41 protein-coding genes and 1 riboswitch are annotated in these 42,118 nt (G+C 72.7%); of the genes, 21 read left to right on the top strand and 20 right to left on the bottom strand.

Annotated elements, in window-relative coordinates; translation table 11 throughout:
- Positions 1-84 precede the first annotated feature (84 nt).
- Both ACWGKQ_RS42915 and ACWGKQ_RS42910 read right to left on the bottom strand, forming a co-directional pair.
- Positions 85-699 carry a hypothetical protein gene (locus ACWGKQ_RS42915; protein WP_453297479.1) on the bottom strand — a complete coding sequence of 205 codons (615 nt, stop codon included), beginning with the start codon at positions 697-699 and terminating at the stop codon, positions 85-87.
- Positions 692-1,471, bottom strand: coding sequence for an alpha/beta hydrolase (locus ACWGKQ_RS42910; protein WP_453297478.1), 780 nt, complete (start codon positions 1,469-1,471; stop codon positions 692-694). The genes ACWGKQ_RS42915 and ACWGKQ_RS42910 overlap by 8 nt, the downstream gene beginning before the upstream one ends.
- 165 nt (positions 1,472-1,636) lie before the next feature.
- On the opposite strand from ACWGKQ_RS42910, the gene ACWGKQ_RS42905 reads away from it, so the two are divergent.
- The 4 genes from ACWGKQ_RS42905 (at position 1,637) to ACWGKQ_RS42890 (ending at position 5,459) form a co-directional block, all read left to right on the top strand.
- Positions 1,637-2,371 (top strand): lysophospholipid acyltransferase family protein, encoded by a 735-nt coding sequence (locus ACWGKQ_RS42905; RefSeq protein WP_453297480.1) that lies wholly within the window; start codon positions 1,637-1,639, stop codon positions 2,369-2,371.
- 42 nt (positions 2,372-2,413) lie between these two features.
- Positions 2,414-3,634 (top strand): MacS family sensor histidine kinase, encoded by a 1,221-nt coding sequence (macS, locus tag ACWGKQ_RS42900; RefSeq protein WP_453297477.1) that lies wholly within the window; start codon positions 2,414-2,416, stop codon positions 3,632-3,634.
- Positions 3,631-4,293, top strand: coding sequence for a response regulator (locus ACWGKQ_RS42895; protein WP_453297476.1), 663 nt, complete (start codon positions 3,631-3,633; stop codon positions 4,291-4,293). Before macS ends, ACWGKQ_RS42895 begins: the two co-directional genes overlap by 4 nt.
- Positions 4,294-4,430: 137 nt before the next feature.
- On the top strand, positions 4,431-5,459 hold the full coding sequence (locus tag ACWGKQ_RS42890; RefSeq protein WP_453297475.1) for a 6-phosphofructokinase: 1,029 nt from the start codon (positions 4,431-4,433) through the stop codon (positions 5,457-5,459).
- 63 nt (positions 5,460-5,522) lie between these two features.
- Here ACWGKQ_RS42890 and ACWGKQ_RS42885 read toward each other — a convergent pair whose 3' ends face one another.
- On the bottom strand, positions 5,523-7,397 hold the full coding sequence (locus ACWGKQ_RS42885; protein ID WP_453297474.1) for an anthranilate synthase family protein: 1,875 nt from the start codon (positions 7,395-7,397) through the stop codon (positions 5,523-5,525).
- 118 nt (positions 7,398-7,515) lie between these two features.
- Positions 7,516-7,572: a trp operon leader peptide gene (locus ACWGKQ_RS42880; RefSeq protein WP_142195936.1), complete on the bottom strand. Its 57-nt coding sequence runs from the start codon at positions 7,570-7,572 to the stop codon at positions 7,516-7,518.
- A gap of 106 nt (positions 7,573-7,678) precedes the next feature.
- On the opposite strand from ACWGKQ_RS42880, the gene ACWGKQ_RS42875 reads away from it, so the two are divergent.
- Both ACWGKQ_RS42875 and ACWGKQ_RS42870 read left to right on the top strand, forming a co-directional pair.
- Positions 7,679-9,031: a class II 3-deoxy-7-phosphoheptulonate synthase gene (locus ACWGKQ_RS42875; protein WP_453297473.1), complete on the top strand. Its 1,353-nt coding sequence runs from the start codon at positions 7,679-7,681 to the stop codon at positions 9,029-9,031.
- Between the two features lie 158 nt (positions 9,032-9,189).
- On the top strand, positions 9,190-9,414 hold the full coding sequence (locus ACWGKQ_RS42870) for a (2Fe-2S)-binding protein (protein WP_453297472.1): 225 nt from the start codon (positions 9,190-9,192) through the stop codon (positions 9,412-9,414).
- Between the two features lies 1 nt (position 9,415).
- Here ACWGKQ_RS42870 and bfr read toward each other — a convergent pair whose 3' ends face one another.
- A complete protein-coding gene (gene bfr / locus ACWGKQ_RS42865; protein WP_453297471.1) occupies positions 9,416-9,898 on the bottom strand; it encodes a bacterioferritin in 483 nt (160 codons plus the stop codon).
- Between the two features lie 199 nt (positions 9,899-10,097).
- On the opposite strand from bfr, the gene ACWGKQ_RS42860 reads away from it, so the two are divergent.
- The gene (locus ACWGKQ_RS42860; RefSeq protein ID WP_453297470.1) at positions 10,098-10,730 is read left to right on the top strand and encodes a sulfite oxidase-like oxidoreductase; all 633 of its coding nucleotides are present in this window, start codon (positions 10,098-10,100) and stop codon (positions 10,728-10,730) included.
- Between the two features lie 4 nt (positions 10,731-10,734).
- Here ACWGKQ_RS42860 and ACWGKQ_RS42855 read toward each other — a convergent pair whose 3' ends face one another.
- The gene (locus ACWGKQ_RS42855) at positions 10,735-11,253 is read right to left on the bottom strand and encodes a DUF4396 domain-containing protein (RefSeq protein WP_453297469.1); all 519 of its coding nucleotides are present in this window, start codon (positions 11,251-11,253) and stop codon (positions 10,735-10,737) included.
- A gap of 264 nt (positions 11,254-11,517) precedes the next feature.
- Here ACWGKQ_RS42855 and ACWGKQ_RS42850 point away from each other — a divergent pair, with 264 nt between their 5' ends.
- The 4 genes from ACWGKQ_RS42850 (at position 11,518) to ACWGKQ_RS42835 (ending at position 15,753) form a co-directional block, all read left to right on the top strand.
- Positions 11,518-12,186, top strand: coding sequence for a Crp/Fnr family transcriptional regulator (locus ACWGKQ_RS42850; protein ID WP_453297468.1), 669 nt, complete (start codon positions 11,518-11,520; stop codon positions 12,184-12,186).
- A gap of 110 nt (positions 12,187-12,296) precedes the next feature.
- On the top strand, positions 12,297-13,082 hold the full coding sequence (locus ACWGKQ_RS42845; RefSeq protein WP_453297467.1) for a hypothetical protein: 786 nt from the start codon (positions 12,297-12,299) through the stop codon (positions 13,080-13,082).
- Positions 13,079-15,265, top strand: coding sequence for a hypothetical protein (locus tag ACWGKQ_RS42840; RefSeq protein ID WP_453297466.1), 2,187 nt, complete (start codon positions 13,079-13,081; stop codon positions 15,263-15,265). Before ACWGKQ_RS42845 ends, ACWGKQ_RS42840 begins: the two co-directional genes overlap by 4 nt.
- Positions 15,262-15,753, top strand: coding sequence for a Pycsar system effector family protein (locus tag ACWGKQ_RS42835; protein WP_453297465.1), 492 nt, complete (start codon positions 15,262-15,264; stop codon positions 15,751-15,753). Before ACWGKQ_RS42840 ends, ACWGKQ_RS42835 begins: the two co-directional genes overlap by 4 nt.
- Before the next feature lie 6 nt (positions 15,754-15,759).
- Here ACWGKQ_RS42835 and ACWGKQ_RS42830 read toward each other — a convergent pair whose 3' ends face one another.
- From ACWGKQ_RS42830 to thiO, 5 genes are all read right to left on the bottom strand, one after another.
- Positions 15,760-16,638, bottom strand: coding sequence for a deoxyribonuclease IV (locus ACWGKQ_RS42830; RefSeq protein ID WP_453297464.1), 879 nt, complete (start codon positions 16,636-16,638; stop codon positions 15,760-15,762).
- 34 nt (positions 16,639-16,672) lie between these two features.
- A complete protein-coding gene (gene pknB, locus ACWGKQ_RS42825) occupies positions 16,673-18,604 on the bottom strand; it encodes a Stk1 family PASTA domain-containing Ser/Thr kinase (RefSeq protein ID WP_453297463.1) in 1,932 nt (643 codons plus the stop codon).
- A gap of 215 nt (positions 18,605-18,819) precedes the next feature.
- Positions 18,820-19,614: a thiazole synthase gene (locus tag ACWGKQ_RS42820; protein WP_453297462.1), complete on the bottom strand. Its 795-nt coding sequence runs from the start codon at positions 19,612-19,614 to the stop codon at positions 18,820-18,822.
- Between the two features lie 5 nt (positions 19,615-19,619).
- The gene (gene thiS, locus ACWGKQ_RS42815; protein WP_453297461.1) at positions 19,620-19,832 is read right to left on the bottom strand and encodes a sulfur carrier protein ThiS; all 213 of its coding nucleotides are present in this window, start codon (positions 19,830-19,832) and stop codon (positions 19,620-19,622) included.
- The gene (thiO, locus tag ACWGKQ_RS42810; protein WP_453297460.1) at positions 19,829-21,007 is read right to left on the bottom strand and encodes a glycine oxidase ThiO; all 1,179 of its coding nucleotides are present in this window, start codon (positions 21,005-21,007) and stop codon (positions 19,829-19,831) included. Before thiO ends, thiS begins: the two co-directional genes overlap by 4 nt.
- Positions 21,005-21,116, bottom strand: a riboswitch (TPP riboswitch). It overlaps the preceding gene by 3 nt.
- Positions 21,117-21,257: 141 nt before the next feature.
- On the opposite strand from thiO, the gene ACWGKQ_RS42805 reads away from it, so the two are divergent.
- From ACWGKQ_RS42805 to ACWGKQ_RS42785, 5 genes are all read left to right on the top strand, one after another.
- Entirely contained in the window at positions 21,258-22,490 is a 1,233-nt protein-coding gene (locus tag ACWGKQ_RS42805; RefSeq protein ID WP_453297459.1) for an NAD(P)/FAD-dependent oxidoreductase, read from the top strand.
- Positions 22,491-22,598: 108 nt separating this feature from the next.
- Positions 22,599-22,964 (top strand): Rv2175c family DNA-binding protein, encoded by a 366-nt coding sequence (locus ACWGKQ_RS42800; protein ID WP_453297458.1) that lies wholly within the window; start codon positions 22,599-22,601, stop codon positions 22,962-22,964.
- Positions 22,965-22,996: 32 nt separating this feature from the next.
- Positions 22,997-23,644: a thiamine phosphate synthase gene (gene thiE / locus ACWGKQ_RS42795; RefSeq protein WP_453297457.1), complete on the top strand. Its 648-nt coding sequence runs from the start codon at positions 22,997-22,999 to the stop codon at positions 23,642-23,644.
- A 115-nt stretch (positions 23,645-23,759) separates the two neighbouring features.
- Positions 23,760-24,683, top strand: coding sequence for a methylenetetrahydrofolate reductase [NAD(P)H] (gene metF / locus ACWGKQ_RS42790; protein WP_453297456.1), 924 nt, complete (start codon positions 23,760-23,762; stop codon positions 24,681-24,683).
- A gap of 56 nt (positions 24,684-24,739) precedes the next feature.
- Positions 24,740-25,744: an SCO2102 family sporulation regulator gene (locus ACWGKQ_RS42785; protein ID WP_453297455.1), complete on the top strand. Its 1,005-nt coding sequence runs from the start codon at positions 24,740-24,742 to the stop codon at positions 25,742-25,744.
- Between the two features lie 21 nt (positions 25,745-25,765).
- On the opposite strand, the gene ACWGKQ_RS42780 is transcribed toward ACWGKQ_RS42785, so the two are convergent.
- The 5 genes from ACWGKQ_RS42780 to ACWGKQ_RS42760 all read right to left on the bottom strand — a co-directional run bounded on the left by ACWGKQ_RS42780 (position 25,766) and on the right by ACWGKQ_RS42760 (position 31,805).
- On the bottom strand, positions 25,766-27,238 hold the full coding sequence (locus tag ACWGKQ_RS42780) for a phytoene desaturase family protein (protein ID WP_453297454.1): 1,473 nt from the start codon (positions 27,236-27,238) through the stop codon (positions 25,766-25,768).
- A gap of 47 nt (positions 27,239-27,285) precedes the next feature.
- Positions 27,286-27,900, bottom strand: coding sequence for a DUF4126 domain-containing protein (locus ACWGKQ_RS42775; RefSeq protein ID WP_453297453.1), 615 nt, complete (start codon positions 27,898-27,900; stop codon positions 27,286-27,288).
- A 362-nt stretch (positions 27,901-28,262) separates the two neighbouring features.
- Positions 28,263-28,889 (bottom strand): TetR/AcrR family transcriptional regulator, encoded by a 627-nt coding sequence (locus ACWGKQ_RS42770; protein ID WP_453297452.1) that lies wholly within the window; start codon positions 28,887-28,889, stop codon positions 28,263-28,265.
- Between the two features lie 62 nt (positions 28,890-28,951).
- On the bottom strand, positions 28,952-31,036 hold the full coding sequence (locus ACWGKQ_RS42765; protein ID WP_453297451.1) for a YhgE/Pip family protein: 2,085 nt from the start codon (positions 31,034-31,036) through the stop codon (positions 28,952-28,954).
- A complete protein-coding gene (locus ACWGKQ_RS42760; RefSeq protein WP_453297450.1) occupies positions 31,008-31,805 on the bottom strand; it encodes an ATP-binding cassette domain-containing protein in 798 nt (265 codons plus the stop codon). Before ACWGKQ_RS42760 ends, ACWGKQ_RS42765 begins: the two co-directional genes overlap by 29 nt.
- Positions 31,806-31,979: 174 nt before the next feature.
- On the opposite strand from ACWGKQ_RS42760, the gene ACWGKQ_RS42755 reads away from it, so the two are divergent.
- The 3 genes from ACWGKQ_RS42755 (at position 31,980) to ACWGKQ_RS42745 (ending at position 34,128) form a co-directional block, all read left to right on the top strand.
- Entirely contained in the window at positions 31,980-32,543 is a 564-nt protein-coding gene (locus ACWGKQ_RS42755; RefSeq protein WP_453297449.1) for an SAV_6107 family HEPN domain-containing protein, read from the top strand.
- A 147-nt stretch (positions 32,544-32,690) separates the two neighbouring features.
- Positions 32,691-33,461 (top strand): methyltransferase, encoded by a 771-nt coding sequence (locus ACWGKQ_RS42750; RefSeq protein WP_453297448.1) that lies wholly within the window; start codon positions 32,691-32,693, stop codon positions 33,459-33,461.
- 277 nt (positions 33,462-33,738) lie between these two features.
- Positions 33,739-34,128, top strand: coding sequence for a DUF3040 domain-containing protein (locus ACWGKQ_RS42745; RefSeq protein WP_453297447.1), 390 nt, complete (start codon positions 33,739-33,741; stop codon positions 34,126-34,128).
- A gap of 282 nt (positions 34,129-34,410) precedes the next feature.
- On the opposite strand, the gene ACWGKQ_RS42740 is transcribed toward ACWGKQ_RS42745, so the two are convergent.
- From ACWGKQ_RS42740 to ACWGKQ_RS42725, 4 genes are all read right to left on the bottom strand, one after another.
- Positions 34,411-36,795 (bottom strand): transglutaminase TgpA family protein, encoded by a 2,385-nt coding sequence (locus ACWGKQ_RS42740; RefSeq protein ID WP_453297446.1) that lies wholly within the window; start codon positions 36,793-36,795, stop codon positions 34,411-34,413.
- Positions 36,792-38,141, bottom strand: a complete 1,350-nt coding sequence (locus tag ACWGKQ_RS42735) for a DUF58 domain-containing protein (RefSeq protein ID WP_453297445.1) — start codon at positions 38,139-38,141, stop codon at positions 36,792-36,794. The genes ACWGKQ_RS42740 and ACWGKQ_RS42735 overlap by 4 nt, the downstream gene beginning before the upstream one ends.
- A complete protein-coding gene (locus tag ACWGKQ_RS42730) occupies positions 38,141-39,181 on the bottom strand; it encodes an AAA family ATPase (protein ID WP_453297444.1) in 1,041 nt (346 codons plus the stop codon). Before ACWGKQ_RS42730 ends, ACWGKQ_RS42735 begins: the two co-directional genes overlap by 1 nt.
- 380 nt (positions 39,182-39,561) lie before the next feature.
- Positions 39,562-40,110: a beta-class carbonic anhydrase gene (locus ACWGKQ_RS42725; protein WP_453297443.1), complete on the bottom strand. Its 549-nt coding sequence runs from the start codon at positions 40,108-40,110 to the stop codon at positions 39,562-39,564.
- Positions 40,111-40,461: 351 nt separating this feature from the next.
- Here ACWGKQ_RS42725 and rsmH point away from each other — a divergent pair, with 351 nt between their 5' ends.
- Entirely contained in the window at positions 40,462-41,418 is a 957-nt protein-coding gene (gene rsmH, locus ACWGKQ_RS42720; protein WP_453297442.1) for a 16S rRNA (cytosine(1402)-N(4))-methyltransferase RsmH, read from the top strand.
- A gap of 33 nt (positions 41,419-41,451) precedes the next feature.
- Complete coding sequence (locus tag ACWGKQ_RS42715; RefSeq protein WP_453297441.1) at positions 41,452-42,024, top strand: septum formation initiator family protein; 573 nt, start codon at positions 41,452-41,454, stop codon at positions 42,022-42,024.
- Positions 42,025-42,118 lie beyond the last annotated feature (94 nt).

The following is a 42,118-nucleotide window of genomic DNA, read 5'->3' as shown; positions in this document are numbered from 1 at the left end:
CCCCGACCACCTCCATCTACCCCTCACCACGCGCCGGCAGCGACAGAGGTGCATAAGCGACACCCTCGCGTGGGCGTGGATCGGTCAGACGACGGCTCCCCGCCCGGGGTCGCCGTCCTCGTCGTCGTCGGTCTTCATCCTGGTCACCAGCGTGACGAAGCCGCCGAGGAAGCCGCCGATGCCCAGCGTCGCCAGCCACCAGGTCATGTCCCAGCCCAGCAGCACCGCGAGCAGCAGCAGGACCGGTCCGCCCACCACGCCCAGCCAGGCGAACTTCGCCGTGGCGTCGGCCTCCGGCAGCGGCGGCGGTTCGGGCGGCACGAAGTGCCCCTCGTCGTCCTCGTCGAAGTCGTCCTCGGACGGCTCCGCAGCCGTGTAGTCGCGCGGGCCGCCCACCCCGGGCGCGAAGGAGATGGAGCTGCCCAGCGGCTGCACGGGCGGCCGCTGCTCCTCGGCCGCCCCGGCACCGGTCCCGGCGGCCTCGGGGGCCGTGCCGGTCCCGTCGGTCTCCTCGTCCTCGTCCTCGTCCGTCGCCGGCAGCGCGAGGTCCTGCACCGGCTTGTAGGGCTTGGTGCCCGGCGGGTCCGGCGGTTCCTCGCCGTACCCCGCGACGATCGCCGCCCAGGCGGCCGCCTCGTCGAAGGGCACCCCCGTCTCGTCCGGCTCGCGGTCCTCGCGGTCGGAGTCGTGCTCAGCCAACTGCGGCCGTCCCTTCCTTGCCGACACTGGGTGCGAGCCGGCCGATGAAGGCGAGGCTCTCCTCGAAGATCCGGTCCGCGTCATGGTCCAACGTCGCCACGTGGTAACTCTGTTCCAGCACGACCTCCGTTACGTCCGTGGACGACACCCGGCTCAGGATGCGGGCGGAATCGACGGCCGGAACAACATGGTCCCGGGTGCTGCGCAGGAGCAGCAGCGGCTGGGTCACCTGCGGCAGTTCCTTGTCCACCTGGCGGAAGAAGTTCCGCAGCGAGTGCGCGCAGTGCAGCGGCACCCGGTCGTACCCCGTCTCCGCGGCGCCCGGCTTGGCGATGTCGCTGGCGATGCCCTTCGTCGTGCGCACGAGATGCCGGGCCACCGGAAGGGCGTACGCCGACAGGCCGTGCACCTTGTTCGCCGGGTTGACGATCACCACGCCCTCCACACCCGTACCGTTCCTGGCGGCCAGCCGCAGTGCCAGCGTGCCGCCCATGGACAGGCCCGCCACGAACACCTGGGAGCAGCGCTCGCGCAGCAGCCGCAGCTCGCGGTCCACCTCCGCGTACCAGTCCTGCCAGCCGGTGACCTGCATGTCCTCCCAGCGGGTGCCGTGCCCGGGCAGCAGGGGCAGGGACACGGTCAGGCCGTGTGCCGCATGGTGCTCGGCCCAGGGGCGCAGTGACTGGGGCGAGCCGGTGAAACCGTGGCAGAGCAGGACGCCGACCTCCCCGCCGTCATGGCGGTACGGCTCGGCTCCGGGGAGAACCGGCACCTTCGGTCTCCAATTCATGAGGGGGCGGAACTGCGAGAGGCATGGAGGACGACTCCAGTTGTGCTTCACCGTACGCGACGGCACTGACACCGACCAGGGTCGTCGGGCCCATTCCCGGCGCTCCGGGTTAAGGTCTGATCGACGGAAACAGGAGGCACTCGGTTGTTGTACGGCGCGATGAAGGTCGCCATCGGGGGACCGCTGAAGGTCACCTTCAGGCCCTGGGTGGAGGGCCTGGAGAACGTCCCGGACGAGGGCCCGGCGATCCTGGCGAGTAACCACCTGTCCTTCTCGGACTCGTTCTTCCTGCCCGCGGTGCTGGACCGCAAGGTCACCTTCATCGCGAAGGCCGAGTACTTCACCACGCCCGGCGTGAAGGGCCGCCTCACGGCCGCCTTCTTCAAGGGCGTCGGGCAGCTCCCGGTGGACCGCTCCGGCGCGCGCGGCGCCGGCGAGGCCGCGGTGCAGAGCGGCATAGACGTGCTCAAGCGCGGCGAGCTGTTCGGCATCTACCCGGAGGGCACCCGCTCGCCCGACGGCCGCCTCTACCGGGGCAAGCCCGGCGGCCTCGCGCGCGTGGCGCTCGCGACCGGCGCCCCGGTCGTCCCGGTCGCCATGATCGACACGGAGAAGATCCAGCCGCCGGGACAGGTGATGCCCAAGCTGATGCGGCCGGGCATCCGGATCGGCAAGCCGCTGGACTTCAGCCGTTACCAGGGCATGGAGCACGACCGGTTCGTGCTGCGCGCGGTGACCGACGAGGTCATGTACGAGATCATGAAACTTTCCGGCCAGGAGTACGTGGACATCTACGCGACCGCCGCCAAGCGGCGGATCGCGGACGCCGCCAAGGCCGAGAAGGAGGCGGCGAAGGCCGAGAAGAAGGCCGCCGAGTCCTAGGACCGGCGGCGGCAGGGGGACGGGCAGGGGGGACTGGGGGACATGAGCAAGCGGGAACGCGTCATACGGATGTCGGTCGAGCAGCCCCTGTGGCGTGCCCTCACCGGCTACCGCGTACTGACCCTGCTGTACGCGATCGGCCTGTTCGCCTCGGCCTACGACGACTACGACCGCGCGGGCGTCGCCATCGCCTACTACGCCGTCCTGACCGTCTGGACCCTGGCGACCCTGCCGCGCGTGCAGAGCGCGGCGGCCTGCACCAAGCGCTTCCTCACCGTCGACCTCGCGATCGCGCTCACCGGCATCCTGCTGACCCCCTGGGTGGTCACCCAGGGCCACATCGACCGGGGCGGCCCGACCCTGCCGTCGATATGGACCGCCGGCTCGGTCCTCGCCTACGCCCTCAAGGGCGGCTGGCGCTGGGCCGCGTTCGCCTCCACCCCGGTAGCCGCCGCCAACCTGGTCGAGCGCGGCCACCCGGCCCGCGACACCGTCCACAACGTGATCCTGGTCTGGGTCGCCTCCATCGCCATCGGGTACGTCGTCGAGGTCGCCCGCGCCTCCGAGCGCACCCTCGCCCGCGCCCTGGAGATCGAGGCGGCGACCCGGGAGCGGGAGCGGCTCGCCCGGGGCATCCACGACAGCGTGCTCCAGGTGCTCGCCATGGTGCAGCGGCGCGGCACGGTCCTCGGCGGCGACGCGGCCGAGCTGGGCCGGCTGGCCGGGGAGCAGGAGGTGGCGCTGCGGACGCTGGTCTCCGGCGGCCTGGTGCCGCTCTCCCGGGTCTCGGAGGACGAGGCGCAGGGCGCGGTCGTACGCCTGGTCGAGGAGGCCGAGGGGCCCGACGACGGCGGTCCGGTCGACCTGCGCACGCTGCTCGCGCGGTACGCCGGATCCCGGGTCAGCCTCGCCGAACCCGGCGCGCCGGTGGAGCTGCCGCCGGGTGCCGCACGCGAGCTGGCCGCGGCCGTCGGTGCCGCCCTGGACAATGTGCGCAGGCACGCGGGGGACGCGGCGCGGGCCTGGATCCTGGTCGAGGACGAGCCCGGCGAGGTCGTGGTGACCGTGCGGGACGACGGCCCCGGCATCCCGGAGGGACGGCTCGCGCAGGCCGAGGGGGAGGGGCGGCTCGGGGTGGCCCAGTCGATCCGGGGGCGGCTGCGCGACCTCGGCGGCAGCGCCGAGCTGGTCTCGGTCCCCGGGCAGGGCACGGAAGTGGAGCTGACGGTACCGAAGGTCTCGAAGAAGGCGGAGCGGCGATGAGCATCAAGGTCATGGTGGTCGACGACCACCCCATGTGGCGGGACGCGGTCGCCCGGGACCTGGCCGAGTCCGGGTTCGAGGTGGTCGCCACCGCCGGGGACGGCGACCAGGCGGTGCGCCGCGCCAAGGCCGCCGGACCCGACGTCCTGGTCCTGGACCTCAACCTGCCGGCCAAGCCCGGTGTCCAGGTCTGCAAGGAACTCGTCGCCCACAACCCGGCGTTGCGGGTCCTGGTCCTCTCGGCGAGCGGCGAGCACGCCGACGTCCTGGAGGCGGTGAAGTCCGGCGCCACCGGCTACCTGCTCAAGTCGGCCTCGACCGAGGAGCTCCTGGACGCGGTCCGCCGTACCGCAGTCGGCGACCCGGTGTTCACCCCCGGCCTCGCCGGTCTGGTCCTCGGCGAGTACCGCCGCCTCGCCTCCGAGCCCGGCCCGGCCGCGGACGCCGACCGGCCCGACGCGCCCCGGCTCACCGACCGCGAGACCGAGGTGCTGCGGCTGGTCGCCAAGGGCCTGAGCTACAAGCAGATCGCCGAGCGCCTGGTCATCTCGCACCGCACGGTCCAGAACCACGTGCAGAACACCCTCGGCAAACTCCAGCTGCACAACAGGGTGGAGCTGGTGCGGTACGCGATAGAGGCGGGACTCGACGACGACTGATCTGATCTGATCTTCGGGCGGCCGTAAACCAACCGCCCGACAATTCACCGGAATTGCCCTTCCGCGCCCATCCCTGTGTGAGCTGGATCACCATTAGCGTGAGTCCCACCAGGCAACCGCGGCGAAGGGACATTTCCATGCGGGTCGGAGTACTGACCGGAGGCGGCGACTGCCCCGGGCTCAACGCCGTCATCCGGGGCATCGTCCGCAAGGGCGTGCAGGAGTACGGCTATGACTTCGTCGGCTTCCGGGACGGCTGGCGCGGACCCCTCGAAGGCGACACCGTCCGCCTCGACATCCCCGCCGTACGCGGCATCCTGCCCCGCGGCGGCACCATCCTCGGCTCCTCGCGGACCAATCCGCTCAAGCAGGAGAACGGCATCCGCCGGATCAAGGACAACCTCGCCAAACTGGAGGTCGACGCGCTGATCGCGATCGGCGGCGAGGACACCCTCGGCGTCGCCGCCCGCCTCACCGACGAGTACGGCGTGCCCGTCGTCGGCGTACCGAAGACCATCGACAACGACCTGTCCGCCACCGACTACACCTTCGGCTTCGACACCGCCGTCGGCATCGCCACCGAGGCCATCGACCGGCTGCACACCACCGCCGAGTCCCATATGCGGGTCCTGGTCTGCGAGGTGATGGGCCGGCACGCCGGCTGGATCGCCATCCACTCCGGCCTCGCCGGCGGCGCCAACGTCATCCTCATCCCCGAACAGCGCTTCGACGTGGACCAGGTGTGCGCCTGGGTCACCTCCCGCTTCAAGGCGTCGTACGCCCCGATCGTGGTCGTCGCCGAGGGCGCCATGCCGAAGGACGGCGACGTGGTCCTCAAGGACGGGACCCTGGACTCCTTCGGGCACGTCCGGCTGTCCGGGGTCGGCGAGTGGCTGGCCAAGGAGATCGAGAAGCGCACCGGCAAGGAGGCCCGGACCACCGTCCTCGGGCACATCCAGCGCGGCGGCACGCCCAGCGCCTTCGACCGCTGGCTCGCCACCCGCTTCGGCCTGCACGCCGTCGACGCCGTCCGCGACGGGGACTTCGGCAAGATGGTCGCGCTGCGCGGCACCGACATCGTCCGGGTACCGATCGCGGAGGCCACGGCCAAGCTGAAGACCGTCGACCTGAAGCTGTACGAGGAGGTCGGGGTGTTCTTCGGCTGACAGCCGGCCTCCCCTGCTTCGCCCGCGCGCCGCCACGGTCACCGTGACGGCGCGCGGCCTGTGCTACCGGACCGGCCGCCCCTTTGAGAACGTGCCGCGCAGCTGACCGATGAGCTCCCGCACCACCGCGGCGCCGTTCAGCGTGAGGACCGACTCGGGGTGGAACTGCACCCCGGCGAGCCCCGGTCCCCGTACGGCGTGCACCTCGCCGTTCTCCGCCCGGCTCACCTCGATGCCGTGCGCGGCCAGCTCCCGCGCCGCCTCGTCGTCGCAGCGGGCCACGAAGCTGTTGTAGAAGCCGACCGTCTCCGGGCGCCCGAACAGGTCCACGGTCGTCTGCGCCCCCTGGTAGGGGACCTCCTTGCGGACGATGTCCAGCCCCAGCTCCGCCGCGATCAGCTCGTGGCCGAGGCAGACGCCCAGCACCCCGTGCCGGTGCTCCCGGATCACCGCCGCCGTCAGCTCCCGCAGGATCCGCATCTTCGGATCGTCCAGGTCGGACGGGTCACCGGGCCCCGGGCCGAGCACCACCGGCCCCTCGTGCGCGAGCACGACCGCCCGCAGTCCCGGCTCGTCGTACCGCCGGACGGTGACGTCGAGCCCGCCGGCCCGCAGCACATGCGCGAGCATCGCCGTGAACGTGTCCTCGCCGTCCACCACCAGCGCGTGCCCGGCCAGTTCGCCGGTCCGCTCCTGCATCCGCAGCCAGAACGGCGCCAGGGAGGCCCGGCGCCCGTCCAGCGCGGCCCGCACCCGGGGGTCGTCGGCCAGCCGGGGGCGCGCCGCCTCGGAACGCGGGCGGGACGGCCGTACCCCCAGAGCCGCCAGCACCCCCGCCGCCTTCGCGTGGGTCTCCGCGACCTCACCCGCCGGGTCCGAGCCGCGCACCAGGGTGGCGCCGACGGGGACCCGGAGCCGGCCGGCCGCGTCGATGTCGGCGGTACGGATCAGGATCGGCGAGTCGAGGGTCTGGGCACCGCCGGAGTCCCGGCCGAGCAGGGCCAGCGCACCGGCGTAGTAGCCCCGCCCGCCGACCTCGTGCCGCTCGATCACCCGGCAGGCGTTCTGCACCGGGGAGCCCGTGACGGTCGCCGCGAACATGGTCTCCTTCAGCACCTCCCGCACATCCAGCGAGGACCGGCCGCGCAGCTCGTACTCGGTGTGCGCGAGGTGCGCCATCTCCTTCAGCCGCGGCCCGACGACCACCCCGCCCATGTCGCCCACCGTGCACATCATCTTGAGCTCCTCGTCGACGACCATCGACAGCTCCTCGATCTCCTTGCCGTCGGCGAGGAAGCCGAGCAGGTTCTCGGGGGTGGGGCCCTCGGCGGGATAGCGGTACGTGCCGCTGATCGGGTTCATCACCACCGTGCCGCCGGACATCCGGACGTGCACCTCCGGGCTCGCGCCGACCAGCGTCCGGTCCCCGGTGTGCACGACGAACGTCCAGTACGCGCCGCGCTCGCCCTCCAGGAGCCGCCGGAACAACGCCAGCGCGTCGGCGCGCCCGAAGCCCGGGATCTCGCCCTGGTACGTCCGCCGGATCACGAAGTTCGCGCCTTCGCCGCGGCCGATCTCCTCGCGCAGCACCCGGCCGACGATCTGCGCGTACGCGTCGTCGTCGACGTCGAAGGCGCCGGAGTCGACGTGGACGTCGTGGGTGGGGAGGGTGGCGAGGGCCTCGTCGAGTGGAATGTGACATAGCACTGTCGGGGTCAGTACCAGCAGCGGCGTCCCGTCGTCCCGCACGTCGAACCCCCGCTCCCGGATCTGCCGGTACGGGATGAGGGCGAGTCCCTCCTCGGGCAGGTCGGCGAGCCGGTCGTGGGCGGTGACCGGGCCGAGCAGGAGCTCCACCGTGCTCTCGTCGTGGCCGGGGGTGCGGCGGCGGAGCAGGGCGAAGGGGCGTTCGTCGTGGAGCAGACGGGTCAGGTCCATGGTTCCTCTGCGGTCCTTTGTCAGATGAGACAGGTGAGACAGGCGGGAGAGGAACGACCCCGGAAACGCCGAAGGCCGCCCCTCCGGGCGGCCTTCGCGAAGTCTTGCGTACGCGCAGTCAGTGGGCCGCCGGAGAAGCGGTCCACCACCAGTTCTGGATCGAATGCGCGAACATGCGGGGAACCCTACCCCACCGGGCGCCCCGTCCACAGGACAATCGCTCTGTCTCACCAGTCGAGCTGGAGGAAAACATGGCGACACGACCCCGTAATGTTTACGAGGTGACCGTGAACGCTAAGACCAGCCTCGGTGCTGGCAACACCTGGCGAAACCTGCCCGCGGCGCAGCAGCCCGAGTACCCCGACCCCGAGGCTCTGCGCGCAGTCGTTGCGGAGCTGGAGTCGTATCCGCCGCTCGTCTTCGCGGGCGAGTGCGACCAGCTGCGCGCGCGGATGGCGGCCGTCGCCAAGGGAGAGGCGTTCCTCCTCCAGGGCGGCGACTGTGCCGAGGCCTTCGACGCGGTGTCCGCCGACCACATCCGCAACAAGCTCAAGACCCTCCTCCAGATGGGTGCCGTACTGACGTACGCCGCGTCGGTGCCCGTGGTGAAGGTGGGGCGGATCGCCGGCCAGTACAGCAAGCCGCGCTCCAAGGGCACCGAGACCCGCGACGGCGTGACCCTGCCGACGTACCGCGGCGACTCGGTCAACGGCTTCGACTTCGACGAGAAGGCCCGCATCCCGGACCCCGAGCGGCTGAAGCGGATGTACAACGCCTCCGCGTCCACGCTCAACCTGGTGCGTGCCTTCACCACCGGCGGTTACGCGGACCTGCGCCAGGTGCACGCCTGGAACCAGGACTTCGTGAAGTCGTCCCCGTCCGGCCAGCGCTACGAGCAGCTCGCCCGCGAGATCGACAACGCGCTGAACTTCATGCGGGCCTGCGGCGCGGAGCCGGAGGAGTTCAAGACCGTCGAGTTCTTCTCCTCGCACGAGGCGCTGCTGCTCGACTACGAGTCCGCCCTGACCAGGGTCGACTCGCGCACCGGCAAGCTGTACGACGTCTCGGCGCACATGGTGTGGATCGGTGAGCGCACCCGGCAGCTGGACGGGGCGCACATCGAGTTCGCCTCGAAGATCCGCAACCCGATCGGTCTCAAGCTCGGCCCGACGACGACGGCCGAGGAGGCGCTGAAGTACATCGACCGCCTCGACCCGGACCGCGAGCCGGGCCGGCTGACCTTCGTCGTCCGGATGGGCGCGGACAAGGTCCGTGACAAGCTCCCCGAGCTGGTCGAGAAGGTCACCGCCTCGGGCGCCACGGTGGCCTGGGTGACCGACCCGATGCACGGCAACACCTTCGAGGCGGCCTCGGGCCACAAGACCCGCCGCTTCGACGACGTGCTGGACGAGGTCAAGGGCTTCTTCGAGGTCCACAAGACCCTCGGCACGCACCCGGGCGGCATCCATGTGGAGCTCACCGGTGACGACGTCACCGAGTGCGTGGGCGGCGGCGACGAGATCTTCGTCGACGACCTGCACCAGCGCTACGAGACGGCCTGCGACCCGCGGCTGAACCGCAGCCAGTCCCTGGACCTGGCGTTCCTCGTGGCGGAGATGTACCGGGACCAGTAGCCGGTCCCGGTGTGTCCTTGCGTGGAGTGGGGCGCGGATCACAGATGATCCGCGCCTCTTCCACTTTTGCGACCCGCGAGTGATGGGTAAGGTTAGGTTTGCCTCACCGACCAATCGGGACGGCACCACTGATCGATCCCGGCGGGAGGTGAATCCGCGTGTACGTCTGCAGCTGCTTCGGGGTGACCGAAGCGCAGGTCAAGCAGCACGCGGAGGACGGTGCCTGCACCCCTCGCCAGATAGCCTCCGCCTGCAAGGCGGGCACGGACTGCGGCTCGTGCGTCCGCCGCATCCAGGCGATTCTCGGCCGCGGCGCCTGCCCCCGCCGCGAGCTGTCCGACCAGGGCCGCCCGGTGCTCTCCGGGCTCGACGAAGCCGCGTGACTCAGCTGCTCTCGGGCTGCTCGATGAGCTGCGAGATGTAGAGTGCCTCGCCGAGCTTCTCCACCAGCTCCAGCTGGGTGTCGAGGTAGTCGATGTGGTGCTCCTCGTCCTTGAGGATGTCCTCGAAGATGTTCGCGGACGTGATGTCGCCCTTCTCGCGCATCACCTTGATCCCGCGCTTGAGGCGGTCGATCGCCTCCACCTCGATCTGCCGGTCGGCCTCGAACATCTCCTTCACGGTCTGCCCCACGCGGACGTGGAACAGCCGCTGGTAGTTGGGCAGCCCCTCCAGGAACAGGATCCGGTCGGTGAGCACCTCGGCGTGCTTCATCTCGTCGAACGACTCGTGCCGGGTGTACTTCGCGAGCTTGTACCAGCCGAAGTTCTCCTGCATCTTCGCGTGCAGGAAGTACTGGTTGATCGCGGTGAGCTCGCCGGTGAGCTGCTCGTTGAGGAATTCGATGACCTCGGGGTCGCCCTGCATCGCAGAGGCTCCTTCCGCATGGGTTCCGTACCGGACGGATGGGACGTTTGCGGCGCATGATTGCACCGGCGCGGATGATCGTCCAGTAAGTGCGTACTTAGTAAGTAAGTGCATGCTTGATGCCAGTTGAGCGATTTGCCGATCTTTGAGTGGCTCGCCTGGTCAGGTGCACCGCCCGTGGTCTGTCAGGATGGAAGGCATGGGTCATCCGGTGCGGCGCGCGTCTCGGGAAACCGCGGGAGCGGAGCTTCCGCCGGGGCAGCGGCTCCAGCGCGGCTGGCCGGTCACGCACTACGGCCCGGTACCCAGGTTCCGGCCCGAGCGCTGGGAGTTCCGGGTCTTCGGTGCCACCGCCGACGGGGGCGCGCACATCTGGAACCACGAGCAGTTCACGGCCCTGCCCTACACCACCGTGGTCGCCGACCTGCACTGCGTGACGAAGTTCAGCATGCTCGGCGCGGAGTGGGGCGGGATCCCGGCGCGGACCGTCCTGGACCTCGCGCCGCCCGCCCCCGATGCCACCCATGTGATGGTCTGGGCGGAGTACGGCTTCAGCTCCAACCTGCGGCTCGCGGACTTCGCCGCCGAGCACACCGTCTTCGCCACCCACAAGGACGGTGAACTCCTCACCGCGGAGCACGGTTTCCCGGTCCGCCTGGTCGTCCCCCAGCTGTATGCCTGGAAGGGCCCCAAGTGGGTGCGCGGCATCGAGTACATGACCGCCGACCGCCGCGGCTTCTGGGAGGAGCGCGGCTACCACAACATCGGCGACCCGTGGAAGGAACAGCGCTTCTCCTACCAGGAGGGGCCGGGGGACGGTCCCGAGCTCTGAGCCGCTAGTGGTGGTAGCGGTGCACCACCGCGTGCCCCTTGCCCCGGCCGATCGTCCACCGGTTGACCGGTGTGGTGACCACGAACGCGAGCGCGAGCGAGACGGCCAGCGAGATCCAGAACAGCGCGTCGGTGAGCTGGGCGTCCATCGCGGCCGGCCAGACCAGGATCGTGCCGTTGTCGATCAGCTCCATCACGGCGATCGAGACGGTGTCCGCGGCCAGGGCGACCCGCAGCGCGGTGCGCAGGTCGACGCCCGCCCTCAGGACCCCGCGCATGGTGAGCGCGTAGCCGAAGAAGAAGGCCAGCGCGATCGCCAGCAGGGTGGTCGGCAGGTTCCCCCAGCCGAACGCCGTGCCGACGACCATGCCGAGCACCTCGCCGACGGCGCAGCCGGTGAGGCAGTGCAGGGTGGCCTGGGCGGCCATGGCCCAGGAGGCGCCGGTGCTGCCGTGTGCCTCGTGGGCTGTGCGCGGTGCGTGAGTGTGTTCGGTGTGCTCGTGGACGGCGGGCTCGTGGTCCATGGCTTACCCCCGGTGTCAGGTGCGGATCCTTCTGCGACGCCAACATGTATACCCCCTAGGGGTATTCCGGTGAAGGGGCCGGGCTCGTTCCGGTAACGGCACGCACATTCCGTGCCCAGAGCGCTACGCTGAGATTCTTGCCTGGCGGGAGACGCGCCGGGCGGAGACGGATCCGAGAGGCCCTTGGGGTTCCGCTTGCGATCCGGTTCGGGGGCGAGCGGTCGGGGGACGACGGTGGGGCTGTTCGGGGAGCGGCATACCTTCATGGGGAGCCTCGGCCCGGGGGACCGGGAGGCACTGGCGGGACTCGGCACCCGGCACGAGTACCCGCCGTACGACACGGTCGTCACGGAAGGCGACCGCACCACCTTCGCGGTGGTCCTGCTCAGCGGCTGGTGCACGGTGTGGACGCCGACCGAGCGCGGCGGCCGGCTGATCCTGGCGCTGCGCCGGGCCGGCGAGGTCGTCGGCGACATGGCGGCGCTCGACGGCCGCCCGCGCAGCGCCTCGGTGAGCACCCTCGGCCAGGTGACCGGACTGGTCGTACCCGGGGAGCGGTTCCGGCGGTTCCTCGCCTCCCGGCCGCACGCCAACGCGCTGATGATGAACCAGCTCACCGAGCGGCTGCGCAGCGCGGACCACGAGCGCCGGGCCCTGGCCTCCATGACCGTGCTGCAACGGCTCGCCGAACGCCTGGTCGAACTCGCCGACCGCACCGGCCGGCCGGAGAACGAGGCAGTGACCATCCGGCTGCCCCTCGCGCAGCACGAACTGGCCGCGTCCGTGGGCTCCACCCGCGAGGCCGTCGCCAAGGCCCTGCGCCTGTTACGGGAACAGGGCCTGGTCCGCACCGGCCCCGGCACCCTGGCCGTGGCCGACCTGGACCCGCTCCGCCTGCTCGCCGCCGGACAACCGCACAGCACGGAGACCTGACAAGCACACGTCCCGCGCTGTGTAAACGGCTACAGCGGCGACCGTCCGGCTCCGCGACCATCACAGCCGAGGGGCCGATGGTCCGGCGGGACGGCAGGGAGGAGAGAACGATGGAGGGGGAAGCCGCGTACGGCTTCATCGTCAACGTGGACGCGCAGGGCTCGGGCCTGCTGTCCGACACCGAGAAACCCGAGATGCGGCGCAGACTCTACGACGTCACCGGCAACGCCTTCGAACAGGCCGGCATCCGCCCGCCGCGCCTCTACCAGGAGGACCGCGGCGACGGCATCCTCAGCGTGCTGGCGCCCGAGGTGCCGCCCGCCCGGGTGGTGGGGGAGTGGGTTCAGCAGCTCCACCAGAACCTCCGGGAGAGCAACCGGGACCTCAGGAAACCGCTGCGGCTGCGGGTGGGCCTGCACATCGGCCGGGTCACGGCCGACGCCTACGGCCGCTCCGGACGCGCCGTCGACCTGGCCTGCCGGCTGTGCGACTGCGGCACCGCGAAGGGGATCCTCAAGGCAGCGGACGGCTCGCCCCTGGTGGTGGCCGTCTCCGACCGCGTCCACGAGGACTTCGTCCTGCCCGGCGGGCGCTGGCTGGACCCCGAGCACTACCGCCGGCACGACGTGCAGCTCAAGGAGGGCCGCACCACCGCCTGGTTCATGGTGCCCGGCCGCTCCGAGCCGCCTGAGCCGTCGGAATCGCCCGAGCCGTCCGCGGAGCCGGCGCCCGACGCGGCGGCCGGTCCAGCGGAGAGCACCCCGCCGCGACCGCCCGCCGCCACGGACACCGGGGGCCGCTTCGTCCAGAACATCCACCAGCACGGCGACGGAGAGATCATCGCCGCCGAACGGATCGAGACCCTCAACAGCGACCGCCGCGGCGGTGGCCGGTGAACGCCCAGAACCCCCCGCCGCCCCAGGGCGGCCCGAAACCGCCGCAGCAGCCGCAGCGGAAGGCCGAGCCGGACAAGCCGCAGGGCGGCGAGTCCGGCGGCGCCCCCGAGCCGGAGAAGGCCGACGTCATCGGCGGCTCCGCCGCCGACCCGCTCGGCGAGGAGGCGCTGCCCGGCGCGGCGGCCGCCGCCTCCCGGATCTACCGCTCGACCGTGAGCCAGCACGGCACCGGCACCCTGATCAGCTCCGGATCCGTCGGCACCATGAACTTCTACAGCCGGCAGGCGGCCGAACGCGTCCTTGCCGGCCCGCTCCCGGAGGACCAGCTGCGCAGACTGCGCCAGGTCTTCCAGGAACCGGCGGACTACGGCGAACACCGCGAGCAACTGCGCGACGGACGCCTCCTGGTGCTGTACGGCCAGCCCGGCACCGGCCGCGCCTACACCGCCCTGTCCCTGCTGGACGGCCTGACCGGCGGCCGGGTCTCCCGGCTCGACCCGCGCACCGACCTGGACAGGCTCGACGACGACCAGATCAGCGACGGCCACGGCTACGCCCTGGAGCCGAGCGCCGCCGGGTTACCGGACGAGACCGGCCTCGACCGGCTCTGCCAACTGCTCGGCAGGAAAGAGGCGTACGTGGTCCTGCTGGCCACCCCCGAACCCGGTGACGTGCCCTCCCGCAGCGGCCGCTACCACCGCGCCCACACCCCGGCCGCCCAGACCGCCGTCCTCGAGGGCCACCTCGCCCTCGAACTGGCGGACACGGCGCCCGAGCTGTACGAGCGGGCCCGGGCGACCGCCCTGGACCCCGACGTCCTGGAGGCGCGCGGACTCGACGAACTGCGGCCCGCGGAGGCCGCCCACTACGCGCGGCTCCTCGCCCGGCACACCAGGGACGAGCTCACCCACGACGAACTCCTCGCCGAATGCCGGAAGTTCGCCGAGAACCAGGCCGCCGAATGGTTCGCCGGCGGGGTCCGCTCCGAGACCCCGGAACGGCTGCGGGACGCGGCCTACCGGATCGCCGTCGCCGTCCTCGACGGCGCCTCGCTCAGCGCCGTCGCCGAGGCCGCCGAGGTGCTCGCCTGGGAACTGGCCGTCACGGTCGACCCCGAGGCCACCCCCGGCCGCCCGCTGTTCAGCGACGGCGTCGACGCCCGGCTGGTCTCCGCCCGCGCGGTCGCCGAACTCGGCACCGAGGAGGTCGGCACCGAGGAAGTCCCGGTGCGCACCGTGCGGTTCGGCGGCGAGGCCCTCGCCCCGGCCGTCCTCGGCCACCTCTGGCAGCACCGGCACAACGCACGCGGACCCGTGCTGCGCTGGCTGGCCGGACTCTGCGAGGACGACCGGCCCCAGGTCTGGGTGCGGGCCGCGGTGGCGGCCGGTCAGCTGTGCCGCCTCGACCTCTCGCACACCGTGCACGAACTGGTCCAGCCCATGGCCCAGGCCGAGCGGGCCCGCCGCCGGCTGTTCGCCGCGACCGTCCTCGACGTGGCGCTGCGCTCCCCGGAGGTCGGCACCGCGATCCGCGCCCTGATCGGCTCCTGGGCCCGCTACGGCGACGAACACCTGCGCTGGACGGCAGGGGCCGTGCTCGGCCGGGGCCGGGCCACCGACACCGTCCGCGAGACCCTCGACCTGCTCGGCGGGATCGGCGTCTGGGACGAGGGCAGGCTGCGGTCCGGCGCGGCCGTCCAGGTCGCCCACTTCGCAGGCGCCCACCCCGAGCCCCAGACCCTGCGCCGGATCCGCGCCTGGCTCTCCGACGAGCGCCGGCCCCAGCAGGACCTCGGCCTGCAGTCCACGGTCTACCTCGCCTCCGTCCCCGTCACCGACCTCTGGAACCAGCACGAGGACCTGGAGGGCTACGGCGACTGGCCGCTGATGCTGGCCCTGGCCGCCGTCCGGCCGGCCCTCGCCCCGGAACTCGCCGGGCTCCTGTGGACCGCGCTGCAGACCCCACGGTCCTACGAGGCGGCGATCGAGACCCTGTCCGACTGGCTGCGCGGCTCGGCCGGCCGGCCCTGGACCGACCGCCTGGAGCGGTTCCTGCCACTCCTCGTGCACAGCCACGACGACCGCGACCGGCTGCTGGCCCTCATCACGGAACTCACCGCAGACCCCGACCGGCCACTGCCCGAACAACAGGTCCACCGCCTGCGGGGGGCGGTCCGGCGATGACCGCACCCGAACCCGAAGCCGCCGCCCACTACGTCGCGGAACGGCTGCTGCTGGCCGTGCGCGAGGATCTGGGCCGGGCGGACGTCAAGGCGTCCGTCCTGCTCTCGGGTGCCGTCGCGGTACCGGCGCTGGTACTCGGCAGGGGGACACCGGCCGGCGGATCGGCGGTGGCCCTGGCCTTCCTCGCGGCGGGCGGGGCGCTCTGGGCGGCCGGCACCCTGCTGCTGCTCGCGGTGATCGTGCCCCGCACCCGCACGGTCCGCTCCGCGCCCGGCCCGACCTTCTACGCCGACGCCCTGCACGGCATCGACCCGGAGGCGCTGCGCCGCGCCGCCGCCGACGCCGGGACCGACCAGGTGGGCTGGCTGCTCACCCAGTTCCAGGACGTCAGCGTGATCCTGTCGGCGAAGTACCGCTGGCTGCGCCGGTCGATGGTGCTGCTCGGCGCGGGGCTGCTGCTGGCGGCGGTGCCGCTGGCGGTCGGGTGAGCCGGGTCAGCCGTCCCGAAGCCGCTTGAGGCGCTCGACGTCGGCCGCGTGCCCCTCCTTGCCGCCGGGCGTCTCGATGATCAGCGGTACGCCCGCGGTCGCCGGGTGGGTCATCAGCGCCCGGAACGGGTCCTCGCCGATGTGCCCGGAGCCGATGTTCTCGTGCCTGTCCTTGTGCGCCCCGACGACGTCCTTGGAGTCGTTGGCGTGGATCAGCTTCAGCCGCCCCTCGCCGACCGTGTCCACCAGCAGGTCCAGCGTCTGGTGCATCCCGCTCGGCCCGGTCAGGTCGTGCCCGGCGGCGAAGACGTGACAGGTGTCCAGGCAGACGCCGAGCTTCGGATGGGCGTCCAGCGCCTCGAAGTACGGGCCGAAGTCCCAGGTCCGCGAGCAGAGCGAGGCGCCCTGCCCGGCGGTGGACTCCAGGAGCAGGAACGGGTCGTCGTCGTGGGTCAGCTCGTCGAGGAGCGGCAGCAGATGCGCCCGTACCTGCTTCAGCGCCACGTCCCGGGCCCGGCCGCCGGTCGCGCTCCCGGTGTGCACGACCACCCCGAGCGCCCCGATCTCCCGGCCGCGCCGCAGCGAGTGCCGCAGCGACTCCACCGACTTCTCCACGGTCGCCTCGGTGTGCGAGCCGAAGTTGATCAGGTACGGGGCGTGCACGTACGCCGGGACCGACCCCTGCGCGCAGGCCGCGCGGAACGCCTCGTCCTGCTGCGGGCTGCCCGCCGGGGTGGCCCAGCCGCGCGGGTTGGCGACGAAGACCTGCACGGTCTCGGCCTTCAGCTCACGGGCGTACGACAGCCCCACGGAGTGCAGGCCGCCGGCGACCGGGACATGGCCGCCGACGGGGTTGCGGGCGGGACCTGACTGCTGACTCTTCACCCGTCCAGGGTGTCACGGCGCGGCCCGCCCCCGGTCACCGGATGGTGATGGTGATCGTCGACCCCTTGGGCGCCTGTTCCCCGGCGCCCACCGACTGCTTCTTCACGGTGTCGCCGAACAGCCCGAGCAGTCCGCGGTTCTCCTTGACCTGGAAACCGGACTGCTCCAGCAGCTTGGTCGCGTCGTCCACGGTGGCCCCGACCACGTTCGGCACCTCGACCAGCTCCGGGCCCTTGGACAGCGTCAGCGTCACCGTGTCGCCCTCGGCGGCCTGCGCGTCGCCGGCCGGGGTCTGCCGGGCGACCTGGCCCTGGTCGTACTCGGAGTTGATCTCGGTGGCGGACACCGTCACCTTCAGCCCGGCCTCCTGGAGCTCCTGCCGGGCCTCGTCCAGGTCGTCGCCGGTGACGTCCGGGACGTCCACCGGGGAGCCCTCGCTGACGACGAGCGCGATCGCGGTCCCCGCGTGCCGCTTGGTCCCGGACCCCGGATCGGAGGAGATCACCGACCCCTTGGGCACGTCCTCGCTGAACTCCCGGGTCACCATGCCCGGCGTGAGCCCGCCGGCCTTCAGCAGCGCCCTGGCCGCGGCCAGCGTCCGCCCCTGCACGTCCGGTACGTTCACCGTCTCGGGGCCGTCGGAGATGGTGAGCGCCACCGAGTCGTTGCTGCGGATCCGCTCGCCGGCCGCCGGGTCGGTGCTGATCACCGTGCCGCGCTTCACCGTGTCGCTGTAGGAGTGCTCGACCGACCCCACGTCGAGCCCGGCCTCCTTCAGCCGCGCGGTGGCCTGCGCCTCGGTCTTCGACAGCAGCGGCGGGACCTTGGTGAACTGCCCGGAGTTGATGTACCAGACGCCGGCTCCCGCGCCCAGGACGATCAGCACGGCGACCACGAGGGTCACCAGCCCGCGCCGGGACCGGCGGCCCCCGCGCCGCCGGTCCCGCACCGGCGGCGCCTCGAACCTGCTGGTCCGCAGCACCCCCTCGACCCGCTCGTCCTCCTCGTTGACGGGCAGCGGCCGGGGCACCGTCAGCGACCGCGGTATGACACTGGTCCGGTCCTCGGCGATGTCGTGCGCCGCCGTCAGCGCCTGCGGCGGTACGGAGTCCAGTTGCTCGGGGCCGAGCGCGCTCCGCGCCTGCCGCAGCAGGGCGAGCAGCGCGACGGCGTCGTACGGCCGGACCTCGGGATTGCGGGCGGTGCCGAGGGCGACCAGCTCGTCCAGCTCGTAGGCCAGCCCCGGCACGACGGCGGACGGCGCCGGCACGTCCTCGTGCAGATGCTTGTAGAGGATCACCGCGGGCGAATCGCCGTCGTGCGGCTTCTGCCCGGTGAGCATCTCGTACAGCACGACCCCGCACGCGTACACGTCGACGCGCGGATCGGCGGTCCCGTTCTCGATCTGCTCGGGCGCGAGATAGGCGACGGTCCCGAGCACGGCCCCGGTGGTACTGGTGACGGTGTCCACGGACCGCACCAGCCCGAAGTCCGCGACCTTGACCCGCCCGTCGTCCCCTATCAACACGTTCTCGGGCTTCATGTCCCGGTGCACGAACCCGGCGCGGTGCGCGGCGCCCAGCGCGGCCAGCACCGGCTCCAGGATGTCCAGCGCGGCCCGCGGCTGCAGCGCGCCACGCTCGCGCAGCACGTCACGCAGGGTGCAGCCGGCCACGTACTCCATGGCGAGATACACATACGACCGGTCGGTCCCCTGGTCGAAGACCTGGACGACGTTCGGGTGGGCCAGCCGGGCGACCGACTTGGCCTCCCGGATGAACCGCTCGACGAAGGACCCGTCGGCGGCGAGCGCCGGGTGCATCACCTTCAGCGCGAGCACGCGGTCCAGCCGGATGTCCAGGGCCCGGTAGACCGTGGCCATCCCGCCGACGGCGATCCGCGCGTCGACGCGATACCGGCCGTCGAGCACCTGCCCGACGAGGGGGTCCTGAAGGGTCATATCCACCCAGCGAGTGTACGAGCACCGGCTGACACCCCCACAGGTGAGACCGCTTTCCCGGGGGACTTGCAGCGCACCTGTGACGCTTTGCACGTGGCTGAAATATCCCCCCACGCACCCGCAGCCGCCGACGGTGATCGGCCCCCACGGGAGAGTCCCGCTTGTCAGCACACAGTTTCGGGTGGTGCGCGGGTGGAGACGGGGCGGGAGCGGACCGGCGCTCAGAACGCAGGGCGCTCGGGGTCCAGCACGGCCAGGCCCTCCGCAGGAGACGACGCCTCCGCGAGGTACCTGCGGGGGATCCGCCCCGCCAGCCGGGCCAGCCGCCCCGCCTCCACCCCGGCCCGCATGGCGTGAGCCATCCGTTCCGGATCCTGCGCCCGCGTCACCGCCGACGCCAGCATCACCCCCGCACACCCCAGCTCCATCGCCAGCGCCACGTCCGACGCCGTGCCGGCTCCCGCGTCCAGGATCACCGGCACGCGCGCGTGCTCGACGATCAGCTGGAAGTTGTGCGGGTTGCGGATCCCGAGCCCGGACCCGATCGGCGACCCGAGCGGCATCACCGCGGCGCACCCCACGTCCTCCAGCTTCCGGGCCAGCACCGGATCGTCGTTCGTGTACGGCAGCACCGTGAACCCGTCGTCCACCAGCGTCTCCGCCGCGTCAAGGAGCTCGACCGGGTCGGGGAGCAGGGTCCGCTCGTCGGCGATGACCTCCAGCTTGATCAGCGAGGTCCCCAGCGCCTCCCGCGCCAGCCGGGCCGTCAGCACGGCCTCCCCGGCGGTGTAGCACCCCGCGGTGTTCGGCAGCACCCGGATCCCGAGCCGTTCGAGGACCGACAGCACGGACCCCCGTACCCCCGGGTCCACCCGTCGCATCGCGACCGTCGTCAGCTCGGTCCCGGACGCGACGAGCGCCCGCTCCAGCACCTCCAGGCTGGGCGCACCCCCGGTACCCATGATCAACCGCGAGGAGAAGGTCGTACCCCCGAGGACGAAGGGATCGTCGGCCACGGCGCTCAGCCTCCCTGCACGGCGGTGAGGACTTCCACCCGGTCGCCCTCGGCGAGCCCGGTCGCCGCCCACTGCCCGCGCGGTACGACGGTCTCGTTGACGGCGGCGGCCACCCCGGAGGGTGCGGCGGTGAGGGACCGGACGAGCGTGTCGAGAGCGGTGCCCGGGGCGATCTCCCGGTGCTCGCCGTTGACGGAGATGGTGACGGAGATGTTCATGCGGTCTGCTCCACGAGAACGGCGGGGACGGGGTCGAACCGCTTCGGCGTGAACGGACGGGCCTGGGCCGGCAGCTCGCCGCCGGCCAGCAGCTCCGCCATCACGTCCCCGGTGACCGGCGTGAGCAGCACCCCGTTGCGGTAGTGCCCGGTGGCCAGCAGCAGCCCGTCGAGGCGGGTCGGCCCGAGCAGCGGCGCGTTGTCGGGGGACCCGGGCCGCAGTCCGGCCCGGGTCTCGGTCAGGGGCAGCTCGGTGATCCCGGGCACCAGCTCGTGCGCGTCGCGCAGCAGCTCGTACACCCCGCCCGCCGTGACCGTCGTGTCCCAGCCGAGCTCCTCGCTGGTCGCGCCGACGACCAGTTCGCCGTTCTCCCGGGGCACCAGGTACACGTTCCCGCCGCGCACCACGGCCCGTACCGTCCGGCTGAGGAACGGCGCGTACCGCGCGGGCACGGTCAGCCGCAGCACCTGCCCCTTCACCGGCCGCACCGGCGGCAGCACGTCGTCCGGCACGCCCGCCAGCCGCCCGCTCAGGCTCCCGCCCGCGAGCACCACCTGTCCGGCGCCCAACGTGTCACCCGCACGGGTGCGGACACCGGCGGCCCGGTCCCGTACCACCTCCAGGCGCTCGGCCCAGTCGCGGTGGAACACCACCCCGGTCCGCTCGCACGCGGCCACCAGCGCGGCCGCCAGCCGGCGCGGGTCGATCTGGTGGTCGCCGTCGACCCGCAGCCCGCCGCGCACGCCCGGCGCCAGCATCGGCTCCAGGCGCCGGCACTCCCGCCCGGACAGCCACTCGGACTCCAGGCCCGACTGCTGCTGGAGCGCGTGCAGCTCGCGCAGATGGGCGCGGTCGTCGGCGTCGAGGGCGACCGCGAGCGTGCCGCAGCGCCGGTAGCCGAGGTCGTGGCCGGTGAGCTCGGTCAGCTCGGCGGCGAAGCCGGGGTAGCGGCGCGCGGAGGCCAGGTTGAGCCCCAGCAGGGTCTGCTCGCCGTAGTGCAGTTCGGTGACCGCGGCCAGCATCCCGGCCGCGACCTGCGCGGCCCCGCCGCCGGGCGCGGGGTCGACCACCGCCGTCGCGAGCCCGCGCTGGGCCGCTCGCCAGGCGGTGACCAGGCCGATGATCCCGCCCCCGATGACGAGGACATCGGACGCATGTGACGTATGTGAGGACATGGGCGTCCAGCCCCTCCCTTCGCCGGCATGACCCGGATCAGGTTCGTACGGTCGGAGGCCGCCAGCCTCCCTCTCAGCCCGGTGCGTCCGGGCTCCCGCGTGTGCTTCCCCGCCACCCTAGCCCGCGGAGCTCCGCCCTTGTAAGACGGCCTCGGACGGCGCTGTGGACGGCGCTGTGGAACAGGTCACTCGCCACGACCCCTGACTGACTCTTTGTCAGTTGTCTATCGTTCTTGTCTATGGTGATCAGGTGAGCGAGCAGACGCAGCTACGGAGCACGTCACAGACGCGGCGCGTGGTCGTCGTGGGCGCGGGCATGGCCGGGGTGCAGACCGCCGTCGCCCTGCGCGAGCGCGGGTTCACCGGCACCGTGACACTGATCGGCGCCGAGCCGCACCAGCCGTACGACCGGCCGCCGCTCTCCAAGGCGGTGCTGCTCGGCAAGGCCGAGGGTTCCGCCTTCGAGGTCGACTTCGAGGCGCTCGGCATCGAGCTGGCGCTCGGCCGCGACGCGCTGGGCGTGCGCACCGCCGACCACGAGCTGGACACCGAGGCCGGCCCGGTGCCGTACGACGTCCTGGTGCTGGCCACCGGTGCCGAGCCGATCACGCTGCCGGGCACCGAGGGCGTGCCCGGCGTCCATCTGCTGCGGACCCTGGACGACGCCGAGCGGCTGCGGCCGGTGCTCGCCCGGCAGCACGACATCGTGGTCGTCGGCGCGGGCTGGATCGGCGCCGAGTTCGCCACCGCGGCCCGTGAGGCCGGCTGCGCGGTGACCGTCGTGGAGGCCGCCGACCGTCCGCTCGCGGGAGCGCTCCCGGCCGAGGTGGCCGCGCCGATGACCGCCTGGTACGCGGACAGCGGCACCGATCTGCGCACCCACGCGCGCGTGGCCGGCGTCGAGCCGGGCGCGGTGGTGCTCGACGACGGATCGCGGCTGCCCGCGGGCGCCGTCGTGGTCGGTATCGGCGCCCGCCCCGCCACCGCCTGGCTGGCCGGCTCCGGCATCGAGCTGGGCACCCACGGCGACGTGCTGGCCGACGACCGGCTGCGCACCAGCGTCCCGGACGTCTACGCGGTCGGCGACTGCGCCTCCTTCCCGTCCGGCCGCTACGGCGAGCGCCTGCTGGTCCACCACTGGGACAACGCCCTGCAGGGCCCGCGCACGGTCGCCGCCAACATCCTCGGCGAGTCCGACGCGGTCTACGACCCGGTCCCGTACTTCTGGTCGGAACAGTTCGGCCGCTTCGTCCAGTACGCGGGCCACCACGCCGCCGCCGACCGACTGGTCTGGCGCGGCGACCGGACCGGCCCGTCCTGGAGCGTCTGCTGGCTCCGCGAGAACCGCCTGGTCGCTCTACTGGCGGTAGGCCGCCCCCGAGACCTGGCCCAGGGCCGCCGCCTGATCGAGGCAGGGCGCAGCATGGACGCCGAGGCATTGGCGGACCCTGGGCGTCCCTTGAAGGATGCAACGTACGGCTGAACAGCGCCCCGTAAGGGGCGCGGGGAACTGCGCGACCAGCCCCCACGGCGCCGCACCCGGACAACCACCCATCGCGCCGGAACCGACGAAGCGCCTACCCTGGATCCTGTGACCGAGATTGACACGAACATCGATGCTCTCGTCCCCACCTGGCTCACCCTCCCCGACATCGCAGAGATGATGGACGTCGAGGTGACGCGCGTGCGGCAGCTGGTCAAGGAGGGCCAGCTCATCGCCGTCCGCCGCGGTGAGAACAAGGCACTGCACGTCCCCGCCGCCTTCATCGACGGGGACAAGGTCGTCAAGGGCCTGACCGGCACCCTGACCCTGCTGCGGGACGACGGCTTCACGGACGAAGAGATGCTGGAGTGGCTTTTCACTCCCGACGCGAGCCTGCCCGGCACCCCCGCGCAGGCCCTGAGCGAGAATCGCGGCACGGAGGTGAAGCGCCGCGCCCAGGCGCTCGCCGTCTGAGGCAACCGGTACCGAACCGACGGGGGACATTGATGACCGACACCGCCCGCGCCCAGCTGGCCGACGCCAGGCTCTATCTGTGCACGGACGCCCGGAAGGAGCAGGGCGACCTCGCCGGTTTCCTGGACGTGGTCCTGGCGGGCGGTGTCGACATCGTGCAGCTGCGCGACAAGGGCCTGGAGGCCGCCGAGGAGCTGGAGCACCTCGCGGTGTTCGCCGACGCCTGCGCCCGGCACGGCAAGCTGCTCGCGGTCAACGACCGCGCGGACGTGGCCCACGCGGCCGGTGCCGACGTGCTCCACCTCGGCCAGGGCGACCTGCCGGTCCCGGCGGCCCGCGCGATCCTCGGCCCGGACGTCCTGATCGGCCGCTCCACGCACGCCGATTCCGAGGCCGCCGCGGCCGCCGCGCAGGACGGCGTGGACTACTTCTGCACCGGCCCCTGCTGGCCCACCCCCACCAAGCCCGGCCGTCACGCCCCGGGCCTCGACCTGGTGCGGTACACCGCGGCCCTGGGCACCGACCGCCCCTGGTTCGCCATCGGCGGCATCGACCTCGGCAACCTCGACCAGGTACTGGACGCGGGCGCCCGCCGGGTGGTCGTCGTACGTGCGCTCACCGCCGCCGACGACCCGGGCGCGGCGGCGGCCGAGTTCGCCAAGCGGCTGCGGTCGCGGTGACGCACAAGGGCACGCTGTCCGGAAACTTGTCCAGTATCCGGACGCGATGTCGACAATTCGGGCAAATATCCCGAGTTCGGTTGGGTGGCCGTCCGCCCCTGGCTAACCTGCGGGTATGGCCCTAGGAACCGCATCCACCAGGACTGACCGCGCACGCACCGTGCGTGACATGCTCGCCAACGGCAAGACCACGTACTCGTTCGAGTTCTCGGCGCCGAAGACCCCCAAGGGCGAGCGAAACCTGTGGACCGCGCTCCGGCGGGTCGAGGCGGTCGCCCCCGACTTCGTCTCCGTGACCTACGGCGCCGGCGGTTCCACCCGCGCCGGCACGGTCAAGGAGACCCAGCAGATCGTCGCCGACACCACGCTCACCCCGGTCGCCCACCTCACCGCGGTCGACCACTCGCTGGCCGAACTGCGCAACATCATCGGCCAGTACGCGGACGCCGGGATCCGCAACATGCTCGCGGTGCGCGGCGACCCGCCCGGCGACCCGATGGGCGACTGGGTGGCGCACCCGGAAGGCCTGACCTACGCGGCCGAACTCGTCCGGCTCATCAAGGAGTCGGGTGACTTCTGCGTGGGCGTCGCCGCCTTCCCGGAGATGCACCCGCGCTCCGGCGACTGGGACACCGACGTCCGGCACTTCGTGGACAAGTGCCGTGCGGGCGCCGACTACGCCATCACGCAGATGTTCTTCCAGCCCGAGTCCTACCTTCGCCTTCGCGACTCGGTCTCCGCGGCCGGCTGCGAGACCCCGGTCATCCCGGAAATTCTGCCTGTCACCAGTGTGAAGATGCTGGAACGGCTGCCCAAACTCAGCAACGCCGCCTTCCCGGAGGCCCTGAAAGAGCGGATCCTCACAGCCAAAGACGATCCGGCGGCGGTACGCTCCATCGGTATCGAATACGCCACGGAGTTCTGCGCCCGGCTGCTGGCCGAGGGAGTGCCAGGACTGCACTTCATCACGCTCAACAGCTCCACGGCCACGCTGGAAATCTACGAGAACCTGGGCCTGCACCATCCCCCGCGGGCCTAGACCGGCCGCACCGGAGTACGACACACTGCGTAGCGGTCACAGGAGGAGGGGCGTACATGGGCTGGACGGTCCTCTACGTAGCATTCGGCATCGTCGCGTTGTGGTTGCTCGGCGAGGTACTGCTGCAGTACAAGGCGAGGCTGCGCTGGCGGCTGCTCGCCTTCGTCGGCTTCCTCGGGGTCGTCTTCGGCGTCCTGATCCCGTCCGTGATCGTCATCGGCGTGGGCGCGATCGCCTTCGCGGTCGGCCAGACCTACGTCACGCTGTCCTTCCGCCGCGGCTTCGAGGCCGGCTGGGCGGTCAAGCGCCCCGGTACGGACGGTGACGGCGGCGGCCTGACCAAGCGCCGCCGCGGCGAGCCGGACGAGGACACCGGCCTGGAGGCCACCGACCCGGAAGCGGCGGACGCCGCCTACGCCGAACAGCAGCAGGGCGCCTACGCCACGGGCAGCATGCCGTCCTACGGCGGTGACGACTACGAGCGTGACGACGTCTTCACCCCGGCGGCCCGCACCATGGAGCCCGGCGCGGCCGAGTCCACCACGGTGTACGAGCCGCAGCCGATGCCCGAGGACACCGGCTCCTACGGCGTCTACCGCGACACCGGCTACGCCGCCACGGGCGAGCAGCAGGCCGCCTACGCGACCGCCGGCCAGGACCAGGCCTACGCCGCCCAGGGCACCGACCAGAACTACGCCTACGACTACTCGGGCTACGGCCAGCAGCAGTACGGCTACGACACGGGCGCCCAGCAGCAGTACGCCAACTACTCCGACCCGTACATCGGCAACCAGACCTACGGCGGCGCCGGGTACGACCAGTCGTCGTACGGCACCCAGCAGTACGACCAGCAGGGGTACGCCCAGGGCCAGTACGGCACCGGCAACTACGGCGAGACCCCGGCGGGCGGTGTCTGGGTCCCGCAGCAGCGCGCCGACGAGACCTACGGCGGCGAACTCCCGCAGGAGCAGCAGTACCCCTACCAGGGCCAGGGCGACGGGCAGGGCCAGCAGCAGGGCCAGCAGGGCAACGGGTACGACGAGCAGCAGTACCGTTTCTGAAGCGGCCCCCGAGCGCCCGGCTCACTGCGAGCCGCGGAACTCCGGCCCCTCCACGATCAGCCCCGCCACCAGCGCCCCCGACATGCCCGCATGCGGCAGCCCGCCGCCGGGGTGCGACCAGCCTCCGGCGGTGAACAGGCCCGGCAGACCTGTGGTGTTGGCCGGGTACAGCAGCTCTCCGGCGGCGGCCGCGAGCGCCGGGGGCGGCACCGCCCCGCCGGCCGAGCCGGTCTCCGCGGCGATGTCGGCCGGGGTGCGCACCTCCTGCCAGAGCATCCGGTCCCGCAGCCCGGGGACGGCCCGTCCGGCCACGGAGACCATGCCCTCGGCCCAGTCGGCGCCGGCGCTCCCGGCCGGCACCGTCGAGACCAGCGCCACCGCCTCGTGACCGGCGTCCGGGACCAGCGCCGGGTCGTCGGGCCGCAGCACCGTGACGGTCCCCGGCGCGGCCGGGGCGGAGCCGAACAGCCCCTCCAACTCGGCGGCACGGTCCGCCGCGTGCACCACGGTCCGGTGCGCGGTCCCCGCCGGCCGCCCGCCCCGCAGCGCCAGCAGCACCGTCAGCCGGCTCGTCGGCCCCCGCCGGGGCGCGGGCCCGCCGCCGGCCCGTGGCGCGGGACGGCTCAGCGCCTCCGGCGCCACCCCCGCCACCACGAAGTCGGCCTCGGCCACGCTTCCGTCGGCAAGCTCCACCCCCGCCGCCCGGCCGTCCTTCTCCAGGATCCCGGCGACCTCGGCGCCGAAGGCGAACTCGACCCGCCGCCGCACACACCGCTCGTACACCGCGCGCGCCAACTCCCGCATGCCACCGCGCACATACCAGGTACCGAAGGCGTGCTCCAGGTACGGCAGCACGGCCGCGCTCGCCGGAGCGGTGCGCGGGTCGAGGCCGTACCCGAGCGCATGGCTCTCCAGAAGGGCGGCGAGCCGCTCGTCGCGCAGCTCCCAGGCGCCGATCTCGGCGAGTGTGGCCGCCCGGCGGGTGCGCAGCAGCTTCTTGTACGGCACCGACGGGTACGGCTCGCGCTCGGCCAGCACCTGCCAGTCGGGCCACAGCGGCTCTTCCAGGAGCGGGCGCCGGGTGCGGTCCCAGGCCTCCCGGGCCCGCACCAGGAAGTCGCCCCAGCGCTGCCCGGCGCCGGCCCCGAGCGCCTCGTCCAGGGCGGTGACGACGCCCGCGCGGGACGCGTTCGGCAGGGACACCTGGGTGCCGTCGGCGAAGACGTGCCGGGCCGACGGGTCCACCTGGACCAGCTCGACGCAGTCCTCCAGCGGCTCCTTGCCGGTCTTGACGAACAGATCGCGGTACACGGCGGGCAGCGGCAGCAGCCCCGGGCCGGTGTCGAAGGCGAACCCGTCCCGCTCGAACCGGCGCACCCCGCCGCCGTACGTCTCCGTACGCTCGTACACCGTCACCCGGTGGCCCGCGACGGCCAGCCGGGCGGCCGCCGCCATGGCGCCCATCCCGGCGCCGATCACCGCAATCCGTCCCATGCCCGCGACTTTATCGACCGCCACCGACAGTCCGGTCCTGCGGGCCGTCAGCCGGGCGGCCGTCCCACCTGCGCCGCGAGCCGCCGTTCCTCCCGGCGCTGGGCGCGGCGGCGCCAGAACCGCCGGATCCGGGAGATCAGGAACACCAGCACGATCAGGCCGGTGGCCAGCAGCACCCCCGCGATGATCGCCGCCGGCAGCGGATGGAACATCGCGAACGTCACGATCCCGGCGACCCCGAGATCCTCCGCCAGGCTGACCACGATGTTGCTGAACGGCTCCGGCGAGGTGTTGATCGCCATCCGGGTGCCGGCCTTCACGGTGTGGCTGGCCAGCGCCGTGGAACCGCCGACCAGCCCGGCCGCCACGTCCGAGAGCGAGCCGCTGTGCCCGGCGAGCAGCGCCCCGACCCAGGCGCCCGCCACCGGCCGGACCACCGTGTGCACGGAGTCCCACACCGAGTCGACGTACGGGATCTTGTCGGCGACCGCCTCGCACAGGAACAGCACGCCCGCGACGATCAGCACCTCGGGGCGCTGGAGCGTCTCGGGGATGTCGTCGCTCAGGCCCGTCGCGCCGAACAGGCCGAGCAGCAGCACCACCGCGTAGGCGTTGATGCCGCTGGCCCAGCCGCTGGTGAAGACCAAGGGGAGTACCGACACGGACGCGATCGTAACCAGTCGGCGGCCGCGCGTCCTGGGCCTGGGTGCGCAGACCTGAGTACGTGTACCTAGGGAGCGAGTTGAGTACGCGCGCGGATGGGCCGCGACCTGCGTGAACGAGAGAGTGGAGACACGGAAAGGGGCGCGGGGCCGGCACCGCCGACACGGGGCGGCGGAACGGTACCGGCGCCCTCGACCGCTCCTTCCGCCGATTCGCGTCGGCGGAAGCGAGACACGGGGGAGAGGGGACCCGGGGGAACAGCGGGAAACCGGGGGAACACGGGGGAGTACGGAAGGCGCCGGTCCGACGGCGGCCCGCGGGGGACGCGGCCGCCGGGGGTCGGCGCTTTCGCCCACCCGGTTCAGCCCTTCCCGCTCACCCGCCCCTGCAGGAGCCGGGACAGGGCCGCGTGGACGTCGTCCAGGGAGCGCTCCGGCTGGAAGGACTTCCAGTCCAGCGCGGCCACCAGCACCATCCCGACCAGTGCGGCCGCCGTCAGCTGGACATCGATCTCGTCGCTGAACTCGCCGCCTTCCACGCCCTCGCGCAGCACGCCCTCGACGACCGCGACGGCCTGCTGCCTGACCACCATCAGCGTCGACTGCCAGGCCCGGTTGGTGCGCCACAGCTCCGCCACGTACAGCTGGGTGAAGGCCGGGTAGCGGTCGATGAAGACGAGGCCCGCGCGGACCATCGCGTCCAGGGCGTCGACCCGGCTGCCGCCCTCCCGCGCGGTCCGCTCGGCGGCGTCCCGCAGGGACGCGGTGAGCAGGCCCACGCCGTGCCGCAGCAGCTCCTCGAAGAGGACCGACTTGCTCGCGAAGTTGTAGTAGACGGTGCCCTTCGCGACGCCGGCCCGCTCGGCGATCTCGTCCACCGTGGTGGCCGAGAAGCCCTGCTCGGCGATGAGCGTGACGGCGGCTTCGTAGAGCTTCTGCCGGGTGGCCTCACGGCGTGTGCTGCCGCCCGTGGTGCTGCTGCTTTCCATGCTCCTGATTCTCACAGGAACGGCGGCCCCCGCGGGCACGGAAGAGGAGGTCATGGAGGTCCTCACAGACTCAGCTCGGGATGCAGGCGGTCCAGCGTCCACACCTGGCGGCGCCGGGCCGACACCGCGGTGAGCGCCAGGGCACCCGCCGTGAACGCCACCAGGACGGCACAGGCCTGCCACACCGGCCCCAGGCCGCCGCCCGTGATCAGCCGCCGCAGCGCCGCCACGACATAGCTCATCGGCAGGAACGGGTGGATCGCGTTGAAGAAGCCCGGACTGGTCTGCACGGGATACGTGCCGCCCGCCGACGTCAGCTGGAGCATCAGCAGGGCGAGGACCAGGATCCGTCCGGCCGCCCCGAAGCGTGCGTTCAGCCACTGCACGATCGCCGCGAAGCACGCCGTCACCAGGAACAGGAAGCCGACGGTCCCGGCCGCGCGGGCCATCTGGAGCCCGATCGCCCAGTGCAGTACGGCCATCAGGGCGGCCGTCTGCAGCACCCCGACCGCGACCACCGGCAGCCAGCCCGCCAGCGCGATCCGCCAGGCCGCCGAACCGGCCGCCAGCGCACGCCGGTTGAGCGGCTGGATCAGCATGTAGGCAACCATCGCGCCGACCCACAGGGACAGCGGGATGAAGTACGGGGCGAACCCGGTGCCGTAGTTGGGCGCCTTGTGCAGGTCCTGCGAGGCGAGCTGGACCGGGTCGGACATGACCCCGGTGCGCCGGTCGCGGTCCTGCTTGTCGTAGTCGGGGATCTTCGCCGCGCCGTCGTGCAGGCCGCCGGCGAGGGTGTCGGAGCCGTCGGCGAGCTTGTACATCCCGCCGCTGAGGTCGTAGGCGCCGGTCTTCAGCCTGCCGAGGCCGCTGTCGAGGCCGGTGGCGCCGGTGATGGCCGTGCCGAGTCCGGTGTGCAGCTTCGCGGCGCCCGCGGCGACCCGGGCCGCGCCGTCGTTGAGTCTGTCGATCTTCTTGACGGCGTCGGCGACGTCCTCGGAGAGGTGCGGGGCGCGGTCGGCGAGGGCCTGTGCCTGGGTCTGGAGCGTGCCGAGGTTCTGGTCGAGCGTCTTCAGGTCGCCGTTCTGGTCGGCGATCAGCGTGTTCAGGTCGTCGGCGACGGCGGCCACGTCGTCGGCCGCGTCCCTGGCCTTCTTCAGGTCGGGGCAGACCGGGTCGGTCAGCAACTCCGCCGAGCAGCGCGCCGCGTAGACCTCGTCCAGGGTGTCGGCCGCCGTGTGGGCGGTCTTCGCGGCCGCCGGAGCGGTCTTCACCAGGACGCCCAGGTTGTCCCGGACGGTCTGTGCCGAGTCGGCGACCAGCCGGGCGGTGTCGCCGATGGTCTTCTCGTTCGCCGCCAGGTACGGGCCGACCTTGCCGTAGACCCCGTCGACCTGGTCCGCGAGGGCCTGGGTGCCGTCCGCGACCTGCTGCGAGCCGTCCGCCAGCGTCCCCGCGCCCGTGTCCAGCTTCCTGATCCCCGTGACGAGCTTGCCGCTGCCGGTCTTGGCGTCCTTCAGTCCGGCCGCGAGGTCCTTCGATCCCTTCTCGGCCTTCCCGATGCCACCGGCGAGCGTGTCGGCGCCCTCGGCGGCCTTCACGGTCTGCCCGTGGATGTCGGCGAACGAGATGAAGATCCGGTCCAGGAAGGACCGGGACGCCTTGGCGGACGCGGCCGAGCGCACCTCGTTGAAGACCGTGCGGGAGATCTGCCCGACGATGTAGTTGTTCGCGTCGTTCGTCCGCACCTGGAGGGCGCCGGTCTCCGGGGAGTCGCCCGCGCTGGAGGCGATGCGCGCGCTGAAGTCGGCGGGCATGGTCAGCGACAGGTAGTACGTGCCGTTCTCGACGCCCCGGTGCGCCTCGGCGGCGCTCACCTCGTGCCAGGCGAAGGTCCTGCTGTCCTTCAGCCCGGCCACGATGTCGTCGCCCGCGGTGATCCGGCCGCCGCTCGCGGACGCCCCCTTGTCGTCGTTCACGAGCGCCACGGGGACGCGGTCGAGGCGGCCGTACGGATCCCAGAACGACCACAGGTACAGCGCGCCGTACAGCAGCGGCAGCACCAGCAGGGCCACCAGGGCCGCACGCGGCAGCCTGCCCCGCCCGAAGCGCCTGAGCTCAAGCGCGGCCAGTCGCGGTGAACGCATCGCCGGCCTCCTCCTTCTCAGCGGCCTCAGCGGCCTCAGTGGCGTCAGTGGCTTCGGTGGCTTCCGTAGCCTCCGTGGCTTCCGTGGCTCCGGTGTGTACGACGACGGCCCCCGCCATCGCCTGTCCGCACACCGCCACCACCGTCGTCCCGGCCTCGGCGATCGACGCCAACAGCGCCCGCACCTCGGCCCGTTCGGACTCCGACAGCTTCAGGTCCGCGTCGTCCACGGCCAGCAGCCGCGGCTTCCCGACCAGCGCCAGCGCCACGGACAGCCGCAGCGCCTCGATCCGCTCCAGATCCCGTACGGCGGTCCGGGCGCCCTTCGGCAGCGACTCCAGGTCGAGCCCGGCGGCGGCCAGGGCGTCGTCGACCCGCTGCTTCGCCCGCGCCGTCCGTTCCGCCCGAGGCCGCAGCAGCGCGCGCAGGGAGTCACCGAACCGGCGTTGCAGCAGGGCTCGTTCGCGCAGGTGCTCGCCGACGGTCAGGGCGGGTTCGAGGTCGGTGACCCCGGCCACGTTGGCGACCGCGCTGATCCGCCGTACGGCCGAGAGCTGCCCCGGCAGCCGGGCCCCGCCGACGGTCGCGGTGCCCTCGGTGGCCTTCATCCGTCCGGTGAGCGCGAGCAGCAGACAGGTGCGGCCGGAGCCGGACGGCCCTTCCACCGCGATCAGCGCGCCGGGCCCGGCGTCCAGGGTGATCCCCCGGAACGCCCAGCCGCGCGGGCCCTCGAGCCCGAGGCGCTCGGCCGTGACAGGTACGCCGTGCACAGGTTCCCCCCTGTGGCCTTGTTTTTGAACTGACTGGTCAGTGCAAAAGTTAGCCCGAACTTTCGATCGAAGCAAAACCCCAGGTCAGAACGGATTGTCAGTGCCATACCTCACGATGGGCACATACGGCACCCCGTGTGAGGGCGCCGTCACTCAGACGACAGGAGGTTCGTCATGGCCAACTCGTCCGCGTCCGCCGCCCACCGGCGCCGCGCCACCGGCCCTGCCCCCTCACTGACCGGCCCGGCGAGCGATGTGCACCCCGTGCTCCGCCGGGCCACGGCCCCGCCCGCCGCCCTCGACCTGCTCACCCAGGCCCGTGCCGCCCTCGACGAGGCCGAACTGCTCGACACCCCCAACGAGCGCTATGCGGCCGCCCACCTGGCCGCCCTGCGCACCGCGGCCGCCGTGCTCGCCGCCCGCGCCCGCCCCGAGACCTCGCCCCGGCGCCGGGCCAGGATCCGCAGCGCCTGGGAGGTGCTCCCCGAGGTCGCGCCCGAGCTCACCGAGTGGAGCGCCCTGTTCGCCTCCGGCGCCCGCCGCCGGGCCCGTGCCGAGGCCGGCATCCAGGGCGCCGCGAACCGCCGGGACGCCGACGACCTGATACGCGACGTGGCGGTGTTCGTCCGAATCGTCGAGCGGATGCTCGTCCTCCAGCCGGTGCTGCCGCAGCCGCGCCGGCAGGACGGGGAGCGGCCGGCCGGCGACCCGGGGAGGGAGCTGCCCGACGCGGGATGACCAGGCAAGGCGGCGGCCGCAATCGGGTGCGGAGGCAATAGGGTGGAGAGCGCCTGAAGCCTTCCTTCCTCCCGCAGCTCGGGCCGGGGAGGCACCGAGTTCGCGCCGCCGGGCAACAGGCGGTGCCGCGCCGAGGAGTCAACTGCCGTGCCGGACCCCACTCGACCCCGCGCCTCTCTCCGTACCGCCGTGGTCTGGGAGGTACTCCAGGACGCCCTCGACCGCCGGGTCAAGGCCACCGGCCGGGACGCGCTGGACGTCCTGGACACCGGCGGCGGCAGCGGCAACTTCGCCGTCCCCCTGGCCCGCCTCGGCCACCGCGTCACCGTCGTCGACCCCAGCCCGAACGCGCTGTTCGCGCTGGAACGCCGGGTCGCCGAGGCCGGCGTGGCCGACCGGGTCAAGGGCGTCCAGGGCGACGTCCTCGGCCTGTTCGACGTGGTCGAGCGCGGCAGCCACGACGTGGTGCTGTGCCACGGCGTCCTGGAGTACGTCGACGACCCGGCCGAGGGCGTGCGCAACACGGTGGCCGCGCTGCGCTCCGAGGGCGTCCTCAGCCTGCTCGCCGCCGGGCTCGGCGGTGCGGTGGTCGCCCGCGCCCTCGCCGGTCACTTCAAGGAGGCCAAGCAGGCCCTGGAGGACCCCGACGGCCGCTGGGGCAGCGGTGACCCGATGCCCCGCCGCTTCACCGCCGACCAGCTCACCGGACTGGTCGAGGGCGCGGGCCTGGCCGTCGCCGCCGTGCACGGCGTGCGGGTCTTCGCCGACCTGGTCCCCGGCGTCCTGGTGGACACCGAGCCCGGCGCCCTGGACGCGCTGCTCACGCTGGAGGCCGCCGCGGCCGAGCTCCCCGCCTTCCAGTCCCTCGCCACCCAGCTGCATGTGCTCGGCGAGACACCGGGTGCCACCGGGGTCTGAGATCCTCCTGGGACGAGCCCGCTGATCAGGGGCTCGGCAGCGGATGGAGTACGCCACAGGCCCCCCGATCGAGGGGTTTGCGCCGTATGATCGAAGGAGATCGCCCGGCATGACGGGTCGGCTGCTGGGGAATGGAAGCCTCAGCGAGCCGGGACTGCCATGTCGGATTCCGGTTGGCCAATTGGCCTAGAGGGGCGGGTTTCACGGGGGCGATTCCCTGCCTATCCTGAAGGGACCCCCCGGGTCGCCCCGGCGACTGCACGATGAGGAGGACGCCGTGCCGCTCTCGGAGCACGAGCAGCGAATGCTTGAGCAGATGGAGCGAGCGCTGTACGCCGAAGACCCCAAGTTCGCGACAGCGCTTGAGGGAAACGGGCTGCGGACGTTCACCCGGCGACGGGTCTACCAGGCGGTGGCCGGCTTCCTCGTGGGTATCGCGCTCCTCATGGCCGGAGTGGTCGCACAGCAGATCTGGGTCAGCGTGGTGGGCTTCCTGGTCATGCTGGGCTGCGCGGTTCTCGCCGTCACCGGCTGGCGCAAGGCGCCCAAGCCCGGTGAGCAGCCCGCGTCAGGGCCGCAGGCCCGCCGCCAGGTCCGGCCGAAGCGCTCAATGATGGACCGTATCGAGGAGCGTTGGCAGCGGCGCCGCGACGAACAGGGCCAGTAACGGCTTCGCCGGGAGGCCGAACACAGCGTGACTGAGGGGTGACCGCCATCGGGCGGTCACCCCTCAGCCGTGCCCGGCGGGAGCGGAGACCCTGCTGCGGGCCGTGAGCCGCTGCGGGCCGGTGGGGCTTGCTCGCGCAGTTCCCGCGCCCCTACGGGGCGCTTCAGCCACGGCGCCTCGTCAACTGACCCAGCTGCGGGCAGGCGTGCCGCAGGGCGGCACGGGTGGGCGCGGCGGCACCCTGCAAGCGCCGGTAAGCGGCCCCACCCCCGCCCGGCCCCGTCAGCCCTCCTGCCCCGACGGCTTTCGCAGGGTCGGCCTGGCCGCCGCCACCCGCTCCCGCAGCCGGGCCCGCCCCGCCGACGCCGCCCACACCAGGCGCACGGCCGACCGCGGAGCGAACAGCGCCCGCAGCCGTGCGGGCACCCCGACCGTGCCGTTGAACGCGGCCGTCACCCTGCGGACGTCGTCCGCGAGGCCCGCCGTCGGCCGCGGCCGTGGCGCGTACAGCACCTGCTCGATCGCGTCCGCCACCCGGTGCACCGAGGCCTCGGCGGCCGGATCCAGACGGCCGAGCCGGACGATCCGGGCGGCCGCGTTGCGCGGGGTCTGCGACTCGTCCGGCGGGATGCCGAAGTCCCAGGCGGTGTCGGTCAGTTCCAGCCAGATACCCAGCGTGTGCGCCGCCACGCCCGCGGGGGTGCGGTCGTGGCCCCCGAGCCGGCCGGCCCGCACCCGCTGCCGGTACAGCATCGGCGACAGCGGCACCGCGAGCACGGCGAGACCGCCGAGCGCCCACAGGGCCAGCTGCCACCACGGCGGCCCGCCGTCACCGCTCTGCACCGCGGCCACCGCGGACGAGCTGGCGCAGGCGTCCTGCCTGCGCAGCTGCGGCGAGCAGCTCTCGCTCTGCGAGGCCGAGGCGGACGGCGCCGTCGAGGCGCCCTTGGAGGGCAGGGTCTCGTCCGGCACGGAGGAGCCGGGCGTGTCCGACACCGTGTACGAGGGCGTCGTGCCCCGGGTCGGGGTCGGCTCGAAGCGGGTCCAGCCCACGCCCTCGAAGTACAGCTCCGGCCAGGCGTGCGCGTCCTTCAGGCCCACCGACACCGTGCCGTCGGCCTGCGGGGTGCCCGGCGCGAAGCCCACCGCCACCCGGGCCGGGATGCCCAGCGTCCGGGCCATCGCGGCCATCGCGAAGGAGAAGTGCACGCAGAAACCGCGCTTCTGCTTCAAGAAGTTGGCGATCGCGCCCTCGCCCCGGCCGACCTGTACCTGGGTGTCGTACTGGAAGCCGCCGCTCACCGCGAAGTAGTCCTGGAGCTTGACCGCCTCCTCGTAGTGGTTCGTCGAGCCCGCGGTGACCTCCTTCGCCGTCTGCGCCACCACCGACGGCAGCGAGGACGGCACCTTGGTGTACTCCTTCTTCATCGCCGCCGACGCCTCCGGCGCCGCGGCCAGCTGCTCGGCCGTCGGCTGCACGTCCAGGCTGGTGACCTGGTAGGTCTCACCGCGGGTGCTCTGCCCGTGGTCGCCGACCAGGGTCATCCCGACGGGCTCGTAGCGCCAGGTGCCGGCCACCTTCACCCCGCTCGGCGGGTACGGCATCGGCAGCCAGTCCTGGGCGTACCAGCCGGCGGCGGAGATCGTCGACTTCACCGTCGTCCGCCGGACGTCGCCGCTCAGACCGGCCGGGGTCGGGAGCGTCTTCGGCACCCCGGTGATGTGCCGCTGGGCCGGCTTCCAGGTGGTGCCGTCGAAGTCGTCCAGGGAGACGATCCGCAGGTACAGGTCGGAGACGTCGTCGCTGCTGGTCCGCACGGACAGCACCTGGCGGTCCTCGTCCACGTTGAGGCTGTCCCGCAGCGACACCAGCGGGTTGACCGCGGAGATCGTGCCGCCGTTCCCGTCGCCCACGCCGACACCGGTCCCGGCGCCGTCCAGCAGGCCGCCCTGGATCGAGGGCATCGCGAACGGCACGAACAGGGCGACGCCCAGCACGGCGAAGCCGATCCGGCGCCCGGTGCGCACCGGGGCCACCACACCGCTCTCCGGGCCGCCCGGGGCCCGCGCGGCCCCGCCGAACACCCGGCCCCACTGCGAGAGCCGGTCCCGGCCCTCGGCGAGCAGCAGCATCAGGTAGCCGGCCGCCGCCACCAGGAACCACAGCCAGTCGCTCGGCCCGTCGGACAGGCCCGCCGCCACCGAGTACAGCGCCAGCAGCGGCAGTCCGGCCGGGGCCGCGCTGCGGAAGGTCACCGCGAGGGTGTCCACCACCAGTCCGACGGCCAGCACCCCGCCGATGACCATCAGCCGGATGCCGGGCGTCAGCGGCGCGGGTATCGCATACCGGCTGACGTCGTCCGAACCCTGCTGGAGCAGGTCGCCGAAGTACCGGAAGGTGTCCGGGCCGGGGATCACCCCGGCGATCGCGTGGCCCCGGGCGAAGACCACGGTCAGCATCAGCAGCGTGGCCAGGGCCTGCGCGGCCACGGTCAGCGGCCGGGCCAGCGGCACCCGCCGGGCGGCCGCGCCCACGCCCGTCTGGACGGCCACCAGGAACGCCGCCTGGAACAGCCAGGTCACCGGGGAGACCAGCGGCAGCAGGGCGCAGGACGCCATCAGCGTCGCCGCCGCCGCGGTGAGGGCGAGCCGGGCTCGTCCGCTCATCGCCGCGCCTCCCCGCCCAGCGCGGCCAGCCCGGCGCGCTCCCGGTCGGCCTGCCGCCACAGCTCGGCCACCCCGGCGCCGCGTGGCACGCTGACGGCCGTCCAGCCGGCCTCGCGCAGCATCCGCAGCCGCTCCTCGTGCGCGTCGCCGGGAGCGGGCACGTCGCTCGGCTCCCTGATCCAGGTGTCCGGGTCCAGCACGAAGGCGACGGCGCCGCCGCTGCGCTGGCGCATCTTCGCGACCACCGTCGCCTGTTCCTCGTCGAGGTCGCCCAGGAAGGCCACCAGCAGCCCCTCGTTCCCGCCGCGCAGCACGTCGTAGGCCCGGGACAGGCCTGTGCCGTCCGAGTGGTCGATCACCGCCAGGGTGTCCATCATCAGCCCGGCCGCCTCCGCCGACTCCTGGCCGGTGCCCGCGAAACCGTCGGCGCCCTCGCCGGGCACCGAGCTGCCGGTGTCCGTCAACAGCCGGACCGAGAAGCCGCGTTCGAGCATGTGGACCAGGACCGAGGCGGCACCGGACACCGCCCATTCGAACGCCGAGTCCGGACCCGCTCCTTCGTAGGCGCCGCCCCGGGTGTCGAGGAGGACCGTGCAGCGGGCCCGCTGCGGCTGCTCCTCGCGGCGCACCATCAGCTCGCCGTAGCGGGCGGTGGAGCGCCAGTGCACGCGGCGCAGGTCGTCGCCGTAGCGGTAGCCGCGCGGGATCACGTCGTCCTCGCCGGCCAGGGCCAGCGAGCGCTGCCGCCCGTCGCCGTATCCTTTCGCCTCGCCGCTGAGCCGGATCGGCGGCAGCGGCTCGACCTTCGGGATGACGGTCAGGGTGTCGAACGTCGAGAAGGAGCGGGTCAGTTCGCACATGCCGAACGGGTCGGTCAGGCGCAGCTGGAGCGGGCCCAGCGGATAGCGGCCGCGCAGGTCCGAGCGGACCCGGTAGGACACCTCGCGGCGGCCGCCCGGCTCCACCCGGTCCAGGACGAAGCGGGGGCGCGGGCCGAGGACGTAGGGTACCCGGTCCTGGAGCATCAGCAGGCCGGTGGGCAGCCGCGAGACGTTGTCCATCCGCAGATGGACCCGGGCCTCGCTGCCGGCCGGCACCCGCGCGGGGGAGAGCCGGCGGCTGCCGGCCACCCGGTAGCGGGTGCGGTAGAGCACGGTGGCGCAGATCAGCGGCAGCACGGCCAGCAGCAGCCCGACCCGGAGCAGGTCGGCCTGGCCGAGTATGTACGCGCAGACCACGGCCGCGATGCCGGCCGCGAGGAAGGAGCGGCCGCGGGTGGTCAGCCCGCCCAGAGCGGTGCGGATCCCGCCGGTCTCCTCGCGGTCCGCCTCCGCCGGGGCGCTCATCACAGACTCCGCGGGGGCTGCTGGGGATACGCCGGCACGCCCCGGCCCAGACCACCGAAGCCGGCCTGCTGCTGGGTGGCCGCGGGCACCGGGGTGGACTGCAGGATCTCCTGGACGACCTGCTCCGCGGTGCGCCGGTTGAGCTGGGCCTGGGCGGTGGGCAGCAGCCGGTGCGCCAGGACCGCGACGGCGAGCGCCTGCACGTCGTCCGGCAGCGCGTACTCCCGGCCGCTCAGGGCGGCGGACGCCTTCGCCGCGCGCAGCAGATGCAGCGTGGCACGCGGCGAGGCGCCGAGTCTGAGGTCCGGGTGGGTGCGGGTGGCGGCGACCAGGTCCACCGCGTACCGCCGGACCGGCTCGGCGACATGGACCCCGCGCACGGCCTCGACCAGCTTCACGATGTCGTGCGCGTGCGCCACCGGCTGGAGGTCGTCCAGGGGGTTCGCCCCGCCGTGGATGTCGAGCATCTGCAACTCGGCCTCCACGCTGGGGTAGCCGACCGAGACGCGGGCCATGAAGCGGTCGCGCTGGGCCTCGGGCAGCGGGTAGGTGCCCTCCATCTCCACCGGGTTCTGGGTGGCCACCACCATGAACGGGCTGGGCAGTTCATAGGTCTGCCCGTCGATGGTGACCTGCCGCTCCTCCATCGACTCCAGCAGCGCGGACTGGGTCTTGGGGGAGGCGCGGTTGATCTCGTCGCCGATCACGATCTGGGCGAAGATGGCGCCCGGTTTGAACTCGAAGTCCCGGCGCTGCTGGTCCCAGATGGACACACCGGTGATGTCCGACGGCAGCAGGTCGGGCGTGAACTGGATACGCCGCACCGTGCAGTCGATGGACCGTGCCAACGCCTTCGCCAGCATCGTCTTGCCCACGCCCGGGACGTCCTCGATCAGAAGATGTCCCTCGGCGAGCAGCACGGTCAGCGAAAGCCGTACGACCTCGGGCTTGCCCTCGATCACACCCTCCACCGAACTGCGGACGCGCTCCACAGTGGCGGTCAGATCAGTGAGGCTCGCTCGATCGTCATAGGTCGTCACCCGGCCCTCCTCGGCCCGTTATTGCCCGGGCCGGCGCGTCGTCTCGCATAACCGGCCCACCCCAATCACGGACACCGCGCGTGAATGGTTCCGCGCGACGTCCCACACCGCATTCTTGCTGCCGTTACCGTTTCGTGTCACTCGCCTGTGGACAACTGCCCGCACTATGTCGGTCTTACGGCCTTTCGACCGTCTATTCGACAGCGGGCAGACAGCTTACGGCGGGTACGTTCCGGGGCGCGCGGCCTGCTCGACGGACCGGGGCGAGGCGGCGGAGCCGCTCCGGTCGTGAGGGGCGGGGCGGTGGGGAGGAGCAGTGGGCCCGGCTGCCGGCGGTCGGCCGGGTGGGGCCGTCGGCGCGGGCGGCCGGGCGGGGCCGGTCAGGCGGGGTCGACCTCGCGGAGCAGGCCGGTGCGGACGTCGAAGACGAAGCCGCGTACGTCGTCGGTGTGCACCAGGAACGGCGAGGTGCGCACCCGCTGCATGGACTGCCGTACGTCCTGGTCGACGTCCCGGAAGGACTCCACCGCCCAGGCCGGGCGCTGGCCGACCTCCATCTCCAGCTCGGTGCGGAAGTCCTCGGTGAGGGCCTCCAGACCGCAGCCGGTGTGGTGGATCAGCACGATGCTGCGGGTGCCGAGCTTGCGCTGGCTGATGGTGAGCGAGCGGATCACGTCGTCGGTGACCACACCGCCGGCGTTGCGGATGGTGTGGCAGTCGCCGAGCTGCAGACCGAGCGCCTTGTGCAGGTCGAGGCGGGCGTCCATACAGGCCACCACGGCCACGTGCAGCACGGGCCGGGCGTCCATGCCGGGGTCGGTGAAGGCGGACGCGTACGTCCGGTTGGCGTCGACCAGGCGGTCCGTCACGGTGCCGTCCGTGGTTATGGCGCCTTCGGATCCAGTGGGAGCTGCTGCGGAAGTCGTCATAGTCACGACGGTACTGGTCACGGGTGGTCACGGCCTGCTGTGAGAGGGGACAAAGAACGTCATCGTGGCTTGTTGTGAGCTAACCCACAGGGAGGGCAAACCTGGGCCGCACGGGTGATTCCCGGTGAATCCCGTCCCGGCCGGACGCCGTACGCGCCGCGCAGGCCGGTTGATTGACCGTGCGACACGGTGGACTAAAGTGACGCGAAGCGGGAGGCGAGGCTCTCCCCGCTGGTGAAATCCCCTGGAGACCCCGGCACGGTCCGGGCCGTCTCCCCACGTGCGCGGCGTGCGTACCGAGCGGGCGGGGACCCGGCGGTGCGTCCCCCGTGCCGGAACTGAGAGGCCCCCTTGAGCCAGAGTCGACACGTCCCGGTGATGCTCCAGCGGTGCCTGGACCTGCTGGCACCCGCCCTGGAGCGGCCCGGCAGCGTGGTCGTCGACTGCACCCTCGGCCTCGGCGGCCACAGCGAGGCGCTGCTGACCCGCTTCCCCGAGGCCCGCCTGGTCGCCCTGGACCGCGACAAGGAGGCCCTGCGGCTGTCCGGCGAGCGGCTCGCCCCCTTCGGTGACCGCGCCACCCTGGTGCACGCCGTCTACGACGAACTCCCCGGCGTACTCGAACGCCTCGGCATCGCGCGCGTGCAGGGCGTGCTCTTCGACCTCGGCGTCTCCTCCATGCAACTCGACGAGGCCGGCCGCGGCTTCGCCTACGCCCAGGACGCGCCCCTGGACATGCGCATGGACCAGACGACCGGCATCAGCGCCGCCGAGGTCCTCAACACCTACCCGGCCGGCGACCTCGTCCGCATCCTGTTCGCGTACGGCGAGGAGAAGCAGGCCAAGCGGATCGTCTCGGCGATCGTCCGGGAGCGCGCGAAGGAGCCGTTCAGCAACAGCGCCCGGCTCGTCGAGCTGATCCGGGACTCGCTGCCGCAGGCCGCCAAGCGCACCGGCGGCAACCCGGCCAAGCGCACCTTCCAGGCGCTGCGCATCGAGGTCAACGGCGAACTCGCCGTGCTTGAAAGGGCGATCCCGGCCGCCGTGAAGGCCCTCGCGGTCGGCGGCCGGATCGCCGTACTGTCGTACCACTCGCTCGAAGACCGCCTCGTCAAGCAGGTGTTCGCGGCCGGTGCCGCCACCACCGCGCCGCCCGGGCTGCCGGTCGTGCCCGAGCAGTACCAGCCCCGGCTCAAGCTGCTCACGCGCGGTGCCGAACTTCCCACCGAGGAAGAGGTCGCCGAGAACCGCCGGGCCGCACCGGCGCGTCTTCGGGGAGCCCAGCGCATCAGGGAGGAAGCCGAGTGAGCGAGCGGGGTTTCCGGACCCACCGGAGGACACGTGAGTAGGAAACCCGAACTGCGGGGGAGGGCGGCCCGGCTCGCCCGGCTCTTTCCGGCCGGCCGCGCCAACCAGGCCGCCCGCACCCCGTTCGTCCTGCTCGTCGTCCTGCTCCTCGGCGGCGGCCTGATCGGCCTGCTGGTGCTGAACTCGGCGCTCAGCGAGGGCTCGTTCCGACTCGACGACCTGCAGAAGCAGACCAAGAACCTCACCGACGAGGAACAGGGCCTGCAACGGGACATCGACGCCTACTCCGCCCCCGACGCCCTCCAGCGCCGCGCCCGCGAGCTCGGCATGGTCCCCGGCGGCGACCCGGTCTTCCTCGGCCCGGACGGCACCGTCAAGGGCGTCCCCGGCCCCGCCGCCCTCCGGCAGACCACCGTGCCTCCCGCCCCCGAGGCCATCGGTACGCCGTCCGGTACGCCGTCCGCCGCCGTACCGACGCCGACCGGGTCCGCGCCGGTGACCCCGCCGGCGGGGTCACCGACACCCACGCCGGCCACCGCCGCGGTGACGACCCCGGCGCCGGCAGCCACGCCCGTGACGACCCCGACCCCGACCCCCGGCAGGTGACGGAAGTGCCAGACACTTCTGGAGACAGGCAACCACCGCGCCGCCGCGTGCCCGGCCCCGCCCGGCCGCCCCGGCCCCGGGACCCCAGGGGCAC

It is taken from the genome of Streptomyces sp. NPDC054770 (genome assembly GCF_053611985.1).
This window is presented reverse-complemented; position numbering and strand designations above follow the sequence as displayed.

Excerpts from the sequence above, each read along its gene's own strand:
- ACWGKQ_RS42770 (WP_453297452.1), bottom strand. The coding sequence starts at position 28,889 with ATGGAAAGCAGCAGCACCACGGGCGGCAGCACACGCCGTGAGGCCACC.
- thiE (WP_453297457.1), top strand. The coding sequence starts at position 22,997 with ATGACCGACACCGCCCGCGCCCAGCTGGCCGACGCCAGGCTCTATCTG.
- bfr (WP_453297471.1), bottom strand. The coding sequence starts at position 9,898 with ATGCAGGGCGACCCCGAGGTCATCGAATTCCTCAACGAGCAGCTCACC.
- thiS (WP_453297461.1), bottom strand. The coding sequence starts at position 19,832 with ATGAACATCTCCGTCACCATCTCCGTCAACGGCGAGCACCGGGAGATC.
- ACWGKQ_RS42855 (WP_453297469.1), bottom strand. The coding sequence starts at position 11,253 with ATGGACCACGAGCCCGCCGTCCACGAGCACACCGAACACACTCACGCA.
- macS (WP_453297477.1), top strand. The coding sequence starts at position 2,414 with ATGAGCAAGCGGGAACGCGTCATACGGATGTCGGTCGAGCAGCCCCTG.
- ACWGKQ_RS42890 (WP_453297475.1), top strand. The coding sequence starts at position 4,431 with ATGCGGGTCGGAGTACTGACCGGAGGCGGCGACTGCCCCGGGCTCAAC.
- ACWGKQ_RS42860 (WP_453297470.1), top strand. The coding sequence starts at position 10,098 with ATGGGTCATCCGGTGCGGCGCGCGTCTCGGGAAACCGCGGGAGCGGAG.
- ACWGKQ_RS42725 (WP_453297443.1), bottom strand. The coding sequence starts at position 40,110 with ATGACGACTTCCGCAGCAGCTCCCACTGGATCCGAAGGCGCCATAACC.
- metF (WP_453297456.1), top strand. The coding sequence starts at position 23,760 with ATGGCCCTAGGAACCGCATCCACCAGGACTGACCGCGCACGCACCGTG.
- ACWGKQ_RS42845 (WP_453297467.1), top strand. The coding sequence starts at position 12,297 with ATGGAGGGGGAAGCCGCGTACGGCTTCATCGTCAACGTGGACGCGCAG.
- ACWGKQ_RS42885 (WP_453297474.1), bottom strand. The coding sequence starts at position 7,397 with ATGGACCTGACCCGTCTGCTCCACGACGAACGCCCCTTCGCCCTGCTC.
- ACWGKQ_RS42735 (WP_453297445.1), bottom strand. The coding sequence starts at position 38,141 with ATGAGCGCCCCGGCGGAGGCGGACCGCGAGGAGACCGGCGGGATCCGC.
- thiO (WP_453297460.1), bottom strand. The coding sequence starts at position 21,007 with ATGTCCTCACATACGTCACATGCGTCCGATGTCCTCGTCATCGGGGGC.
- ACWGKQ_RS42740 (WP_453297446.1), bottom strand. The coding sequence starts at position 36,795 with ATGAGCGGACGAGCCCGGCTCGCCCTCACCGCGGCGGCGGCGACGCTG.
- ACWGKQ_RS42785 (WP_453297455.1), top strand. The coding sequence starts at position 24,740 with ATGGGCTGGACGGTCCTCTACGTAGCATTCGGCATCGTCGCGTTGTGG.
- ACWGKQ_RS42835 (WP_453297465.1), top strand. The coding sequence starts at position 15,262 with ATGACCGCACCCGAACCCGAAGCCGCCGCCCACTACGTCGCGGAACGG.
- ACWGKQ_RS42765 (WP_453297451.1), bottom strand. The coding sequence starts at position 31,036 with ATGCGTTCACCGCGACTGGCCGCGCTTGAGCTCAGGCGCTTCGGGCGG.
- ACWGKQ_RS42755 (WP_453297449.1), top strand. The coding sequence starts at position 31,980 with ATGGCCAACTCGTCCGCGTCCGCCGCCCACCGGCGCCGCGCCACCGGC.
- ACWGKQ_RS42850 (WP_453297468.1), top strand. The coding sequence starts at position 11,518 with ATGGGGAGCCTCGGCCCGGGGGACCGGGAGGCACTGGCGGGACTCGGC.
- ACWGKQ_RS42780 (WP_453297454.1), bottom strand. The coding sequence starts at position 27,238 with ATGGGACGGATTGCGGTGATCGGCGCCGGGATGGGCGCCATGGCGGCG.
- ACWGKQ_RS42895 (WP_453297476.1), top strand. The coding sequence starts at position 3,631 with ATGAGCATCAAGGTCATGGTGGTCGACGACCACCCCATGTGGCGGGAC.